The sequence below is a fragment of the Alphaproteobacteria bacterium genome (genome assembly GCA_030680745.1).
Classification (GTDB): Bacteria; Pseudomonadota; Alphaproteobacteria; order JAUXUR01; family JAUXUR01; genus JAUXUR01.
In genome coordinates this window covers 57,672-106,637 of the sequence record JAUXUR010000044.1, presented here as the reverse complement: position 1 = coordinate 106,637, position 48,966 = coordinate 57,672, and the positions used below count along the sequence as shown (strand labels likewise).

42 protein-coding genes and 1 pseudogene (1 of these 43 cut by a window edge) are annotated in these 48,966 nt (G+C 35.4%); 19 read left to right on the top strand and 24 right to left on the bottom strand.

Going from position 1 to position 48,966, the window contains the following annotated elements:
* The 3 genes from Q8L85_04805 to Q8L85_04795 form a co-directional block, all read left to right on the top strand.
* The coding region (locus tag Q8L85_04805; GenBank protein MDP1724003.1) for a hypothetical protein at positions 1-337 on the top strand (337 nt) is incomplete at its 5' end.
* 297 nt (positions 338-634) lie between these two features.
* Entirely contained in the window at positions 635-1,522 is an 888-nt protein-coding gene (locus Q8L85_04800; protein ID MDP1724002.1) for a hypothetical protein, read from the top strand.
* 455 nt (positions 1,523-1,977) lie between these two features.
* Positions 1,978-2,511, top strand: a complete 534-nt coding sequence (locus Q8L85_04795; protein MDP1724001.1) for a hypothetical protein — start codon at positions 1,978-1,980, stop codon at positions 2,509-2,511.
* Positions 2,512-2,640: 129 nt separating this feature from the next.
* Here Q8L85_04795 and Q8L85_04790 read toward each other — a convergent pair whose 3' ends face one another.
* From Q8L85_04790 to Q8L85_04760, 7 genes are all read right to left on the bottom strand, one after another.
* The gene (locus Q8L85_04790; GenBank protein MDP1724000.1) at positions 2,641-3,483 is read right to left on the bottom strand and encodes a protein-glutamate O-methyltransferase CheR; all 843 of its coding nucleotides are present in this window, start codon (positions 3,481-3,483) and stop codon (positions 2,641-2,643) included.
* Positions 3,480-4,628: a chemotaxis response regulator protein-glutamate methylesterase gene (locus tag Q8L85_04785; GenBank protein ID MDP1723999.1), complete on the bottom strand. Its 1,149-nt coding sequence runs from the start codon at positions 4,626-4,628 to the stop codon at positions 3,480-3,482. Before Q8L85_04785 ends, Q8L85_04790 begins: the two co-directional genes overlap by 4 nt.
* Positions 4,625-4,996: a response regulator gene (locus Q8L85_04780; GenBank protein MDP1723998.1), complete on the bottom strand. Its 372-nt coding sequence runs from the start codon at positions 4,994-4,996 to the stop codon at positions 4,625-4,627. Before Q8L85_04780 ends, Q8L85_04785 begins: the two co-directional genes overlap by 4 nt.
* A 4-nt stretch (positions 4,997-5,000) precedes the next feature.
* Entirely contained in the window at positions 5,001-5,510 is a 510-nt protein-coding gene (locus Q8L85_04775) for a chemotaxis protein CheW (GenBank protein MDP1723997.1), read from the bottom strand.
* A gap of 21 nt (positions 5,511-5,531) precedes the next feature.
* On the bottom strand, positions 5,532-8,141 hold the full coding sequence (locus tag Q8L85_04770; GenBank protein ID MDP1723996.1) for a chemotaxis protein CheW: 2,610 nt from the start codon (positions 8,139-8,141) through the stop codon (positions 5,532-5,534).
* A 117-nt stretch (positions 8,142-8,258) separates the two neighbouring features.
* Complete coding sequence (locus Q8L85_04765) at positions 8,259-8,945, bottom strand: uracil-DNA glycosylase (GenBank protein ID MDP1723995.1); 687 nt, start codon at positions 8,943-8,945, stop codon at positions 8,259-8,261.
* Positions 8,946-9,632 carry an NYN domain-containing protein gene (locus Q8L85_04760; protein ID MDP1723994.1) on the bottom strand — a complete coding sequence of 229 codons (687 nt, stop codon included), beginning with the start codon at positions 9,630-9,632 and terminating at the stop codon, positions 8,946-8,948.
* A 471-nt stretch (positions 9,633-10,103) separates the two neighbouring features.
* Here Q8L85_04760 and Q8L85_04755 point away from each other — a divergent pair, with 471 nt between their 5' ends.
* Complete coding sequence (locus tag Q8L85_04755) at positions 10,104-10,952, top strand: hypothetical protein (protein ID MDP1723993.1); 849 nt, start codon at positions 10,104-10,106, stop codon at positions 10,950-10,952.
* 73 nt (positions 10,953-11,025) lie between these two features.
* On the opposite strand, the gene Q8L85_04750 is transcribed toward Q8L85_04755, so the two are convergent.
* The 4 genes from Q8L85_04750 to rsmI all read right to left on the bottom strand — a co-directional run bounded on the left by Q8L85_04750 (position 11,026) and on the right by rsmI (position 14,797).
* Positions 11,026-12,552: a YifB family Mg chelatase-like AAA ATPase gene (locus Q8L85_04750; GenBank protein ID MDP1723992.1), complete on the bottom strand. Its 1,527-nt coding sequence runs from the start codon at positions 12,550-12,552 to the stop codon at positions 11,026-11,028.
* A gap of 97 nt (positions 12,553-12,649) precedes the next feature.
* On the bottom strand, positions 12,650-13,579 hold the full coding sequence (gene gshB / locus Q8L85_04745; protein ID MDP1723991.1) for a glutathione synthase: 930 nt from the start codon (positions 13,577-13,579) through the stop codon (positions 12,650-12,652).
* Positions 13,576-13,974 (bottom strand): YraN family protein, encoded by a 399-nt coding sequence (locus Q8L85_04740; GenBank protein MDP1723990.1) that lies wholly within the window; start codon positions 13,972-13,974, stop codon positions 13,576-13,578. Before Q8L85_04740 ends, gshB begins: the two co-directional genes overlap by 4 nt.
* The gene (rsmI, locus tag Q8L85_04735; protein MDP1723989.1) at positions 13,922-14,797 is read right to left on the bottom strand and encodes a 16S rRNA (cytidine(1402)-2'-O)-methyltransferase; all 876 of its coding nucleotides are present in this window, start codon (positions 14,795-14,797) and stop codon (positions 13,922-13,924) included. The genes Q8L85_04740 and rsmI overlap by 53 nt, the downstream gene beginning before the upstream one ends.
* A gap of 62 nt (positions 14,798-14,859) precedes the next feature.
* On the opposite strand from rsmI, the gene Q8L85_04730 reads away from it, so the two are divergent.
* Both Q8L85_04730 and Q8L85_04725 read left to right on the top strand, forming a co-directional pair.
* The gene (locus tag Q8L85_04730) at positions 14,860-16,053 is read left to right on the top strand and encodes a penicillin-binding protein activator (protein MDP1723988.1); all 1,194 of its coding nucleotides are present in this window, start codon (positions 14,860-14,862) and stop codon (positions 16,051-16,053) included.
* A 113-nt stretch (positions 16,054-16,166) separates the two neighbouring features.
* Entirely contained in the window at positions 16,167-16,841 is a 675-nt protein-coding gene (locus Q8L85_04725) for a hypothetical protein (GenBank protein MDP1723987.1), read from the top strand.
* A 426-nt stretch (positions 16,842-17,267) separates the two neighbouring features.
* Here the strand turns inward: Q8L85_04725 and apaG are convergent, their stop codons facing one another.
* The 6 genes from apaG to Q8L85_04695 form a co-directional block, all read right to left on the bottom strand.
* On the bottom strand, positions 17,268-17,663 hold the full coding sequence (apaG, locus tag Q8L85_04720; GenBank protein MDP1723986.1) for a Co2+/Mg2+ efflux protein ApaG: 396 nt from the start codon (positions 17,661-17,663) through the stop codon (positions 17,268-17,270).
* 81 nt (positions 17,664-17,744) lie between these two features.
* Positions 17,745-18,842, bottom strand: coding sequence for a redox-regulated ATPase YchF (gene ychF, locus Q8L85_04715; GenBank protein MDP1723985.1), 1,098 nt, complete (start codon positions 18,840-18,842; stop codon positions 17,745-17,747).
* A gap of 330 nt (positions 18,843-19,172) precedes the next feature.
* On the bottom strand, positions 19,173-19,754 hold the full coding sequence (pth, locus tag Q8L85_04710; GenBank protein ID MDP1723984.1) for an aminoacyl-tRNA hydrolase: 582 nt from the start codon (positions 19,752-19,754) through the stop codon (positions 19,173-19,175).
* Positions 19,755-19,894: 140 nt separating this feature from the next.
* Positions 19,895-20,488, bottom strand: coding sequence for a 50S ribosomal protein L25/general stress protein Ctc (locus tag Q8L85_04705; protein MDP1723983.1), 594 nt, complete (start codon positions 20,486-20,488; stop codon positions 19,895-19,897).
* Positions 20,489-20,585: 97 nt separating this feature from the next.
* Positions 20,586-21,518, bottom strand: coding sequence for a ribose-phosphate pyrophosphokinase (locus tag Q8L85_04700; GenBank protein MDP1723982.1), 933 nt, complete (start codon positions 21,516-21,518; stop codon positions 20,586-20,588).
* 274 nt (positions 21,519-21,792) lie between these two features.
* Positions 21,793-23,517, bottom strand: a complete 1,725-nt coding sequence (locus Q8L85_04695) for a monovalent cation:proton antiporter-2 (CPA2) family protein (protein ID MDP1723981.1) — start codon at positions 23,515-23,517, stop codon at positions 21,793-21,795.
* Positions 23,518-24,032: 515 nt separating this feature from the next.
* Between Q8L85_04695 and Q8L85_04690 the strand changes: the two genes are divergently transcribed.
* From Q8L85_04690 to pgsA, 4 genes are all read left to right on the top strand, one after another.
* Positions 24,033-24,380, top strand: a complete 348-nt coding sequence (locus Q8L85_04690; GenBank protein MDP1723980.1) for a hypothetical protein — start codon at positions 24,033-24,035, stop codon at positions 24,378-24,380.
* Between the two features lie 226 nt (positions 24,381-24,606).
* Positions 24,607-25,170 (top strand): hypothetical protein, encoded by a 564-nt coding sequence (locus Q8L85_04685; GenBank protein ID MDP1723979.1) that lies wholly within the window; start codon positions 24,607-24,609, stop codon positions 25,168-25,170.
* A 553-nt stretch (positions 25,171-25,723) separates the two neighbouring features.
* Positions 25,724-27,580 carry an excinuclease ABC subunit UvrC gene (gene uvrC, locus Q8L85_04680; protein ID MDP1723978.1) on the top strand — a complete coding sequence of 619 codons (1,857 nt, stop codon included), beginning with the start codon at positions 25,724-25,726 and terminating at the stop codon, positions 27,578-27,580.
* A 2-nt stretch (positions 27,581-27,582) separates the two neighbouring features.
* Positions 27,583-28,197, top strand: a complete 615-nt coding sequence (pgsA, locus tag Q8L85_04675) for a CDP-diacylglycerol--glycerol-3-phosphate 3-phosphatidyltransferase (GenBank protein MDP1723977.1) — start codon at positions 27,583-27,585, stop codon at positions 28,195-28,197.
* An 80-nt stretch (positions 28,198-28,277) separates the two neighbouring features.
* On the opposite strand, the gene Q8L85_04670 is transcribed toward pgsA, so the two are convergent.
* Positions 28,278-29,987, bottom strand: coding sequence for a hypothetical protein (locus Q8L85_04670; GenBank protein ID MDP1723976.1), 1,710 nt, complete (start codon positions 29,985-29,987; stop codon positions 28,278-28,280).
* A gap of 193 nt (positions 29,988-30,180) precedes the next feature.
* Here Q8L85_04670 and Q8L85_04665 point away from each other — a divergent pair.
* Positions 30,181-30,858 (top strand): annotated as a pseudogene (locus Q8L85_04665) (cyclase family protein).
* 284 nt (positions 30,859-31,142) lie between these two features.
* On the opposite strand, the gene Q8L85_04660 reads toward Q8L85_04665, so the two are convergent.
* A complete protein-coding gene (locus tag Q8L85_04660) occupies positions 31,143-33,005 on the bottom strand; it encodes a hypothetical protein (protein MDP1723975.1) in 1,863 nt (620 codons plus the stop codon).
* Between the two features lie 435 nt (positions 33,006-33,440).
* A complete protein-coding gene (locus Q8L85_04655; protein MDP1723974.1) occupies positions 33,441-33,803 on the bottom strand; it encodes a hypothetical protein in 363 nt (120 codons plus the stop codon).
* 380 nt (positions 33,804-34,183) lie between these two features.
* Between Q8L85_04655 and Q8L85_04650 the strand changes: the two genes are divergently transcribed.
* The 7 genes from Q8L85_04650 (at position 34,184) to katG (ending at position 43,866) form a co-directional block, all read left to right on the top strand.
* Complete coding sequence (locus tag Q8L85_04650; protein ID MDP1723973.1) at positions 34,184-34,762, top strand: YqaA family protein; 579 nt, start codon at positions 34,184-34,186, stop codon at positions 34,760-34,762.
* 41 nt (positions 34,763-34,803) lie between these two features.
* Entirely contained in the window at positions 34,804-35,208 is a 405-nt protein-coding gene (locus tag Q8L85_04645; protein ID MDP1723972.1) for a VOC family protein, read from the top strand.
* A 235-nt stretch (positions 35,209-35,443) separates the two neighbouring features.
* Positions 35,444-36,484 carry a rod shape-determining protein gene (locus Q8L85_04640; protein MDP1723971.1) on the top strand — a complete coding sequence of 347 codons (1,041 nt, stop codon included), beginning with the start codon at positions 35,444-35,446 and terminating at the stop codon, positions 36,482-36,484.
* Positions 36,485-36,624: 140 nt separating this feature from the next.
* Positions 36,625-37,458 carry a rod shape-determining protein MreC gene (mreC, locus tag Q8L85_04635; protein MDP1723970.1) on the top strand — a complete coding sequence of 278 codons (834 nt, stop codon included), beginning with the start codon at positions 36,625-36,627 and terminating at the stop codon, positions 37,456-37,458.
* Between the two features lie 54 nt (positions 37,459-37,512).
* Positions 37,513-38,940, top strand: coding sequence for a sodium:proton antiporter (locus Q8L85_04630; GenBank protein ID MDP1723969.1), 1,428 nt, complete (start codon positions 37,513-37,515; stop codon positions 38,938-38,940).
* 435 nt (positions 38,941-39,375) lie between these two features.
* Complete coding sequence (locus Q8L85_04625) at positions 39,376-41,448, top strand: ComEC/Rec2 family competence protein (GenBank protein ID MDP1723968.1); 2,073 nt, start codon at positions 39,376-39,378, stop codon at positions 41,446-41,448.
* Between the two features lie 267 nt (positions 41,449-41,715).
* Complete coding sequence (gene katG, locus Q8L85_04620; GenBank protein ID MDP1723967.1) at positions 41,716-43,866, top strand: catalase/peroxidase HPI; 2,151 nt, start codon at positions 41,716-41,718, stop codon at positions 43,864-43,866.
* A 159-nt stretch (positions 43,867-44,025) separates the two neighbouring features.
* On the opposite strand, the gene Q8L85_04615 is transcribed toward katG, so the two are convergent.
* The 4 genes from Q8L85_04615 to murJ form a co-directional block, all read right to left on the bottom strand.
* Entirely contained in the window at positions 44,026-44,388 is a 363-nt protein-coding gene (locus Q8L85_04615) for a hypothetical protein (GenBank protein MDP1723966.1), read from the bottom strand.
* 227 nt (positions 44,389-44,615) lie between these two features.
* Positions 44,616-45,698, bottom strand: a complete 1,083-nt coding sequence (locus Q8L85_04610; GenBank protein MDP1723965.1) for a Fic family protein — start codon at positions 45,696-45,698, stop codon at positions 44,616-44,618.
* A gap of 286 nt (positions 45,699-45,984) precedes the next feature.
* Complete coding sequence (locus Q8L85_04605) at positions 45,985-46,374, bottom strand: hypothetical protein (GenBank protein ID MDP1723964.1); 390 nt, start codon at positions 46,372-46,374, stop codon at positions 45,985-45,987.
* Positions 46,374-47,918 carry a murein biosynthesis integral membrane protein MurJ gene (murJ, locus tag Q8L85_04600; protein MDP1723963.1) on the bottom strand — a complete coding sequence of 515 codons (1,545 nt, stop codon included), beginning with the start codon at positions 47,916-47,918 and terminating at the stop codon, positions 46,374-46,376. The genes Q8L85_04605 and murJ overlap by 1 nt, the downstream gene beginning before the upstream one ends.
* Before the next feature lie 226 nt (positions 47,919-48,144).
* On the opposite strand from murJ, the gene Q8L85_04595 reads away from it, so the two are divergent.
* Positions 48,145-48,966, top strand: partial view of a hypothetical protein gene (locus tag Q8L85_04595; GenBank protein ID MDP1723962.1) — the 5' portion only. The gene runs 264 nt beyond the window's last position; only the first 822 of its 1,086 coding nucleotides appear in the window; its start codon is at positions 48,145-48,147; its stop codon lies beyond the right edge, outside the window.

The following is a 48,966-nucleotide window of genomic DNA, read 5'->3' as shown; positions in this document are numbered from 1 at the left end:
TGATGAATCGCCAGTAGTTGCACCAGTCGCTGATGAAGCGCCAGTAGTTGCACCAGTCGTTGATGAAGCGCCAGTAGTTGCACCAGTCGTTGATGAAGCGCCAGTAGCTGTACCAGTCGTTGATGAAGCGCCAGTAGTTGTACCAGTCGTTGATGAAGCGCCAGTTGTTGCACCAGTCGTTGATGAAGCACCAGTTGTTGATCTAGCATTTCAAATTCAACAAGGAGTTCAATTAGCGTTGCAACCTGTGCAAGTGCAATTCCAACAACAATTGGATGCAGCTACACAAAACCTTCAAGCTCAAATTGATGCATTAGTTGCACAATTGAATAAATAAAACTGATGGGCAAAATATAAAATTATGTTCGTTTGAAGAAAAAGCTAGGTGTAAAAGCCTAGCTTTTTTTTATTCAGAAAAAATAGCCTATCGTTAAATATATCCAATATAATCTAAAACTACCGTTTTTAGTCTATGATTTTTGGCCGCTTTTTGAACCAAAAATTTTTAAGGTAAAATAATTACCTGTTGTAATTTTTTGCATCAAAAATCACCTTAAAGCTCAGACTCAAAAATCGGTATTTCCAGATCATTTGGGTACAAAAAAAAGAAATTAAAATAATGAGGAGATATAAAATGCTAAGAAAAATCAAAGTATTATTAATGAGTTTTATGTTTATGTTTCTTTTTTTTGGGAAAGCTTTTGCTGATAAGTGGCCAATTTGGAATGGTCATGAAGCTATTGATGATATCATTGCCCCAGGCATGACAAAATATGGCAATTATAGATACGATCTTGTTCAGAAAAGTTTAAAGAAAGAAGATCGTCAAAAAATTAAAAATATAAAAAAAAAGAAAGCTTCTTTTCATGTGTCGCTTGCGCCACAACACAAAGGTAGAAAATATAATAAAGAAGAGCGTCATTATAAATTAATTTTTACTTTTAATGAGTATAAACCGCTAGAAATTATCGTAAAAGTAAAAAGAGAACCTGTTTCGGCTGAGGAGATGGAAATTTCTTATAATAAGCATGATGCCAAGAAAAGTAATAAACATAAAGAAAAAAGTATTTTAGATAAAATTAGTGATATAGAAATACAAATTGAGATATTTGCTGAGAATTTTATTCACAATATTTTGGATAGATTTAAACCTAAAAAACATGTTAATGATCCAACGCCAGTCGCAATACAGGAAGAGGCTCAAAAAGATATGAAATTGCTTGATAATTCTTCTTCAAATTCACAATTTCTATCAGAGGAAATAGAAGAGTATAAAAATGATATTGTGCTTGTGCCGCTCAATCTAGTTTTAATGGATGATTCACATGATGAGATATTCTTTACAGCGCCGCCTGCCCTAATATCAATTATAGATCAAGATCCAATTGTGCAATTAATACAGGATGAAACAGATCGACAATTAAAAGAGATGATTAATAATTATCAACAACAATTACAATCAATTGAGCAAGGTTTTCAATCAAAACTCGATGAGCTAAAAGAAAAAATTAATAATAAGTGATTCAATAAGATGAACAATTTTTAATTGTGCGTATTGAGATTCATTTATGTGACCTATAAGTCATGCAAGCGTGTAGCAGTTTATACTGAAACTTGCAACGGGTTTGCATAGCTTGTTATATTCGTTAGGATCTTTTTTAAATTGTAACGTGAACTAGGAAATTAACTTTATAGGAAACCTAGGGTTTCCGTCGTTGCGAGCGGCCCAAATTTTAAAAGGGGCCGCGCGGCAATCCAGAAATAGACTTTCTAAGGGAATACATATCGATGTTAAGACTGGATTGCCACACCCCCACCAAAAAAAGAGGGCGGGGGTTCGCAACGACGAAGCTCTTTATTTTTCTTTTTAACTCAATTGATTGCGCTTAATTCAATTGTTTTTTGATTTCCGCATTCACGTTAGTATAAAGGGATCAGCACACGAATATAACGTGTTCATTTTATTAGGGTGGAATAATGCATTTTTTTTTGAAACGTTTTGCACTAGTTGCATTTTTTTTATTGCCCTGGACACTTTTAGCGTCTGAGCAAGAAGCAAAAAAAGAATCTGATTCAGCCACTGAGGAGCATGGTAAGGATCCTGCTAAAGAAGATGCACCTGCTGGTGAGCATGGTGAAAAAAAGCCAGCTGAAAAAGAAAAAAAGCCGAGTAAGGAAGAAGCACAGGAAACCATGTTGAATCCGAATCGGATTCGTATTCAAGAGTTTAATATTTCTCGCTTTGGAGCAAATGATAAGGTAATTGGTATAATTTCACTATTTTTTTATATTGAATTTAATGAAAGAGAAACTGCATATAAGGCTTCTGCCTCTATGCCAAAATTACGATCTGTACTTACAACCAAATTAACAGAATATGTATCTAATAATACTAAGGATATACAGGATAAAGGGATCAAAAAGGTTATTAAAAATATTACTGAAAAATTGTATGGGGCAAAAACTGTTAAAGAAATTACAATTTTCAAAGCTTTTGAACGGAAATTATGAACTTTGAGTTTGTATTATCATTATATTGTTTTGTTTATACTTCTTTATATCAATTCAAGAATCTCTTGGATTTCTAGAATAAATTCCAGGAAATAAGCGTTAAGCTTAGCCATGAAATATCAGTAGCTCCTAAGATGATGCCAGTTTTTTTTGGTTTTCATGTTGCTTTAATATATAGATACTTTTGGCGTTTTCTTTAGGTGCATAATAATCTGAAATGCCGAAAGTAGATTCAGATCCACCTAAAATTAAAAACCCATCAGGTTTTAATGTTTGTGAGAAATAAGAAAGAATTTTTTGCTTAATGTCGATATCGAAGTAAATAAGGACATTTCGGCAAAATATGATATCAAATTTTCCTAAAAGTATCGGATTTTCAAGAAGATTAAAATATTGAAACTTAACTAAATTTTTAACATTGTCTTTGACAATCCATTTTTGATCTTCTTTTTGCATATATTTAATAAGGTGGTTTATGGGGAGGCCTCGTTGAACTTCAAATTGTGAATAGCTTCCTGCAATCGCTTTTTCAATGGCGCTTGTTGATATATCGGTCGCGAAAATCTCAAACTTCCAATCAGGGTATTTCTGTTGTTGTTCTAAAATAGCCATACTTAGAGAGTAAGGTTCTTGCCCTGTCGAACAGCCTGCTGACCAAATGCGAATATGCTTTGTACTTTCACGTGCTATAAGAAGATATGGCAGTAAAATGTTCGTGAATTGTTCAAAAGGATTGAGGTCTCGAAAAAAAAGGGTTTCATTGGTCATTAATGCTTCAACGACATCTCGTTTTAAATTTGTATCTTTTGTTTTTTGAAGGCTGCTTACAAGTTCAGTGAAATTATGTAAGTTGTATTTTTGCAGAACAGGTTGAAGCCTTGCCTCTAAAAGATAGGCTTTTTCCTTTGTTAAAAGAACACCTGAAGTTTCAAGTATTAACTTGTTCAAATATTGAATTTCTAGTTCTTTCATGCGACTGACCTAAATAACAATGAGTGAATTTTTAAGGGTATTTCAGTTAAGGGGATAACGGCACTACAAAGACCAGCATGTGTTACAGCACCAGGCATTCCCCATACAACGCTTGAGGCTTCGTCTTGAGCAAGAACAGTGCCCCCGTTTTCAACAACCAACGTAGAGCCTTTAAGGCCGTCGCTTCCCATACCTGTAAGCATGATCGTTAAAACACGCGGGCCATAAAGTTGTGATAGACTGCGTAACATAGGGTCTACGGATGGTTTGCAATAGTTTTCAGGTGGAGAATCGATAATTTTGATGCGTTTTTGATTGTTTAAGATTTCTACAATCATATGTTTGCCACCAGGGGCTATATATGCTTTCTGTTTTTCGACGAGATCACCATCTTGGGCTTCTTTACAAGCAATATTTGTATTTTTTGCTAAATGTTCTGCAAGAATGGTTGTAAAAGTGGGCGGCATATGTTGTGTAATAAAAATAGGTAAAGTTATTTCTTTGGAGAGGGATTTTAACAAATTACTAAGTGCTTGTGGGCCACCCGTTGAACTGCCAATTGCAATGATATCTGGCATAGAAATAGAAGCTTTGCGAAGGTGAAAAGTTGTTTTTTTGGAGTGTGATATAGTTGATTTGGTGTCGTTAAAAAGGGAATCTTTTGAGTTCGTGCGGGCGCTGAGGGAAAAACTATTTTCATTTTTTTGGATTAATTTTTTGCGGCGATATTCACCTAATGCTTTAATTTTATTAATAAGTTCATATTGAAAACTATTATCGTAAAGTTCTTTGGTGCTTTCTGGTTTTGGGATATAGTCTTTGGCGCCACTGGTAAGCGCGCGAATGCTTATTTCGGCATTTCGTTTGGTAAGGGTTGACGCAATAATGACTTGTATGTCGGGGTTTTCCATCATAATGATAGGCAGTGCCGTAAGGCCATCCATAACAGGCATTTCAATATCAAGAACAATGACTTCAATATCGTTACGCTTAAGATTATTAATTGCCATTTGACCATCTGAAGCTGACGCTACAATCGATAATAGAGGATCGCTCGAAATTACACGGTTAAAAATGCCTCTGATGACAGCAGAATCATCCACAAGCATGACGCGTATCGGATTGTTTTTTGTAACAAGGCTCATGATGGTAGTAATCCAACTTGTTTAAATTTTGTTTTAACAATTTCCAAGTCGAAGGGTTTCATAATATATTCATTGGCGCCAGATTCAAGGGCTTCAACAATAAAATTCAAGTCGTTTTCAGTGGTGCAGAAGATAACGATAGGTTTATCGCCACCTGGGCTTTTGCGTAGATCGCGTAAAAAATCAATGCCTGATTGTTCTGGCATATTCCAATCTAGAAGGATGACATCTGGCATCGATGTTTGACAATAGGTGAAGGCAGTAAGGCCATTTTCAGCTTCATTTGTTTGAAAGCCTAGATCTTGAATTATTTTTTTTGCGACACTTCTTACAACGCGTGAATCATCTACGATCAAACAGTTTTTCATTTTTTTATCCCTTATTGTTAACTTTTTGTTTCGTTTTGAGGAGGGCGTCTGGTTTTAGAATGATAAGAAGCTTATCTTTTATTTGATAAACGCCGTCAGAATAATGTTGCCATGTTTCCGACATCGAGGACGGATTTGAAGAAATAGATGATTGAGAAAGAACCATAACTTCATCGACTTTATCAACAATAAGGCTATATAAATCATTTTTGTTTGAAACAACAATATTCATAAACTTTTCATTTTCTGTTCGATCAGGGAGTTCTAAAAGAGTGCGAATATTGAGTGCTGTTACAATTCGTCCTCTAAGGTTTAATGTGCCTGCTATTTCTTTAGGGGCCAATGGAATTTTTGTAAGGGGTAACATGCTGACAATTTCTTCGATTAAAAGAGCAGGAATACCAAAAAGCTGATCTTGAACAGCAAAGGTAACATATTGTATGTGATCGTTACGTTGAAGATTATTTGATTCTGTTGGTTGTAGGTTATTTTCTAATGATGTTATTGAATTCATCTTCTGTCCTTCAAACTAACTTTAAGATAATTGGGTTAAAGTTTCGATAAGTGCATCACGGTCAAGTTTGGAAATATAATTTTGGATACCAAGTGATTTGCTACGTTCTAGATTCTCGTCATTTGTGTATGCAGATAAAGCGATAATTGGTGTATTGTGCCATTTTTCAGAATGTCGAATAATATCTGCGAATTCAAAGCCTGATATCCCGGGCATTTCGATATCAGTAATAATAATATCAAAATTATCACCTTTTTCGTGAAAATCTAAAGCATCTTCTGCCGATTTTGTTGTTGTAACGTTATATCCTGCGCCAACCAAAAAGGGCGTTAATTGATTTCTAAAAAACTGACTGTCATCAACAAGAAGTATGTTTTTTGTTTTAGGGTGATTTGTATTTTGAATTGTATTTTTTGAAGAAAAGCCATTGTTGAATATTTTCGTTAAATAAAATCCAATGTCAATGACATCTGTTGCTTTGCCATTGATGATTGCACTTCCAATAATGCCATCTTCAGTTTTTTTAATTTCAATAGACATTTTGTCTTTTATTATATCGATGATGTCATCAACAATTAAACCTATTTGACGGTCATTGTCTGAAAAAACAAGAATGGGCTGTGTACCCTCTTTTTTTAATTGTGTTTGATTGTTAACTTTAATAAGGGGCATGAGCTTGCCACGATACTGAATAAGAGGTTTTTCATTCGCGCTATGCTCAATGGTGGTAACGTCGATTTCTTCTAGTCGCGAGACAAGAGAAAGGGGAATAGCTTTAAGATCGTTGGAACCTGCCTTAAATACAATAAAATCAATATGTTGTTGGTCTTGAGATATTTTTGGATCATTATTATCCAGATTTGGATCTTTTCGTGTCGCAGTGACGCCTGATGCAATTGCTAAACCATTAGGATCAAGAATTAAGATAACACTACCATCACCTAAAATCGTATTGCCTGAAAATATAGTTAAATTTTGCAAAAGAGGTGATACAGGTTTCACAACTATTTCTTCGGTATCATAAATTTTGTCAACAATAATACCAAAAATATGTGCACCTACTTGCGTTACAATAATGAAGCCTTCATTTGATGTTTCTTTAGGTTCATTTTCTAATTTAAGAAGTTGTTTAAGTGAAATCAATGGAAGTAGATTGTTACGTAATCTTAAAATGGGTGCATCATTGATCGTTTCAATTTGATAGTTACTTTGTTTTGACGCTTTGACAAGCTCTAAGACGTTAAGTTGGGGAATGGCGAATCTTTCATTTCCTGAAGCAATAATTAAAGCTGAGACAATAGCAAGAGTTAAAGGAATTTTAATAATAAAAATCGATCCTTTGTCTAGATTAGAGCTAAATTCAATGGTGCCACCAATTTTTTCAATATTTGTACGGACAACATCCATGCCAACGCCTCTACCCGAAACAGAGGTTACTTTTGCGGCAGTCGAAAAACCTGGTTTGAAAATAAATTGATGGAGCTGTTGTTCGCTCATATGTTGAAGTTCAGAAGATGTTGCAAGATTTTTCTCGATAATTTTGTTTTTTATTTTTTCACTATCAATACCTTTGCCGTCATCTTGAATTTTAATAATGATATGACCACCTTCGTGAAAAGCTTCAAGGATAATATTTCCTGTATCTTTTTTGCCTTTATGGCGTCTTTCTTGAATGGTTTCAATGCCATGATCTGCTGCATTTCGTATCATATGGGTGAGGGGGTCTTTGATGAGTTCTAGAACCTGACGATCTAACTCAGTTTCAGATCCAATCAATTGTAAATCAATGGATTTTCCAAGCTCAAGAGAAAGGTCTCTCACCATGCGTGGTAATTTGGCCCAGGCATTGGAGATGGGCTGCATACGTGTTTTCATAACACCTTCTTGGAGTTCAGAGGTGATATGTGACAAATGTTGCAAGGGCGCTGAAAATTCAGATGTGCTTTGGCGTCTTGAAATTTGGAGTAATTGATTGCGTGTGAGGACGAGTTCGCTGACAAGATTCATTAATTTTTCAAGCAAGTCAATATTTACACGTATGCTTTGGCCAGCAATAACTGAATCTTTTGGGAATATTTTTTCAATAAGTTGTGCGGCGTTAGATTCATCGTTTTTTTCTATTTGTTCAGTAAGATGCTGAGGCTCAGTATTTGTTTGATTTGTGGCGATAATAGATTGTGTTTTTTTTGAAAATAAATCATCAATAGATGCATTTATTTCTTCTTGTGTTAATTTTGTGTGTTGTATTTGTTTTGAATCTTCAGAGATTTCATTAAGCTTTTCAACAAGTTGACCATCATTGCCATCAGGCTCTTTTTCTGTTTCTTCAAGGATTGAAATGATATCTTTGATCTTGTCGAGTGCTTGTAAAATAACGGTAACAATGTCAGGTGTTGCTGTTAATTCTTTGTCACGTAATTTGCCCAGAACATTTTCTGCAGCATGTGCTACTTTTTCTAAGCGATCCAGACTTAGAAAGCCACAAGTGCCTTTAATGGTATGAACAATCCTAAAAATTTGAGCAAGAAGATCATGATTATTAGGGTTTTTTTCAAGTTTGACGAGCTCTCCATCTAAAAGTGCAAGATTTTCATTGGTTTCAGCGAGAAATTCGCCCAAAAGCTCATCCATATGAAACATCCCCAGATTTATATTGTTATTCCATTAGTATGAATCACATTTTGAAATTAACAAAATACATTTTTAAGTTGTACAAATAAAAAAAGTACTAAGGATTGGATGAGAAAATTATTTCAAGAAAAATGATGCTTTTTCAAAGACTTTGTGGAACATTTCTTCAGTGAGTCTTTTAGTGCTTGTGTTGTATTTAGAGCAATGATAACTAGAAATAAGGACAATATCGTTTAGCATTGTCGTTTTAAGGTGATGAATTGATTCGTGGCCGAAAGGATAAAGTGATTTTTTAAAACCCAATGCATCAAGAAGGCTATCATGCGCTATTTTGCCAAGTGTCACGATAACTTTAAGTTTTTTTTGAGCTGAAAGGGTGTTTTTCAAAAATTGTTGGCAGGTTTTAATTTCAACAGGTGTTGGTTTGTTTTCTGGTGGTACGCATCTAACGGCGTTGGTAATTTTACAATTAACAAGTTTTAAGCCATCATCAATGCGTTCGTCAAAAACGCCTTGCGCAAATCCATATTTGATTAAAGTTTGGTAAAGTAAAATACCAGCAAAATCACCCGTAAAAGGACGCCCCGTACGGTTTGCACCTTTAAGACCGGGTGCAAGTCCTATAATCAGCAATTGTGGGTCATCTGCACCAAAAGAAGGAACTGGTGCGTTGAACCAATCTTCGTGATTTGTCTGATTGATTTGCCTGAAGTTAAAGAGTCTTGGGCACAAATTACATGATTTAGACGGTTCTTGATGATGATCAAGACCGTCTTCTTCATTTGCGCATGTTATTGGGTGCATTTAGATGTCTGTTTTATGTCCACGTGACATTGCTTGAACATTATCCTCATTATTTCTGACAACGTCAGGATAAGGATTGTAGCCTTCTATAACAGGCTGAGGAACTTGTTCAACGTAAGGGAAACTTTTGGGGTCTAAGTGATAATCTTCGGCGTCAGATGGTGAACGTGCAATGGAAGGTGCTAAATCCATAAGTTCCATAAAATGATCCGCTTGTCTGCGTAATTCATCTGCAACCATTGGTGGTTGTGAACGAACAGTGCTGACAACAGTGACGCGTACGCCTTTACGTTGTGCCGCTTCTACAAGACATCTGAAATCACCATCGCCACTAAAGACAACGATATGATCGACATGTTCTGACATTTCCATAACGTCAATGGCAAGTTCAATATCCATATTGCCTTTAACTTTACGGCGACCATAAGAATCAGTGTATTCTTTTGTTGGTTTTGTGACCATTGTGTAGCCGTTATAATCAAGCCAATCAACAAGAGGTCTAATAGGTGAATATTCTTGATCTTCAATTAAAGCTGTATAGTAGAACGCCCGAATGAGCCTGCCACGTTGCGCAAAAAGATTGAGTAATCGTTTATAGTCAATATCGAAAGAGAGTGCGCGTGCTGCCGCGTAGAGATTTGCGCCGTCAATAAAAAGGGCAAGGCGTTCCTGTGGGTAAAACATCATTATTTCCTAAACAGTTTTTAAATGCATGCACAATTTTTTGTTTTAGTACATTGCTACGAACTTAACGCTTCATCACGCAAGGTTCAAGGGGTCTTGTGAAAAAATATTTTTATATACTAACGCTACACAATAGATAAATTCGATCCTGATCCTGTTATTAAATTTAATTTGCCTATAATATGTGCTGTTAATACAACATTAGGGTGTTTTTTGTTATAACAAACAGGCCGTAACTTTTCTTATTGATTTGCGTATTTTCATAAAAAGATATCACAAAATTTTTTTGTTGTATCTATGATTCTTAGGGGTGAATAAAAAATTATGGTTTTTGTATCAGGACGTATCATGAAAATAAAAAAATATAAACCTAGGGATGTTTATTAATAGTTTTTATAAAAAACAATTCTGGTTGACTTTTATGTATTCTTTTTATAATATTTTATTTTTTTGATACAAATGTTAGGATTTTAAATGAAAAAACTATTACTTTTAATTTCATTATATTTATTATTATTTCAATCTGTTGATGCAACTATTGTTTTTCGAAAAGATTATAGCAATAATACTGTGTTATTTAACAATGGTCTAATGTTATGTCTTCCTGATTATTTGCAAATTAGAATAATTTGTGATCCTGAAGGGGTTGAAATTTCAAAAATTGATAATTCACCATTCTGGATTGACTCGAATTTTTCTCAAAATTGCTATACAATAACAGATTGTTTTAATTCGTCTTTTTCATTGCCGTTTGATGTGGAAATAGAGCAAGTTGAAAATTCTCTAATTATTTCAACGTCTAATATAGATTTAAGAGATGAAGATACAAGCAATGATAAAATTGATGTATGCATAAAATTACTTAAAGCTCATAAATTTTATTTGAATGTTTTTGATGGTTTGGATTTAGTAGATGGTTTCTTAGCAAATACATATTGCAAAAATAATAACCCTTATTTGCAACATGCTACTGAAATAGCCATTGGTCAAATGTATTTTTTTGATCAAGAGCCATTGGCCAATGATCCTAACAGATTTGAAAAAGCATTTAATTTATTGAAAGTAGCGTCTCAAAAAGTATATACGCATTTTGAATTGCCTAAAGCACAAATTTGTTTGGGTATAATGTATCTTTTAGGTCAGGGTCCTGCTGACAAAGATCCTTGTAGATTACAAAACGCATTTGATCTTTTTTCTAAAGCATCAAAAATGGGTGATCTATTAATACAATATGTGGCAATGGAGCTTATAAAAATAACGCAAGACAAAATAAGTGAGCAAAATACAAAAAAACGTATGATGATCGGCAATCTTTTAAATTGATTTTTTGATGTTATAGAACGTGTCCTAAAATCCAATTTTTTTTGGCACGTTTTATAGTAAGAAGTCAAATCTATCAGGCCGCTTGCATCATACTGATTTTACGATAAGAAATGGCTTCTGCAATATGCGTCAATCGAATATGATCTTCGTTTTCAAGATCGGCAATGGTGCGTGCCACACGTAATAAACGATGATACCCACGTGCCGAAAAATTAAATTTATCTGCGGCGCGTTCTAGCATTTTACGACCTTCTGGATCAGGTTGTGCAATTTCGCGTAATAGACCATCATCGATTGCTGCATTGGTTCGAATTTTTAAATGTGGGGCGAGTTCCAAGTAACGCTGTTTTTGTTTTTCACGGGCTAATCTTACACGCTCTCTGATTTCTGCAGATCCTTCTTTGGCTGGTGGCAAATGAAGATCATCGATTTTAACAGCGGGTAAATCTAAATGAAGATCAATACGATCTAAAATAGGGCCTGAAATTTTAGCTTGATAATCTTGGCCACATTTAGGTGCACGACCACAAGCTAACCCCGGATTGGATAAATAACCGCATTTGCATGGATTCATGGCAGCTATCAACTGAACACGTGCAGGATAGGTGATATGTGCGTTCACACGTGCAACAGAAATAGAGCCTGTTTCAATGGGTTGCCGTAACGCTTCAAGGGTTGCCCGCGAAAATTCGGGTAATTCATCTAAAAACAAAACGCCATGATGCGATAAGGAAATCTCACCTGGCTTTGCATTGGGTCCACCGCCCACCATGGCAGCGAGTGATGCTGAATGATGTGGTGCACGATAAGGGCGCGCTCGTTGAATATGACCTTCCGAAATAAGACCCGCCACACTTTGAATCATACTAATTTCAAGCGCTTCTTCAGGTTCAAGATCAGGCAAAATGGTGGGCATGCGCGCGGCTAGCATCGATTTACCAGCACCAGGTGGCCCTAACATTAAAATATTATGTGCGCCCGCTGCCGCAATTTCGAAAGCGCGTTTGGCCATTTCTTGGCCTTTGACATCGCGCATATCAAGATTAAATTGTTGTTGCGGAATATTGGCACGTTGTGGAATAGGTAAAATTTGTGTGCCCTTAAAATGATTAATAAGTGCTAAAAGATGCTTAGGCGCAAGGATACGAATGTCGCCTGCCCAAGCGGCTTCTTGGCCACAGGCTTCAGGGCAAATAAGTCCTTTATCCTGTGCAAAAGCTGCAATGGCTGTTGGCAAAACACCATTAACGGGTAATAAGGATCCATCAAGAGCAAGTTCGCCCAACACGATATATTCTTGTAATTCTTGACTCGATAATACATTCATTGAAACCAATAAACCGAGCGCAATGGGTAAATCAAAATGACTGCCTTCTTTAAGGACATCGGCAGGGGATAAATTAACAGTAATGCGTTTGGCAGGTAAGGAAAGACCGAGACCATTAAGGGCGGCACGCACGCGTTCACGCGATTCACCAACGGCTTTATCAGGTAAGCCAACAATCGTAAAAGCAGGTAATCCAGGGGTAAACGTCACTTGAACATCAATATTTAAAGCATCAATACCCTGAAAAGCGATTGTGTGAATGCGTGCGACCATTTTTCCCTACCTTTTTATTTTTTCTAACTACAGAAGTGTTTTGATATTAACAATTAATGCGCGGAAACTGTAAAATTAATCCAAGATATTGAGATAGTCACAGTTTTTCTAAAGCTTTATTCCAAATAATTTCATGGGTTTTTTGATTGTTTAATCGATTCAACAACGCATAACCTGTTGGTGACGTAATATTGATTTCCGTTAAATAATCGCCAATCACATCGATGCCTGCTAAAAACAAGCCTTTTTCTTTTAAGAAGGGTCCCAACACTTTGGCTAATTCTTGTTCTTTATCTGTTAAATCACATAATTCTGCAGTACCACCAAGCACAATATTTGATCTAATATACCCTGTTTGCGGAATACGTTTAAAAGCACCAACGACGTCTCCATCTACAAATAGAATGCGTTTATCACCAAGTGATACTTCAGGGATAAATTTTTGCATAATAAAAGGCGTATTTTCAAGCGCTTCAAATAAATCAATCGCACCACCCAAATTCTCTTTATGTTGCAAACGAATAACGGCGTGACCTTTGGCGCCATAAAGAGGTTTCAAAACAACATCTTGATGTGTTTCAAAAAAATTATAAAAATCTTCGATGTTTCTTGAAATGAGTGTCGGTGCCATGAATTCTTGAAATTGAAAAGGCAGTAATTTTTCAGGATAATCCCTAAGCGATTTTGGATTATTAAGAATCAGTGTTGTAGACGCAATTGTATCCAACAAATAAGTCGCTGTTATATAAGCTAAATCAAAGGGAGGATCTTGGCGCACCCAAACAATATTTGCTTGCTTTAAATCAAATGAAACAGAATCTTGCTTTTCAAAATAATGATTGGGATTATCATAAAGCTTTATAAAATGGCCATAGGCTTTTAGGCCGTCTAACGACAATGAAAGATTCTGAGGTTGATAACAAAAAAGTTGAAAACCTCGTTTTTGTGCTTCAAGCCCAATCATAAAACTAGTATCGGTTGCAATGTTAATTGATTCAATCGGATCCATTTGTAATGCAATAATCATTTATTAGCTCCCCAAGCATTTTGAATATGTTTAGGCCAAGATGAAGGCGCAATGCCTATAAAATCAAAACGCATATCATAATTTGTATAAGCTTTAAATTCTTTCATGAACCATAAAGCAGTTTTGAGGATGCGTTTTTGTTGTGCCTGTCGTAAAGCTTCTAAAGCCTCGTTTAAAGATGGACGTGTTTTAACTTCAACAAAAATAAGCGTTTTTCCTTTGCGCATCACAAGATCGATCTCACCCACAGGTGTTTTGTAATTTTGCGCTAAACATCTATAACCTTTTAGTCTCAAAAAAAAGAGTGCTAAAAATTCACCCCTTTTGCCATCTTGATTGGCTTTAGTCTTCTTCAGATAGTTTTTGCTTTTGGGTAAGTAAAAGGGCACGGGCATAAACCTCTTTTTTAGGAAATTTATAAAGTGTTGAAATAATTTCAGCGACTTCTTTTATTTTATGATCCTTAAGCAAGGCTAAAATTTCGTCATCACAATCATCAATCAATTTTGTTTCTTGCTGGAAACCTTCAATTAATAAAACACACTCGCCTCTGGGTGGTGTTACAGCATAACGCTCCAAGAGTATTGATGCTTTTTCAACAATGATTTCTTCAAATTTTTTAGTGAGTTCGCGCGCAACAACCATCAGCCTGTCGCCGATTTGGTCATGAATGATCTGAATAGTCTCTTTAATGCGATGAGGCGCTTCGAAAAAAATCAGCGTTGCTTCTAAATGAGCGAGTGACAACAGCAATTTCTTTTGTTTTTCTTGTTTATCTGGAAAAAATCCACCAAAATAAAATTGGTTCGGCGGTAAAGTTGATAAAGCAAGTGCTGTCAAAGGCGCTGAAGCACCTGGAATGATAGTCACATAAAGATTTTTGGCTTTTGTTTCTTTCACCAATTTATAACCTGGGTCAGAAACAAGCGGCATGCCTGCATCAGATACAAGCGCTATTTTTTTACCTTCTTCAATCTGGGCAATGATATGTGCGCGCGTTCTATCAGCGTTATGATCATGATAAGTCGAAAGTGTTTTCTTTATATCGTAAAAGGATAAAAGTGTTTGTGTAACGCGTGTATCTTCACAGTAAATGTAATCCATTTGCTTTAATATTTCGATTGCACGAAAGCTTATATCGCCTAAATTACCAATGGGGGTCGCAATTAAATAAAGTCCCGATTTTACAACATTTTTTTTTAAATCGTCATCATGCATTTACTTCAGCCAAACTTCCCTATAAAATGAAATTCTCATATTCGTATTGAAGGGTGCATGTAATGCTTGGTTTTGTCAAATTGAAAAACGCGCGGATTTTTTTTCAATTCATGTTTATCGCTTTGTTTTTAACGGGTTGTGACACAATGCATAAACCTCAATCGTCATCGATTCCTATTTTACCTGATCCCACACTTCAAAAACACTCTTTGCCTCAAAAAAGACAAGGTGAACAAACACTTGTTGCACTTCTTTTACCTTTTTCTGGATCTGGTCAAGAAGTGGGTAAATCCATTATGGATGCAGCTAAATTAGCGCTTTTTGATCTTAAAGCACAAAATATAATATTAAGACCTTATGATACTGGCGCTGATGCTAATCAAGTCATAACACAAGCTGAAAATGCGATTCGTGATGGTGTTGAGGTCTTTTTAGGGCCTGTCTTTTCTCAAAGTACACGCGCTATAACAGCTTTAGCACAACAAGCGAATGTCCCTGTCTTAAGTCTTTCGAATACACCTGAAATTGCAAATAGAGGCATCTATCCTTTGGGCTTTAACCCTGGTGAACAAACAAAATTCTTAACGGAATATTTAGTTGAAAAAGGATACAAAAAAATTGCCATTTTATCCCCTAATACGCGTTATGCGCAATTAGCGGTTGAAAGCTTAAAACAAGGTGCACATCATGCAACCATTACACGTGAAGTATATTATGATCGCTCGACGACACGATTTGGAGAACATGTGCAGTCTCTTTTAGGGATTGCGCCTGGCCATGTGCCTAATCCAAAAGATTTTATGGATGCTATTTTTATTCCTGAACGTGCTGATAAATTGGCTCAAATTGTCGAAGTGCTTGCGCATCAAGGTGTTGATTTTAAAAATATTAAAGTCTTTGGGCCTGATATCCTTAAAGAAGCGAGTGCAAGTAAAGAAATATTGCTTAAAGGAGCACTTTTTGCAGCGCCTGATTCAGTTGAACGTGAAAAATTCAGAAAGCGTTTTATGGATACATATCATTACGAGCCCAGTGAAATTGCGACCATTGCTTATGATATGATCGCCCTTATTACATCCTTTACCAAAGAAGGCCTTAAAGTATCAAACGAAGCATTAACTCAAAAAGAAGGTTTCAATGGTATTGATGGTCCATTTAGATTAAATGTTCATGGTGAGGTAGAACGTCGTTATGCTATTTTTGAAGTAGATCAAGGGTCTGCACGTATTATTGTGCCGCCATCACGCCATTTTTAAAGGACGTTATCTAATAACATTCGTCACCATTGTTGACATTTTTTTATTTTCTTATATTATACTATACTATAGTAAAATTACTCTTATAAAGTCTATTATTGAAAGGACTTCAAATGAAACATATCATATTGTTAACATTACTCTTTATGCCAAAGCTCTTATTTGGTATAGAAATATGCGAAAATAAAACTGCCATAGATTTAGAAGATATTCAAGAAATTCAAAAAAATGGAAATATATTAAAATATTCTTATACCTATAAGGATAAAGTCTCATATTATACATTAAGTATTTCTGATTTAACGAAACAACATTTAAAGCATGCAAATCCTCTGAATCATAATTATATTGGCGAACAAGATGAAAATGGACATTATGTTTTTTCTATAGATTGCACCTCTAAGGCAATCATTCCACATAAGAAACACAAATCTATTCGTAATAACAATAAAACTATTTGTACAGAAAAAACATCATTTAAATTAATACCGATATCAAATCAATATGCACAAATATTAGAAAAAATTAACGCATTTAAAAAATTACCTATAGACATGATAAAGTTAGTTCGACAAGAATTCATGAAAAACCATGTAGATATTGGTTCTAAATTTACACTTGATTATTTTGTTGCGTTGCATTTATTAGCAAAAAATGATCCCACCGCAAAATCAGCTCTTCAAGAGAATAATTTTTTTGCAGACAATAATCCTGATTACGTTTTTGGGTTAGGTAAAGAAAATCAGAAAATTAGATTTCTTTTGAAGCAATATTCATACAAAAATTAATTAAGTTTAATTTGCAATTATTTCATTATAGTCGATCAATCTACCGGACAATTTTTATTTTTATGATAGAAATTTGCGCCATACACCTTTGTTTTCCTGGACACGTTGAAGCGAAGCTTCATACGTAGATCCAGGATCCAGAAAGAAATACATGCTCGAAGAGCATGGCAAAATATTTAATAACGTCATGATCTGCGATCATGATTGTTAATTGGACCCTGAATCCGTGCTCGAAGCTTTGCTTCTCGCCTGTTCAGGGAAACGACTGGGTATTTGGTAGGTTCGAGTCCTAATTAAATTTTTGTCCAGTAGATTGATAGTCGATAGACTTGAGAAGAAGACAAGGAACAACGAACGAAGTGTATCCTTATATACATGAGTGAGGCGTGACGCTGTATCCTTCCAATGTCCATCGACTATAGTATATTAATGCAAACATATTCTTTCAAAGGGAGCATCAAGTGAAAATGCAGGAATGGCAACTTGAAAAGATTCGCCTTTTTCATTTTCCATCTCGTAATCACCGACCATGAAACCAGAAGGCGTGTTTAATGGTGTGCCGCTCGCATATTCATAGATTGATCCAGGGTTTAATACAGGCTGTTCGCCTACGACACCAGGACCTTTTATTTCTTGTGTGCGACCTTTTGCATCTGTTATGCGCCAATAACGATTGATAAGCTGAACTGGGTCTTCACTTAAATTTTCGATACGGACATAGTAAGCCCAAACATAATAATGCTCATCTGGTGAGGATTGTTCTTCCAAGTACACAGGACGAACACTTACTTTGATTGAGTTCGTAATCTTGCTAAAATTCATGACGTATCCCTAATATTTTTAATCTTATCGTCTTGAACAAATTCAGTATAGCAACTAACGGTTGAATTGCGCAATAAAATTTTAAACATTAAACCTAAAATGAAACACATCACCATCTTTTGCGATATAATCGCGTCCTTCAAGACGCATTTTACCTTGCTCTTTTGCGCCTGTTTCACCTTTTGTATCAATGTAATCTTGATAGGCGATTGTTTCAGCGCTGATAAAGCCACGTTCAAAATCAGTATGGATAACACCCGCAGCTTGTGGTGCTTTAGCACCTTTAGTAATGGTCCAAGCGCGCGCTTCTTTAGGCCCTATGGTGAAAAACGTCATTAAATTTAAAAGATTATGACCTTCGCGAATGACTTTATCAAGACCTGGCTCACCTAGGTTTAAACTTGCTAAGAATTCTTTTTTATCATCTTCGCCCAATTGAGAAATTTCAGATTCAATTGCTGCTGAAATCACAACAAAGGGTGCTTTTTCAGCTTTTGCTTTTTCCATAGCAATTATACTAAATTTATTACCTGTAGCAGCAGACCCTTCATCAACATTAAAAACATATAAAATAGGTTTCGCTGTAATAAGATTTAGTAATTTGAAATAAGGTTTTTCTTCGTCTGTCACCGACATTAAACGTGCAGGTTTACCATCACTTAATAATTTTAACGCTTTTTCAGATAATTCTAATAAAATTTTACTTTCTTTATCGCCTGTTTTTGCTTTTTTGGATAAAGATTGTACACGTCTTTCAAGGCTTTCAAGATCAGCAATCATCAATTCTGTTTCAATGATTTCAGCATCACGCAAAGGATCAATACCGCCTTCAACATGTGTAATATCATCATCTTCAAAACAGCGTAAAAGATGGATAATGGCATCGACTTCACGAATATGTGCAAGAAATTGGTTGCCAAGGCCTTCACCTTTACTTGCACCACGTACAAGTCCTGCGATATCCACAAATTCCATTTGGGTCGGAATTATTTTTTGAGAGGTAGCAATTTCAGCTAATTTAAGTAAACGGGGATCAGGGACTGCGACACGTCCAACATTGGGTTCAATCGTACAAAAAGGATAATTCGCCGCTTGTGCAGCAGCCGTTGCTGTTAATGCATTGAATAATGTTGATTTGCCTACATTTGGAAGACCGACTATACCGCAATTAAAACCCATTCTAAAATCCCTCGTGTGTTACTGCCCATCCTATGGGCAAATTCGTTGTCATGTTTACGCTTCCGGTACTCATGTACAAAGAGGTACACTCCGTTCCGGTTCTCAACCTTCCTAGACTTTGCCTCATAATATGGACAGTAACCTCAAGGTAGCAGAGAAATTATCTTTATATTCTAAGCAACATAATTACTTTTAATTCTATACCTATGTAAATGTCAATCTTATGTGGCAAAGTCTAGAAAAGCCGAGAACCGGCACGGAATGTACTTAAAGTACATGAGTACCGGAATGCGGAGGCTTGCCGACGAATTTGGCCATAGGATTGGCATTTTAAAGTGTGTTGTCGTGTATTTTAAACTGTCCTAACTCACCTGCAAAAATATCAGCTTTACCACGTATAAAAAAAGGCAATGCGCGCGCAATATGGTCAAAACAATCTTCTAATTTGTCTAATTCGTGTTTTTTAAAATCGGACAAGACGTAAGAAGATACTAAATTTTTATCACCTGGATGACCTATGCCAATGCGCAATCTATAATAATTGGGTGTAAGCCGACCATCAATACTGCGTAATCCATTATGTCCGCCATGTCCACCACCTAATTTAAATTTTAATTTTAATGGATCGAGCGCAAGTTCATCGTGAATCACAAGTGTGGATATACATGGAATCTTATAAAATTGACTAACGGCGCCTACAGAAAATCCTGAATTATTCATAAAAGTCATAGGTTTTAACAAAAAGACTTTAACATCTTCGATTTTACCTTCAGCAATCTCACCTTGAAAGTTTTTTTTCCAAGGACCAAAATTAAAATGGCGATGAATTTCATCCACCGCCATAAAGCCAACATTGTGTCTATTGTTCTTATATTGAGTACCCGGATTACCAAGTCCTGTAATAAGAAACATACTCAATTCTTTCAAACTGTGGAGGGTGTCAGATTTCGGGATTCGCAATGCTCATGTATGAAAAAATACACTCCGCTTGTTTCACCACTCATCTTCCTACCCACATTTCGAAATAATTTGAGTATATTCATTGTGGGCCCTTATTTCGTTTCAGCAGCAGCTGCTTCAACTTTTGGTGCAAGAATTGTTGCAATTGTATAGCCTTTATCAGCAGCAGCTAATTTAGCACCTTTAGGTAATTGAATGACATCAAGATGGAAAGCATGTCCAAATTCAACGCCAGTTAAATCAATATCTAATGAATGTGGTATTGCATCGGCACGGCATACAATTCGAATTTCGTGATGAACGACGTTTAGAACACCGCCTCTTTTAAGGCCAGGTGATAAGGTGTCATTGATGAATTTGATAGGCACAGAAACTGTTACCATTGTTTTGCTTGTAACGCGCAAAAAATCAACGTGAATCGCTTTATCTGATACGGGATGAAGCTGTAAAGCTTTTACGATTGTTTGTTGTGATTTGCCATTGACTTCAATGTTAAATAATCTTGTATAAAACCCAGCTTTATACATTTCTTTTGTAAATTCACGTGGGCATAAAGAAATCAAATCTGGTGTTTCTCCATTGCCATAAATAACAGCGGGTAAACGATTTTGGCGACGTTCTTCACGTGATGCGCCTTTACCGGCTTTTTCGCGAACAAAAACGGTTAAATTTGTGGATTCAGTCATGAAATATCCTCCTGAACATTTCGATTAATAAAGATAGTCTGTTTTCTGACCTCCAGGAGTGTCAGGAAAGTGGGTTATCTTATACTATTTTTCTGCATTAGTCAAAAAGAGATGAAACAGATTGTTCATGACTAATTCTGTAAATGGCTTCACCTAATAATTGAGCAATACTTAATTGTTCAATTTTAGGATATGATTTTTGTTTTTCTGTTAATTGAATTGAATTGGTGATGACAATTTTCTCAAGTGGTGAATTTTGAATGAGCTCACCAGCATTACCAGATAATACACCATGCGTTACATAGGCTGAAACCGATAAAGCACCTTTCTGAAGTAATGCATTGGCAGCATTACAAATGGTTCCGCCGCTATCAATAATATCGTCCACTAATATACAATGTTTATCTTGAATATCACCGATAATATTCATAACTTCTGAAATACCAGCACGTTCACGTCTTTTATCAATAATGGCAAGATCCGTATCAAGTCGTCCAGCATAGGTCCGTGCGCGTACAACACCGCCTACATCCGGGGAGACAATGACAAATTTTTTGTTTTGATACCGGGTGCGTATGTCGCGCACCATCACAGGTGTTGCAATGAGGTTATCTGTCGGCACATCAAAAAAGCCTTGGATTTGAGCAGAATGAAGATCCAATGTTAAGACACGATGCGCACCTGCAATTGTTAGCATATTTGCGACTAATTTAGCAGAAATTGGCGTTCTTGGGCCTGTCTTCCGATCTTGTCGCGCATAGCCATAATAAGGAAGCACTGCAGTGATACGTTTGGCGGATCCTCGTTTTAGAGCGTCAATTGCAATGAGTAATTCCATTAAATGATCATTAGCAGGGTAGGAAGTCGACTGAATCACAAAGACGTCTTCACCGCGTACATTTTCTTGTATTTCAAGAAAAATTTCTTTATCTGCAAAAGAACGAACTGAAGCCATCACTAATTGTATATTAAGATTTTTGCAAATTTCTTCAGCTAATGGTTTATTGCTGTTACAGGTAAGAATTTTCAATTATGGTAACTCCTCAATGTTTAGTTTTACTTCTAATGAATATTAATTGCAATTACACAGAAGTAGTAAAGTTTTAAATTTTACTCCCTCTACTTCCTACGTCCCTGCCTCTTGATCGCGGGATCCATAAAATTTTAGAAATGATCCGACAAATATGCATCATTTCGTTTTATATACCATGGACCCCAAGGGACTTGCCGCGGGGCGTAGGAGAGGGGTGGGTCGTTACTATTTTAGTTCATGACTTACTTTATAAGATGGCACGTTCACCAAATTATTCTGCTTCTTCTATTAGCTCATCACTCATAAAACTATTACGTCTAAATTGCGTAATAATAAGATCAACTTCAGTTGGTTCAACGCCATAAGTTTTAAGGACGGCACCGCCTAATTGAAGGCTAGCTTCAAGCGTTTCAGGGAAGGTCGATGTGACGCCAATTTTTTGCAATTCTCTGACATGCTGACCATCACGCGCACGTACAAATAAAGGCGTTTGCGGAAAGTCATATCTTATATTCATAACTGCGCGGGTAGCGAGTTTTTTATCACCAATGGTAATCACAATTGCGCGCGCACGCGACGCACCAACGGCACGTAATACTTCACCAAAACAGGAATCGCCGTAATAAACAGGCATTGCTTTGGAACGACCCACGGCAACCCGGGAGGCATCAATATCAACAGCAACAAAAGGAATCGATTGATCTGTTAATATTTTGGCAACTGTTTCGCCTACGCGGCCATAGCCTGCAATAATAACGTGATTTTCAAGATCCTCTGTTTCTTCCTCTAGCCATTCAAGTCGTGTATTTTGTTTTTTCTCAAGTTTTGCGCAAACAGGCCAGAATAATGTTACAAGTAAAGGCGTCATGGTCATTGAAAGTGTGACCGTAATATACATTAATTGACTTACTTCGTGGGGTATTACAGAAGCTGATACTTCGTTTAAAAGCACGAAAGCAAATTCACCGCCTTGTGATAATAAAATACCTAATCTTATGGAAGGTCCTAATTCAAATTTAAAGACAGTAGCTAGTCCAAAAAGAATAATTGCTTTTAGGCTCAAAAGACCAAAAACAAGCATAAGAATTTTATCAAATTCATTAATAGCAAGAACTATATCGAAACGCATGCCTATGCTCATGAAGAAAAGGCCGAGTAATATACCTTTAAAAGGCATAATGTCAGCTTCAACTTGATGGCGATATTCCGTTTCAGCGATCAACAAACCTGCTAAAAACGCGCCTAAGGGCATTGATAAACCGGCTTTATAGGTGGCCCAGGCTGTTCCTAGAATCACAAGAAGGGTGACGGCTACGAAAGCTTCAGGGCTTTTGCTAGAGGTTACAACACGATAAATAGGTCGTAACAGTAAGCGTCCTGCTAAAATAATGATGACAAGGGCAAATACAGCTTTAAGCAAAGCCAATCCTAGGGCAGAGCCTATATCTTGTGTTTCTGCACCCAAAAGCGGCACGATCGCCAATAAGGGGACAACAGCAAGATCTTGAAACAAAAGGACGGAAAAACTAGCACGCCCAAAGCGTGTTGACATCTCGCCGCGATCAGCCATAAGGCGTAATACAAAAGCTGTCGATGATAGGGCTAAAGCACCACCCAAAATAATGGAACCACTTATGGAGAGGCCTGCAAAATAGGCGATAACACCAATGCACAACGATGTAATAAGAAATTGTGCGGATCCTAGGCCAAAAACGTATAAACGAAGACTTTTCAGACGTTCAAAAGAAAGTTCTAGTCCAATTGTAAAAAGAAGAAAAACAATACCATATTCTGCAATAAGATGCGCGCCATCTGTTTCGGCAATAAATTTAAAGCCTGCGGGTCCTAAAAATGCGCCAGCGACTAAATAGCCTAAAATGGGGGAGATCTTAAGGCGGCGAAACAAAGGAACAATGATAACAGCTGCAAGCAAAAATATGAGCACATCTGCGAGCTCGAATTGAAATGATGAATGAGCGGCTGTTTCTGTTGACACGGATATCCAATAGTTTCCAGGGGTTTAAATCTATTTCTTATAACGCATTTAATGGTTTTTATCAAGATTAAAAATGCTAAAAATCAGGCTTTTTTATCATTTAGTTTCACTGAATCGGTTTGTTTTTTTATAGCAGGTATGTTGTACATTTTTTGTACACAATGTTTCTTTTAATCGTGTGTATGGATAAAAATTGCAGAATTTTTATAGGATATGGGTGTAGATCAGATAGATTTAAAAACCAATCAAAGTCTAAATTGAAAATTTATGTAGATAAATATAATTTCGTGTTTTATTCTGTGTTTTTACATAAATATATTGATGTTTTGTTTTAAATAGTATAGAACTTGTCTGTAGTTTAAATATATAAATATACTTTGATATAAAATTAAAAAAGGTTGCATCTCTGTAATTAATAATTTTTTTAAATAAAGCTTATTTTAGTAAAAATAATTACATTAATATTTTAACTAATTAGATAAATATTGCAAACAATTAAATAAAAGGAAATAGAAATGAAAATATATAAATCAATTTTATTGGCATCTTTGCTACTTATGGGTGATTGCTATCATTCATGCTATAGTGCCGGTGATTTACCAAATGAAATAGATGATATGGATATAGATGCTATAGACATAGATTATAATTTAACTAATTTTGTTAATTTATTTAGCAAAATACCTAGTGATCAAAAAAAATATGATATAAACAATACAGATGATCAATCTCAATTGTTCTTAGATCTAGTTTCTTATTCTGATGTAAAAGAATTAAATATATCGACATATAGTAAAGATTTTTTTTTCAGTAAAAAAAAATTTTCCAAATTTAAAAAAAATAAGTATTTACAATTTAGATGATATAGAATTATGTGATTTACCTGAAGATTTAGAGGAATTACTTATTCACAATTCAACGATTTCAATAAATTTAATAACAGATTGTAAAAAATTAAAAAAATTATCTATTATTGGAATACAAAACGATACTATATTTGCTGAAATTTTATATAATCTACCAAAATCCTTAGAGTCTTTTACACTACGTTCTTCTTCGTTAACTACTTTACCTGAGAATTTTACTGAAATGCTACCCAATCTAAGGTATTTAAATATTGCAAATAATCCTAGATTAAATTGTGTTTTAGACAATAAAATTGTTGGGCCTTATGTTCAAACAATTATTTTAAATGATTCATCTAATATAAAAATAATTGATATTAAAGAAAAACCCATTGATGCTGAATATATTACTGTATCTGCTGAGGGTACATGTCAAGATTTTGTGTATTTGCCATATGGTAAAGTAGAGATGGTTGTTATTAATGGGGAGCATATTCATAATGTGAATGATTTTGCAGAACGTTTTTTTGTTCACTCAGGGGCTTGGGGAATTGATAACCCTTCTGAATATTTACACGCATATTACCCTAATGTTGACCTTGAAGACGAGCAGTTGATAATATTTCAAGAAGAAAACGGTGAATATTCATTTGATCTTTATAATGGTACTGATGCTCCAGATGATTTTTGGACAGACGTTCAAAAGGCAGCTTTTGTTGATGTGCTTAATGCAGCTCGAAGACCAAATCAGATATTTGAAAATGAAAAACGTTTTAAGAAAATAAAAACTGCCAATGTGAATCGATAAGAAAATTTGCGTAAACACAAAAGTTGTTATAGAGAATAGTGGGTTTGTGGATAATTTTTAGAAAAGCATTTTAAAAGTTATTCATCAAATCCATATTAAAATGAAACTTCATGGGCAAGCCCCTTGATATTAACTTGCTGCAAGCAAATTTAGGCTTTTTTTACCGATCTTTAATTAAATTCAATCATAGTTTGCTGCTTTTTAAAGTCCTGAGCTCAAAAAAAGAGTTCAGGACTTTTTGATGCAATTGGTCAATATTGTTTTCCTTTGAAAATCACAAAATTTTTTATACACAAGCTTTTTTTTTAACATTTTTGCAAAAAAAGTGCTTGCCAAGTCATAGCATATCCCTCTTCTTGAGCATTACTATATATATAAAAAATCAATAAAAACAACATGTTAAGCAAATTCAATTGAAAAGCTGACAAAGAGATAAAAGTGGCATATTATCAAGCCTTAGAAATAGTTCATCCCCTTTTTACCCCCAGACTTATCCACAGGGTTGCTGCTTAAGTTTGAACTAGAACAATAAATGATATAAGGCACTTTGATTATGTCTGATAGAATTTCAGGCCTTGAAAATCTAAAACGGATTGTTAAAACACTACCGAGCCAACCTGGCGTCTATAGAATGGTGTCCAAAGAAGGGATTGTTCTTTATGTTGGAAAAGCAAAAAATATCGTCAAACGCGTGACTTCTTATACCCAGATTAATCGCTTAAACACACGTATTTTGCACATGGTTAATCAAGTATATCATGTCGAAATTATTACAACGCAGACGGAAAGCGAGGCTTTGCTTCTCGAAAACAATCTCATTAAATCTTACAAACCGCCTTATAATGTTCTATTACGCGATGATAAAAGTTTCCCTCATATCCTTTTGACAACTTCTCATCTTTTCCCGCAAATCCTTAAGCATCGTGGGAATAAAACAGTTAAGGGGAGTTATTTTGGTCCTTACGCCTCTAGTCACGCTGTTTATGAAACGCTTACCATTCTTCAAAAAGTATTTTTATTACGCAGCTGTAATGATGCTGTGTTTGAAAATAGAACAAGACCTTGTCTTTTGTATCAAATCAAAAGATGTTCAGCGCCTTGTGTAAAATATATTCAGAAAAATGATTATGACGTGCTTGTTAACCAGGCGATTGCTTTTCTTAAAGGGGAATCGAGTATTATACAATCGCAGCTCGCCCAAAAAATGCATGAAGCGAGCGATAAATTAGATTATGAACAGGCTAAAATTTATAGGGATCGCATTCGCGCTTTGACAAGCATCCAATCAACGCTTTTTATCCATGGTGAGGGCATTAGCGAAGAAGCTGACGTGGTAGCAGTCGCAACAAGCCCTAAGGTCAGCTGTGTACAGCTTTTTTTCTATCGTAATGGTCAAAATTTAGGGAATGTCCCTTATTTTTTTACACATGATGAAGAATGGTCAGCTTCTGAAATTATATCTACCTTCTTGGGTCAATTTTACGATGATAGAATGCCACCTAAAGAAATAATTTTAAGTCATAAGCCAGAGGATCAAGAAATTATTCAGGATGCGTTGTCTCAAAAAGCAGGACGAAAAATTGTATTTTTAATCCCTAAAACGGGTAAGAAAAAAAATATCCTTGATCACGCATTTAAAAATGCAGAAGAAGCTTTGGCGCGCAAAAGACAGAACAGTAATAACCAAGACGATCTATTTGCTGGTTTAAAAGAGAAATTTGGGTTAGATTTTATACCACAACGTATTGAAGTTTATGACAACAGCCATATTTCAGGTGCTCAAGCTGTGGGTTGTATGATATGTGCTGATAAAACAGGATTTTTAAAAAATTCTTATCGTAAATTCAATGTTGGTTTTAAGCATGCCTTAGCACCAGGCGATGATTACGGTATGATGCGTGAAGTCTTTCAACGACGATTTCAGCGGCTTTTAAAAGAAGATCCTGATCGTGAAAAAGATCTTTGGCCAGATCTTATATTAATTGATGGTGGTAAAGGACAATTATCCGCTGTTCAAGAAACCTTAATTGATTTAGGCATAAATGATATACAATTAATTGCGATTGCAAAAGGTCCAGAACGCAATAAAGGATGTGAAGATTTTTATATGCCGAACCGAGACACTTTCAAGCTTGAGCCAAACGATCCAGTATTGTATTTTGTTCAAAGATTAAGGGACGAGGCGCATCGTTTTGCTATTGGAAGTCATCGACAAAAACGTGAAAATGTACTTACACGTTCGCAATTAGATGATATAGAAGGTATTGGACCTAAGCGCAAAAAAGCACTTTTACTCCATTTTGGATCGGTTAAGGATATTGCAAAAGCAAGTGTAACGGATCTTAAAAAAGTAGAAGGCATTAACAATGATATGGCTGAAAAAATTCACGCATTTTTTCAAAAAGGGTAATGATGCAAGAAAATAAAAAAATAAATTATTCAAAAAATAAAGTATTAAGCATACCTAATATATTAACTTTCTTACGTATTATTATTATTCCGACAATTGTCGTTTGCTTTTATATTGATTCTATGGCAGCCAGATGGGCGATGTTCATCCTCTATACAATTGCTGGTATTTCAGATTTTTTAGATGGATATTTAGCACGTAAATTAGGGCAATTTTCAGATCTTGGTAAATTGTTGGATCCAATTGCTGATAAAGTGCTTGTTGCAACAACTTTAATACTTATGGTTGCCGTGGATAAATTAAAAGGGTTTACTTTAATTCCCACACTCATCATTTTATCACGTGAATTTTTGGTATCAGGATTACGCGAATTTTTGGCCAATTTTAATGTCGGTATGCCCGTGACTGAGCTTGCAAAATGGAAAACATTTTGTCAAATGTTTGCGATTGGTACCTTACTTTTTAGTTACGGCACACCGTCTTGTCCATTTTTACCTAAATTAGGGGCGGTTTTATTATGGATTGCAGCGATTTTGACACTTATCACAGGGTATATATATTTAAAACAAACGCTTATTCATGTGTTGCGCGACCGTAAGATTAAACAGAGAAAGTGATTTTTTAAGCGGCTGAAATAAAAAAACCCACCTGCCGAAACAGATGGGTATAATAAAACATAATTAGATAAATGTTTTATTTAAGCATAAGATCTAAGACCTTTAAGAACAGTAAGACGAAGACAATTTTCATCAAATCGAGCTTTAAAGCTTGCTTTATCAAGACTCTTAGTTAAAAGTTTTTGTTGTGCTTCAATTTTTGTTATTTCAGCATTGATGTTATCAATACTTTTTGAAATGTTTTTGTATTCAACTTCTCTAAAATGCAATAATTTTTCATTCATTTCAATTAATTTATCATTTTTTACTTCTACTTCGTCCCCATGTATTGCAGCAGTTCTTTTTTTCATTCTAGCAGCAGCGTCTGCAATAGAACCAATCACATTACCACGTGCAGCGTCTTCGACTTTCTTTTTTTCAGTAGCAAGATTTGCATCGTAATCTAAGCGTTCTAGATCATCCATTGCTTCTAACACATCAGCACTTAAAATTTTAAATCCTGATGACATAATAGGAAGTACTGGCGGAGGTGGCGGTGGTGGCGCAAAAGAAGAAACTGCAGGTTCAGAAGAAGGTGCAATGATAATTTCTTCAGCTTTAACTTCATGTGCTATAGATACTACTGGTTTAGGTGCACTTGGAGCAACACTCAGTTGAACTACAATTGGATCAGCTTTAGGTATTGCAAGCGATGAAATTGGTAATGCGCTAGAAGAAAAAGAATTATCTACAATATGCGCATTTGAATTTTGAACGCTCTTGCTTTTTTTATTGCCTGGATTTAATTGATCTACAAAACCATCAATCGCATGATTTTTGGTGAGATAATCGTCCATGATTGCCCAACGTGTTGATGTAACATCATTTGCATTGAGCGAACGGATATGATCATCAAAATTATCAATGACATTAAGTGGAAGATCATTAAGGGCAATTGTTTTACCATAATGTTCTTCGTTTAGTTCTGTAAGGTGATCATTTAGATGGCGATAATTCGTAAATTCTTTGGTTTGATCTGCTTGGTGTAAATTCATACCATAAGAGGAAAAACTATAACCACCAAGGTTATTATTACTTGCTATGATTTGAGCATAATAGCCACCAAAACAATGACCAACAACTTTTATTGCATATTCATTATTAGCAACATGTTGAAGTAAGTCTAAGTAAAGACTAAAAGCTGTTTTAACAAGATTACCTAAATAAACTTCAGGCAGTTTTTTAATGCTATTTGATTCAACTTCTTCAATTTGGTCTATTTGTTCCATTTCTACAGATTTTTTTGAAGAAGAGAATAAGCTACCAATACCACTTGCAGCGTAACTTAATCCTCTGCCTAATCCATAACTTGCATTTGTTACGCCACTCACTAAATTAGCTATAACTTTTTGGACAACACCACCTGCAAGTTCAGGATATCCTGCTTGTTTAACTTGATCATTATAGATGCGACCTTGTTGACGTGCAAAAGCTATAACATCATCATAAGAATATACTTTATTAATAACGTCAGCTAATGCCCATTTGCCGATGGCTTTTGTTGTGTTAAAAACAACAACATATTCTTTTTCTTCATGATTAACCCATAATTGGGCAAGAATTTGATCAACAGCATCGCCATTTGGGCGTGCTATTTCTTGAGAAACCAATTGAAAACCTTCAACATAGTCGGCATCTCTTTTTTCTGCAGCTTGCGCTAATGAAGCGGCTTCGTAGGGAGTCAATGCTTCAGATTTAAAAGCATTAAAGGATAAAAACCCCAATAAGGAGTACATAAATAGTCTTTTCATAACGAACCTCGTAATAAATAAAAAATTAACAATATAATTACTCTATCTTAAAGTTTAGAGCATGTCAATAATGTTGACAAATTATTTTTTTGTAATTATGGCATTGCATGTTGAATGGTATTTTCTATGATTTTTTGATATTGTCAGGTGATTATTCTATAATAATGAAATGACAAGATAGGTTTATGTAAATATGCTTTTTCCCTATAAAATGATTGACTTAACGCATGATATTACATCTGACATCCCAAGCTGGGATGGAGATTGTGGATTTCAACACAAGATAAGATCAAATTATGAAGATTCCGATTCACCAACAAAGTTCTTTGTTCAAGATATAGAAATGCAAGCAGGTATTGGGACACATATGGATGCGCCCTCTCATTGTATAAAAGGTGGAAAATCAATTACTGAAATGCCATTAGAAGATCTGGCGAGATCCGTTTTTGTCATTGATGTTTCAGATCGAGCACATGCACATTACACGTTAAGTGTTGATGATATTTTAGATTTTGAATTAAAATTTGATGATATTTCACCAAATAGCTTTGTAATTATTCGGACAGGGTGGGATCAATATTGGCATGATCCTATTAAATATCGTAACAATCTTCTTTTCCCTTCAATATCAGCTGAAGCAGCGATTTTATTGCTGGAAAGGGAAATCAAAGGATTGGGCATTGACACTTTATCGCCGGATTCTCTTGAAAGCCAATTTCCTGTTCATCGGCTTGTTTTAGGGGCTGGTAAATATATTGTTGAAAATATTGCCAATAGCAAGGACTTGCCACCAATGGGTGCCTATATAATGGCATTGCCTATTAAAATTTTTCAGGGGAGTGAAGCGCCAATAAGATTGATAGGCCTTGTTGACAAAGAAGATCTTTCTCAAGAGCGTATGAAAAATATTTTAGATTTAGGAGATGATATTAATGATGAAGAGAAAAATCTAAGTTTAAGACTATTAGAACTCATTAAAGGCAAAAAAGTGATAGCAACAAGGACTTTATTTGATAAAAGAAAAGAACTTTTTGTTGAATTTGATGACGGTACAAAATTATTTGTGGATAACTTTAACAATTCTTCTGATATTTCCATAAGTTAATGCTTGTTTGGGAGAGCTCTTATATCCAGGAGCTCTCACAACTTTAAGAATTATTCCTTTTTCTTCGCTAACGCGTTTCTAAGTCTTTCATTTTCTGCTAAAAGTGCACGCCTATCATTGTCTATTTGCCGCAAATACTGGCTCTGCATTGTATAAGCTTCTTGATATTGATTTAATAAAAAAGCAAATCCATGATTATGCTGAATAATTGCATGGGTCTGCAATGAAATAGCATCCGCATAAGCACGCAAAGCATCAGCTTCGCTTAGAGTGTTTGACGAAAGTGTTTCGAGTTTTTGTACATAAGATGTAGCGTCATTGGTTGCTTTTTCTAAATTACGCAGCTTTCTTTCTTGTTCCTTTTTTTGAGATTCAAAATGATCTAATTGTTCTTTGAGTCCAATATATTTTTCTTCAATTTCAGCTTTTGCGGATTCAGTTTCTTTAAGTTTTTGTGATTCATATTCTAAGCGTCCTCGCATTTCAGCATTCAAACGCTGAAGTGAAGATTGATGATGGAGTAATCCATCAATGCGTTGCATTAAAACGCGCATTTCTTCTTGAGGGTGTTGAATAAATTGAGCTGCGTTTTGAACTAAATTAATTGTTTCTTGAGCTGATTCGATGCCTTGATGAGCTTTTTCTTTTATCTTTTCAAAAAAACCTTTTTTCTTCTTTTTTTCTTGCTGATCTTCTTTTATTATGTGTTGTTGCGGGCAATCAAACAATTCACCATTTGGTAAAATAATTTGAAAATCTGATTGGTTAGGCAATCTTGCTTGTGAAGGAGCAGGATTTGATTCATCTGTCGAATTGTTTTTTTCAGTTTTTTTTGATTCAGTAGTTGTTTTTTTTCCTTTACGTTTTTTTGAGCTATTCTTTGATTTCTTCTTTTGGGACGATTTTTCTTTTTTAGGAAAATCTACAATTTTAGGTAAATCTGCAATCAAAGAATCTAAATCGATTTCAGAAACGTCTTCTTGTATTTCTTGTGTATAAAACTCAATATTATCAGTGAGTTTTTTGATTGTTTCAACGCCAAATACCTTTTCGAGCAAATTAAAACGTCCCAGTGAAAGATTGTAATAACGATGCAAGTCAGATGCGTCGATATCTTTGAAATAAGTGTGAAGGCATGATTTCGAACAATTTTTGATGGGATGTTTTTTAACTTCAAAACATTTTTGAAGATCATTATCGTTTTTTAGATCTTGTTCAATTTGTCTTAAGATTGTACGAACTTTAGAAAGGTTTGTTTCTTGCAAGTCGCACAATTTAACGTTGCCGCGTTCATCGCAATAATTCATTTCAATATTATCTGTGAAAGTATCTTTTATAGTTTTACAAAGTAAATCGAGAAGACGATGATTGTAAAGATAGTGTTTAGCTAATCCGTTAATATATAGGTGCTTCTTCCAGGATTTTGATATTTTTTTTGTTAAAAAAATTGAATTTAAGTCATTGGAATTATAGCTACTTTCTTTTATTTTGTCATTGAGCCAATGATAAAATATGACTTTATTTTCGAGTATTCCTTCAATTAAATCAAGATCATTTTCAGAGATATCTTTAAAATAGTTACTTTCTTTTCTTGCAGTACCATTTTCATTAATCGTATATTTTATTTTAAATTTGTTGTCAAAGAAATCTCTAATCCAATTATTTGATATGGAATCATAGTTAGATCGTGTAAACCCCCAATGTGATTGAAAATTTCCACGCATATTTATGTAATCTTTAAAAACAATTTGAAGCTGACTATCCGTGGTTTCGTCATCGCTTGACGTTTCAAAACCATCAGAATCCTCTATATATTCATCATCAAGAGAAAAATTCTCGTCATCCGATGCGGAAAGAGGTTGCGTAAAAGTAAAAACACTCAAAAGAAAAAGAGCTATTTTAAATTGGTTCATTTTATTTTCCTTCAATTTTTAAATTTTATAAACGTCAATAAATAATTATTGTTGATTTTGCAGAGAATCGAATATTCTTATATGTTTGTGTTTGTTTCATTTTTAGTTATATTTACACTTATAATTGATATTAATATTATCAATGTAAAAAGAAGAAAAATGTGAGGTTGTTTTGACAAAACAAAAAAGTATAAACATTTTAAATCCGATATAATTTTAATTTAAAAAATTATAATACATTTTAATGAAAAATAAAATAAAAAATGAACAAATATTGATTGAAGGTTTTATTCAATAGTATTATGGATTCTATCTATAACTTTTTATTTAAAATGTTATAAGATTAGATGCATTATGATGCTTTTAAGAAAAGGTAAGAAATTTTTAGAATCACGTTCTTGTTATGGTCTAATAATTTCTTACCTTGTTTGATAATTATTGACCAGAGAAAGTAATTGCATTTCCTGCAGCATAATTACCTACAGAAGAGCTTGTTATGTTTGTTGCTTCTTGATATGCATTTGTTGTGCCAATTTCTTGCTGCAGCACACTGTTGCCAACAATTGTTGCAAATCCATCGCCACTTTTTGCTTCTAAAACTGTAAATGTGTTTCCAGCAGAACCATTGGCAACAGTTGAATTAAAAATATTTGAAAGTGCTTGATTTGCAAGACTTGTACCAATTCTGTTTTGTTGGAAACTATTCCCAGTCACAGTAAGTGGGTCGGCTAATGCTATATTTACGCTGCAAAAGCCTAAAGCAAGAGCAAACGATGTTAATCTAAATAGTTTTGTCATTTTATTTCTCCCTTATTTATACAAAAGTTTACTTATTATAGTAATTATAAGTAATTATTAGTTAATAAATTATTAATATAAAATATAGATTTTTATTTATTTAAATAATTATTGTGAGTATTAATTTATGTTGATGTTTTGAAAACATGTTAGGAGGGTTTTAAGATTTCACTTTTGTTTATGTGAGTGAGTAGGTGCTATTTGACAATGATGCTTTTTGCTCGATTATCCTATTTAAAATCATATAAGTTTTATTGAGTGTGTGAAAAACATTGCTTTTTTTGCGTATTTCGCTTATCTAGTAAGGAGAATTCTCTTTTTTGTGAGAGAAATTGTTCTATAAAAATTTACAAGTTTGACCTGAATTTAAGGGAATTTGGATGTTAAAGCGTGCCTATAATAAGATGATGAGTTACGCAGATCATCCCAATGCTTTATGGGTTTTGATTGCTGTTTCCTTTGCTGAAAGTTCCTTTTTTCCAATTCCCCCAGATCCTCTTTATATTGCGATGCTTGTCAACAAACCTAAATCAGGTTGGTATTTGGCACTTATTTGTACTGTAACGTCTGTTATAGGTGGGTTTTTGGGATATTACATTGGGTATGCTTTATATGAAAGTGTAGGTCAATGGATTATTAATAGCTTTGGTGCAGAAAAAGGTTTTGCCAATATGCTTGAAGCGTTCAACCGGAATGCATTTTGGATTATTGCCGCTAAGGGATTGACGCCCATTCCTTATAAAATTGTAACAATTACGGCTGGCGTTGCCCATGTGGATTTACTGACATTTTTCATGGCATCTCTCTTGGCACGAGGTTTTCGCTTTTTTAGTCTTGCTGCCTTTTTATGGTTTTTTCCAGGTGCAAAAGATTTTATTGAACGTCATTTGACAGCTGTAACGGTAGCTGCCATTGTTATGTTAATCTTGGGGTTTGTGGTCATTCCCTACCTATTCTGACGAAAAAAAACTCAACATGTTAGTAAAAACAAGGAAATATCATGTTTAAAGGACCTTTAGGGGGCATGATTTATGTGCCGAATGTTGTCAATTCTGTAAAATTTTATAAAGATATTCTAGGATTTGAATTCGGAGGCTATTGGGATGCCGAAAAATGCGTTATGGAATGGGATAAAAAAGAACAACCATTTTACGCAGGGTTTAATATTGATGGATCTCATTTTGGTATTCATCCCGCAGAACCAAATCATGTCGTTGGTTCGTCGATTGAATTTTACCGCGTTGTCGATAATGCAGATGATTATTATAAAAAGGTAAAACAAAATGGTGGTGTTTGTACGGCGCCAGAAGATACAGTTTGGGGCGCAAGATTATTTATGATTAAAGATCCTAGCGGACATGCTTGGGGGTTTTATCATATGAAGGATCCTACACATTACTCATAAACTGCCAATCCTATGGATAAAGTCGTCGTCAGACCTGTGCTTCCGGTACTTATGTACAAAGAAGTACATTCCGTTCCGGTTCTCGTTCTTTCTAGACTTTATCTCATAATCTAGGCAGTTAATTTTTCGTAACTCAAAATTAGTGCACCTTCACCCATAATTGTATTTCTTTTTTGGATAGGATGAGGTAGAAAGTACTATTATCCTATTCATTCTAAACCCGGGACTAGAAAAAATGTTCGATAAGCTTCTTGGCTTTTTATCATCAGATATTGCAATTGATTTAGGCACCGCTAATACGGTCGTTTATGTCAAAGGAAAAGGCATTTTTTTGAATGAGCCCTCTGTTGTTGCAATTGCAAATGTGCGCGGTAAATCGCAAGTTTTAGCCGTAGGCGAAGAAGCAAAAAGCATGGTGGGTAGAACACCAGGCAATATCCAAGCAATACGTCCTTTACGTGATGGTGTTATTGCCGATTTCGAAGTTGCTGAAGAAATGATTAAATATTTCATCCGTAAAGTTCACCGTAGATCAAGTTTTGTAAGTCCACGTGTTATTATTTGCGTCCCGTCAGGTTCAACAGCTGTTGAAAGACGTGCTATTCAAGAATCAGCTGAAAGCGCTGGCGCACGTCGCGTATTTTTAATTGAAGAGCCTATGGCTGCAGCCATTGGTGCTGGATTACCTGTGACGGAACCTACAGGATCAATGATTGTTGATATTGGTGGTGGCACAACGGAAGTTGCTGTTTTGTCTTTAGGTGGCATTGTTTATGCACGCTCTGTTCGCGTTGGCGGCGATAAAATGGATGAAGCCATTATTAGTTATATCAGACGAAATTACAATTTATTGGTCGGTGAAAGCAGCGCCGAGCGCATTAAAAAAGAAATTGGTGCCGCTTGTGCGCCAGTCGAAGGACCTGGCCGTACGATTGAAATTAAAGGTCGTGATCTCATGTATGGTGTACCAAAAGAAATTATTATATCAGAACGTGATGTTGCTGAAAGTTTGCAAGAACCCGTAGCCGCCATTGTAGAAGCCGTTAAAGTAGCTCTAGAGCATACAGCACCTGAATTATCAGCAGATATCGTTGATAAAGGTATTGTCTTGACCGGTGGTGGTGCCATGCTTTCAAGATTGGATGAAGTTTTGCGTAATGCAACAGGTCTTCCAGTGACTGTTGCCGACGAGCCTTTATTCTGCGTTGCAAAAGGAACAGGTAAATGCCTAGAGGAAATGGGTACATTACGTAATGTTCTTATTTCAGCTTCTTAAATGAATATTTTATACTCAAATTATTTCAAAATGTGGGTAGAAAGATGAGCGGTGAGACACGCGGAGTGTATCTCTTTATACATGAGCATGACGAATCCCGAAATCTGACGACCTCCACAGTTTGAAAGAAGAAGAGTAAAATGCATGATGCAACACAAAATCTATCCAGACAAAAGTCAAAAAAAGGATTTTCTGTTGCTGTCATTTTAATGCTTTCTATTTTATGTCTTCTTTTATTTATTTTTTCTTTTTTGCGTCCCCAATTTTTAAAGGAAAGTAGACTTTTTTTAGGTGATTCTTTGACACCTGCTATTAATTTTATTGATGCGCCCTTTCAAAGTATTCGAAATGCTTTTCATGCGTTAACAAATTTTACTGAATTAAGTGAAGAAAATGAAAAGCTAAATTTACAAAAACAACAATTGCTTCAATGGCGGCAACTTGCTTTAAAGCTAGAGGCTGAAAATCTTTCTCTCAAAGAATTATTGCGTTTTCTGCCTGATAATAAAGCAGAATTTGTAACAGCATCTGTTGTGTTTAGCAATATGACGGATGGACGTTCTCTGGTTATTCGAACAGATCCTTCTCAAAAAATTCAAAAAGGTAATCTTGTTTTAGGTAAAAATGGGGTTATTGGTAGAATTGTTGAAATTGGTGAAAAGCATGCGCGTATCCTTTTGATTAATGATACTAATTCACGCATTCCTGTGCGCGTTGAAGGAAAGAATATTTCAGCTTTGGTTGCAGGCGATTTAAAAGGTAATTTAAAACTTTTATATGTGCCACAAGGCGTTTTTTTATCGCCTAATGATCGTTTGTTAACATCATCAGATGGACAGGTCATTCCGCAAGGTTATTTTTTAGGCACAATTGGTAACATTCAAGATGATCAAATAGAGGTAATTCCATCTTCATCGCTTGAATCTATTGATTTTGTGATCGTTATTGTGCAAGCTGTTGATGCAGCAATTTAATAACGCCTTCACTTAACCAAAAGTGAAAACACTATAGTAGTTCATGGAATAAAAATGAAAAAAAACACCTTTGGATTTATAATTTTTACCTTCATATTTTTTCAATTAAACGATTCTTTCGCGATTGTTATGAATCCAGAATTATTTGAAATATCAAAAAACTTACAAAGTTATTGGGGGATTCCTTTTGCAGGAATGCTTTTATCCATTGCACTTTTTCCATTGTTTGCCCCACATTTTTGGGAAAAATATTATGGTATTGTTTCTTTATGTTGGACGTTGTTATTTATTATTCCTTTTTCTTTTATTTATACACCATCCTTGTCTTCTCATCTAGTGCTTGAAACTATTATTGAGGAATATCTCCCTTTTATATTGCTTCTTCTTGCCTTATACACAATAACGGGTGGTATTCATATCTCAGGAAAATTTGCAGGCACGCCTACATTTAATCTTATTTTTATTACGATTGGTACGTTGCTTGCCAGCTTTATCGGAACGACAGGCGCGTCTATGCTTTTTATACGTCCTTTAATTCGTGCAAATGCATGGCGTAAGCATCGCGTTCACACAATTGTCTTTTTTATATTTTTAGTGTCGAATATTGGTGGATCGTTAACACCTATTGGTGATCCACCTCTCTTTATAGGGTTTTTAATGGGCGTAGGGTTCTTTTGGACCATGACGCATATGTTTTTACCTTTTCTGATTGCCTGTGTTTTATTGCTTATTGTGTATTATTTTTTAGAGCAATATTTTTTCAAACGCGATCATGATTATGAAGATAAACATGCGGCCGACGCACCAAGACTTAAGATTGAGGGTAAACGCAATTTATGGATGTTGCTGATTGTTATATTGGCTGTCTTTTTAAGTGGTCAATTTAAAAATGATTATGCACTTCATTTAGGTGAACTTCATTTAAAGCTTAATAGCATTTTAAGAGATTGCACATTCATATTATTGACAATTTTATCAATTAAACGGACGTCTACCTATATTCGGGAGCATAATCATTTTTCTTGGGAACCCATTAAAGAGGTAGGTATTTTATTTATTGGGATTTTTATTACGATCATCCCTATGATTTTAATGTTGAAAGCAGGACTAGACGGTGCTTTTAAACCACTTGTTGAATTAAGTTTTCATGCAGATGGCACGCCTAACAATAATCTGTTCTTTTGGTTGACCGGTATATTATCAAGCTTTTTAGATAATGCCCCCACTTATCTTGTGTTCTTTAATTTAGCGGGCGGCGAGGCAATACCATTAATGACGACTCTTTCAACAACGTTGATTGCCATTTCTGCAGGATCTGTTTTTATGGGTGCCAATTCTTATATAGGCAATGCGCCTAATATGATGGTCAAATCAATCGCAGAATCACGTGGTATTAAGATGCCAAGCTTTTTTGGATATATGGTGTGGGTTTTATGTATAAATATTCCGGTGTTTATGATCATTAGCTTTTTGTTTTTTTAGAATATATGTCGATCAATCTACGGGACAAAAAATGAAACTAAGCACATTTTTAACTATCCCGTTCTCACACGCCGTAACTTGTTTCTAAGAAGTGAAAACAATTTTTTACCAAAAGCCTTCCAAAAAAAGGGTTTTTTACCTCTCCCCTTGTGGGAGAGGTCGCGACCAAAGGGAGCGGGTGAGGGGTAGTTTACACTTTTGGAGAGATGAGTATTTGTTTGGCAATGCTTAGATTATGGCATGATGGTGTTGCTCTTTATAAACGCTTTAGATACCCCTCACCCGTCGCTGCGCGCCGACCTCTCCCACAAGGGGAGAGGTGAAACCGAAGCAATTTCATTTTTTGTCCCGTAGATTGAGCAACAACACATCTGTTTCCTTGAATCAACCTTCGTAGCTTCGCTACAAGGCGTTCAGGAAAACAAAAGGTAAGAAATGATTATAAAAGAAAAAATAATAAATTGTTTTATCGAGGATACGCACAGATATAAATTATGGTTTCCCGTATTTCTAGGACTTGGGATTATTGTTTATTTTCAATTGCCATTTGAGCCTGATTATTGGATTGCGCCTGTTTTTTTATTAATTTTTGCTTTTTTCTTCGTTCTCTTTAGAAAATCAAATTGGGTATATTTTGTTTTAACATTGCCGATTTGTTTTTTGCTTGGGTTTATGTTGTCTCAAGTACGAACGCATTTGATTGCCTCTCCTATGATCGAAGGTGATCTGCCAATGACAAGCATCATTGGTGTTATTAAAAATTTCGAAATAACACAAAAGGGTATTAAAGCGACTTTGACGGATCTTGATATTGAGGGATTATCCAAAGAAAAGACGCCTTATAATTTAAGATTTTCTGCGAGGGATAAAAAAATTGTTTTATTTCCAGGCGATACAATTCAGGTGCGTGTTTTTTTAAAACCACCTTTAGGGCCGTCTTATGCGGGTGCTTATGATTTTGCGCGTGTTGCTTATTTCAATCAAATTGGTGGTGTCGCTTTTGCGATAGGTAAAATTACTGTATTGGGCCAAGAAAAGAATAATAATTTCAGTAGGATTATTGAAACAACACGTCAAAATATTACAAATCGCATTCGTGAAATCTTACCAAATCAGAAAGGGGAGATTGCAGCAGCACTTATTACGGGTCAAAAAGGCGGTATTTTAGAAGAGGTTTATAATCATTTTCGTGATTCGGGGCTTGCCCATTTATTAGCGATTTCAGGACTCCATTTTGGATTAATCTTTGGGTTTATTTACGCTTTTGTGCGTTCGTCTTTTGCGCTTATCCCACGCATAGCGCTTGTCTATCCGATTAAAAAATGGGCAATTTGTGTGGCGATGTTGGGTGCTTTTTTATACTCCGTTATTGCTGGTGGGTCAGTACCCACGATAAGGGCATTCATTATGTTGGGTCTTTTTGCGCTTGCGGTTCTTTTTAACAGGCGCGCTTTTTCGATGTATAATGTCGCTTTTGCAGCCCTTATGATTATGCTTTTTATGCCAGAAGTGATCATGGGGCCAAGTTTTCAAATGTCATTTGCAGCTGTGATTGCGCTTATTGCAACTTATGAAATAATTGCGAAATATACTTTTTTGCAATCTCTTCATTGGTTCCAAAAAATTATTCTTTACGTTCTAAGTCTTTGCTTAAGTTCGGCTGTTGCGTCACTCGCTACAACGCCTTTCACGATTTTGCATTTTGGACAATTTCAAACCTATGGGATTGCGGCGAATCTTATCGCTATTCCATTGACGGGGATTTGGATAATGCCCATGGCGCTTATTTCCTTGGTGCTTATGCCTTTCGGGCTTGATGCGCCAGCACTTTTACTGATGGGGGAGGGGATTGATATTGTGATGAAAAGCGCAGCAATCGTTGCATCCTGGAAAGGTGCTGTTATTCATACGCCAATGTTTGATATTTTAGGCATTAGTTTGATTAGTGTTGGTGGGATTTGGTTTGCAATTTGGCAAAAATCATGGCGCTATTTTGGTATTGTACCTTTTGTAGCAGGCTTTATCACATTGTTTTTTATTAAAACACCTCATTTGCTGATTGCGGATCAAGCAAAATTAATTGCGTGGCGTAATCAGGATAAATTATTTGTATCCTCGCTTAAAAGGCAAGGATTTACATCACAGCAATGGCAGTCTTTAACTGCCACGTATGAGCGCGTTTCTTTTCCTTATATGAGTTCGAAACGGAAAGATTTGATAAATGCGCGTTATGATATAGAAGGTTCAAAAGCTATAAAATGCGATGCTGATGGTTGTGTGATTAAAGCAAAAAACCAATTGATTGCAATTCCGCGTAACATCAAAGCACTCTCTTTTGATTGTCAAAAAGCAGATATGTTGATCATATCTTTTAAAGGGCCTTCGATCTGTCCAGATAAGCAATATTTTGCGAAAGAAACTGATTCAAAAGTGATTTATTTGAATAAAGATAAGAAAAATAAGATTGTAAGTAACTCTTACAATGATAGGAAATGGAATTCAAAGTAGATGGTAATTATACTTTTTTATTTGTGTAGCACAGTCCCAAAAGATTTAGAGGAAAATCCATTTGAAAAGCTTAGATATGACCATCTTTCTATAATTTTATTGGCTTGTCAAAATTTTTGTGAGAGAATTTTGGAAGAACACTGAAGCTCATAAAGACGATATTTTAAATATTGAGATGGCTCAAAGCAATCTACAATAATCTGAGCATATTCGTAGATCACGGAATCATTGGTGAAGCACAACCCAAAACTAGAAAAGAAAAAAAATATGAATAATTCTAATAAATGTCCAGTCATGCAGGGTGGTAATACGGTTACTGGAAAATCAAATATGGATTGGTGGCCAAACGCACTCAATCTCGATATTTTACATCAGCACGACACAAAAACGAATCCGCTGAATAATGGCTTTAATTATCGTGAAGAATTGAAAAAGCTGGATGTTGATGCATTGAAGAAAGACCTTCATTCTCTAATGACGCATAGTCAAGAATGGTGGCCAGCAGATTGGGGACATTATGGCGGATTGATGATTCGTATGGCGTGGCATGCCGCAGGTTCATATCGTGTGGCTGATGGGCGTGGTGGTGGTGGCACTGGTAATCAGAGATTTGCGCCCTTAAATTCATGGCCGGATAACGTTAATCTTGATAAAGCGCGTCGTCTGCTTTGGCCAATTAAGAAAAAATACGGCAATAAAATAAGTTGGGCTGACCTTATTATTCTTGCGGGTAATATTGCTTATGAATCCATGGGTCTTAAAACCTTTGGTTTTGGTTTTGGACGTGAAGATATTTGGCATCCAGAAAAAGATATTTATTGGGGTTCCGAAACAGAATGGTTGGGTAAAAGTCGCTATGACAGTGAAAGCAGTGAATCTTTAGAGAACCCTTTAGCTGCCGTGCAAATGGGTCTTATTTATGTCAATCCTGAAGGTGTAGGTGGAAAGCCTGATCCATTAAAAACAGCGCATGACGTACGCGTCACCTTTGCCCGTATGGCGATGAATGATGAAGAAACGGTTGCCCTTACGGCCGGTGGGCACACAGTAGGAAAATGCCATGGAAATGGTAATCCAAAGCTACTTGATGCAGAACCAGAGGCGGCTAATGTTGAAGATCAAGGGCTTGGTTGGTTGAACAAAACTCAACGAGGTATCGGTCGAAATGCGGTCACCAGTGGCCTTGAAGGCGCCTGGACGACGCATCCTACAAAGTGGGATAATGGCTACTTTCATATGTTGTTTACGCATGAATGGGCGTCGAAAAAAAGCCCCGCTGGAGCGTATCAATGGGAGCCAATCAACATCAAGGAAGAAGATAAGCCTGTGGATGTTGAAGATTCTTCAATTCGTCATAACCCTATTATGACTGATGCCGATATGGCAATGATTAAAGACCCCGAATACGGAAAAATCTCTGAACGTTTTTATAAAGATCCAGACTATTTTGCTGAAGTTTTTGCCCGTGCATGGTTCAAATTGACACACCGTGATATGGGACCAAAAGTGCGTTATATGGGGCCAGATGTTCCAAAGGAAAATCTCATCTGGCAAGATCCTGTTCCTGCGGGCAATATGGATTATAACATTTCTAAAGTAAAAGAGCGGATTAAAAAAAGCGGCTTAACCATTAGCGAAATGGTTGCAACTGCTTGGGATAGCGCCAGAACTTTCCGTGGTTCTGACATGCGTGGTGGTGCTAATGGTGCGCGCATCCGTCTTACGCCGCAAAAAGATTGGGAAGGAAACGAGCCTAAGCGTCTTGCAAAAGTTCTTGCAGTGTTGGAGGGTATCGCAGGTGATACAGGTGCAAGCGTTGCAGATGTTATCGTTCTTGCCGGTAATGTGGGAATAGAACTTGCCGCTCAAGCAGCAGGGTTTGATATTACGCTTCCTTTTGCGCCCGGTCGCGGTGATGCAACATTAGCGATGACAGATGTTGAGTCTTTCGAGTGGCTTGAGCCTGTCCATGATGGGTACCGAAATTGGCTTAAGAAGGATTATACTGTTAAAGCGGAAGAATTGATGCTTGATCGCACCCAGCTTTTAGGTCTGACAGCGCCTGAAATGACTGTATTGGTTGGCGGCCTGCGGGTACTCGGTACCAATCATGAAGGAAGCAAGCATGGCGTGTTCACCGATCGTGAAGGTGTTTTGACCAATGACTTCTTTGTAAATCTTACTGATATGAAATATACATGGAAGCCAACGGAAAAAGGCCTCTATGCTATTGTAGAGCGAACATCTGGAAAAACCAAGTGGACAGCAACCCGCGTTGATTTGGTGTTTGGATCAAACTCTATTCTTCGTTCGTACGCAGAAGTATATGCACAAGATGATAACAAAGAGAAATTTGTAAAAGACTTTGTTGCAGCATGGACAAAGGTGATGAATGCTGATCGTTTTGATCTTGTATAATAGATTTCTTGTGAAACTTTACTATAGTATTTTCTATTGAAAATCGTACTCTATCTACGCCCCGCGGCAAGTCCCGCGGGGTCCAGTGCAGAAGGTGGTTGATTGATTTACTATGAATTTCTATGGTTTTATGGACCTCGACTATAATAGCCCCCAAAATCATCTATCAATTAAAGATTTTTCAATTTTAAGTATTTTTACTTTTATTATTAATTCACCTTTATGCAATAAGTCATTAATTTGTTTCGAGCTTAGTGAATTTTGATGTTCTTTTGAACTATATGTTGATGTTTTCATGGGAAGTGCTACGTAGTGCCTTGTAAAAATACGGTCGTTAATCAAAGGGTGTGCATTTTGAAATTCAGATTCTATATAACGCATTAAGTTGCCCCCTTCAGGGATATGTTGAATTAGTGCATCTGAAACGTGTATTGTGTGCCTAGATTTGCTTACATCAAAAGCGCAATAACCATTTTGTATTGTAAGTATTAATCCAAGCAAAACATATTTAATATATTTCATTTTTTTCTCCATATTGATGTGTTTTTGAATCTAATAAATAATTATTCATTTATTAAATTCATATCTATGTATATAAAGAGTGCTAATTTATTAATTTTTTATTTGAAGTTCCGTTTTTATTTGTTTAAATTTACGTCTCTTATAAACATATTATATAAAAATTATTAAAAACTGGTTAACGTTTTCTATTTTTTTAAGCTATAGGATAAATGAACTGTTAATATTCCTTAGTTCTTCAGATAATAGCGCGTATTTTTAAGATTACCTTCTTTGGATAAAGCGCCTTTATTTACAAGGTCTTGTAGATCTCTGGTTGCGGTTGCGCGTGATGTTTCGGTAATGCGGATATAATTTTCGGCGCTTAATCCACCTTTAAATCCATCGATACCTTCTTTGAATATGCGTTCAATCACTTTTTCTTGACGCACATTAAATTGTCCACGAAACTTGTCATAAAATTTTGTTTTTTTAATCAAAAATTCGATGAAATTTTGAGTATAATCAAACGCTTTTAAAATTTCTTGTCCGAAATAAAGAATCCATTCTGTAATTTCATTTTTTTTATTACTTAGTTCCAGCATTTCGTAATATTTTTTTTTGTTTTTATTAATGATATGTGAAAATGCAATGAGTACTGGATATTTTAAGGCGTGAGACAAAGATTTTACGACAAGGGCTCTGCCAATACGACCATTGCCATCCTCAAAAGGGTGAATGCATTCAAAATATAGATGCGCAATCGAGGCATGGGTTAAGGGGCGATATTTTTTGATATTAAACCATTCTATATATTGATTCATTTCATTTGAAATGATGGGGGCAGGGGGTGCTTCAAAATGAACTTTTGGATGAGGCAAATAGCCTGATACAATTTGCATGGGTTCAAGATCGGTGCGATATTGGCCAATGTTTTTAAGATCACGCCTACCATTCGTTAATTTTTCATGCCAATTAAAAAGTGTTTGATGTGTGAGTGGCTGTTGGGCCTCATTATACAAATCAATCATCATTTCACTAATGCCCCATTCTGAAGGCGACATTTTTTGAGGTTTTATGGCAAGACCAAAATTGCGTTGTATGGAGGATTGAACGCTTTCCCGGTTAAGATATTCGCCCTCAATTTCAGAGGTACGAATGGCTTCATCACTCATGATTTCGGTGATAAAAAATGTTTTATCATTGTCTTGGATATGTTGTAACGTGCCAAATAATACGCCTGATTGATATTGAAATTTTGTTTCGATCTCATCCAATTTTTGTGAGTCGAATGTAAATTCGGGCCAGTCTTTTTGTTGCCAATTCCAAAGCATGAGTTATAAAATCCTTCTTTATAACTCACATTGTAGCAAATCATGAGCTATAAAGCGAGCGTTTATAACTCATGCTCAAATTATCAGTTCAAGTTTATTATTGTTCGACTATACCCAGATGATTTGGAAATGTCGATTTTTGGGCATGAGATTTGAGATGGTTTTTGATGCCAAAAATTACGGCAGGTAATTGTTTTACCTTAGAAATTTTTGGTTCAAAAAGCGGCCAAAAATCATAGATTAAAAAAGGTAGTTTCAGATTATTTGGGTATATATTTCAAAAAATCTATTGAATGCAAGAACAACGCTTAATGCGATGAAAAACCATTGTATCTTGAAGATCAATTTTAATGTTTTTTGAAGGATCAATTTTACAATTAAGTTCTTCGCCGCCGAATAATGTTGTTTTTAAATTAAATTGTTTGTTGCCTAGTTCTTTGGGTAATTTTATTGTATAGCCATCAGGTTGTGGTGGCGCAGTTGAAATTGTCATTTCCCCTTTAATGATACTTGTTTCTGTTTTTTCTTCCCAGGACAGAATATGTGGGCCATTTAATTGAGGAAAGCATCTTTTTGAATATTGAAGTTGAATAGAATTAAGAGTGTTTGAATTAACAAATTCATTAGCAGAAATGGTTGATGTAATAAAAAAGGATAGGAAAATAAATTTTTTCATTATGAACCTTTAATGAGTTTTTTTGCTTTTTTATAATTAAAGCCTGCAAAAAATGCACCTGTTATAAAGTAAATAGCAGCGCCACCCATAACAAGTGCCATCAATCCTAAAATTTTAGCGGTAAAATGTCCAGATATCAATGAGCTAACATAAGGACTTAGGAAATATAAAAAGCCACCCATAAGACTTGCACAAAAACAATAGCCAAGGAAGCGTTTCTTAACCAATGTATCAGTTGCATACCAACCTCTTTTTTTAAGGATAATAAAGCATAAAATGACTTGTACCCATGAACTGATCGATGTGCTTAAAGCGAGTCCCACATGTTGTAAGTATTGCATTAAAACTAGATTAAGGACGAAATTTAACAGAACGGTGAAAATACCAATTTTCAGGGGTGTTGATGTGTCTTTATGGGCAAAAAAACTAGTTGTAAATACTTTGCTTAGAACAAAAGCAGGAATGCCGATTGCATAAACTTCAAGCGCGTTAGAAGTTGCAATAACGGCTTCATGTGTAAAGGCGCCGCGACCAAAAAGGACATGGATAATTTGTTCTGAAATCATTAGAAGGGCAATTGCCGCTGGAAGCGCCAAAATCATGGCAGCTTCGATCGATCTGTTTTGGCTGTTAATGGCTTCTTTATAGTTTTTTTGTTCAATTTGTTTTGATAGAAGTGGTAAAAGCGTCGTGCCAATGGTAACGCCAATAACACCTAAGGGTAATTCGCTTAAACGATCAGCGAAATATAGATAGGAAACTGATCCTTTAGGAAGGAAGGAGGCTAAAATGGTGTCGACCATAAGATTAACTTGGAAAATACTGCCGCTTAAAGCAACAGGCGCCATTTTGCGTAAAAGCATTTTTGTGTCTGGTGATAATTTTGGCCAACAAAATTTTAATTTATAGTCTTTTTTATGTGCATGTGCCCAAAGCCAAAATAATTGTAAAAAACCTGCAATAGTAACTGATATTGATAAGGCATAGCCTGTTGCTAATGAATTATTTTTATAAATTAAAAGCCCAACAATCATGGATAAGTTTAGAAGAATAGGGGCGGCGGCAGCTCGCCCGAAATGATCAAAACTGTTCAAGACACCAGCGTAAAGAGATGTGAGCGAAATAAGGAGTAAATAAGGAAAAGTTAAACGTGCAAAATCAACGACATACTGAAAATGAACGGGATTATCTTTAAAGCCAGGGGCGATGAGTGTCATAAATTCTGGCATAAAGATTTCGGCAAGACCAACAATTAATAATAAGATACAGAATAATAATGCAAGAGATTGTTGTGCAAATTGAAGTGCTTCTTCTTTCCCACGACTTGTTAAAATGCTTGAAAATAATGGTACGAAGGAGGCACTAAAGGCACCCTCACCAAAAAGTCGTCTGAAAAAATTGGGAAGCTTAAAAGCAATAATAAAAGCATCTGAAATGGGACCAGCGCCTAATAAAAGCGTATGTAAAATATCGCGTATAAAGCCTGTGACGCGGCTGACCATGGTGAGGCTTGCGACTTTTGCAATTGATTTATAAAAACTCATTAAACACTAAAAATTAGAGTGGCGGATGCCATTACCATAAGGTTTTTTGGATGTTTTGTCTAGGTTGGCTGGTGATAAGTTTGACGTGGTGTATAAAGTAATTTTATAATATAAAAAATTATTAAGTTAGAAGTGTATTTTTTTATTACGAATAGAATTTGACATACCCCCCCCCTATTTCGTAAAATTGATGTGATAAAAAATAATTTGGGGCAGGAGAACCTATATGAAAAAGCTTTTTATTTCGATATCTTTTTTAGCAATATTTACTGTATCAGATGGTTTTGCTGATAATGCTCAACAAAAAGAAGTTTTAGTTAAAAAAATTATTGAAACTCAAGGAGATAATGAAAAACAGGACGTTTCATTCATCGATCAATTAATTGATAAAGTGGCAGAACGTTTTGGAAATGATAAAGAAAAATATAAAAATTTATTTAATGAATCTTTTAAACTTCTAAACGCTGAAAAAGAACAAAAAAAAGCAAATTTTATTAAAAAAGAATATACAGATAATTTTTCTGAAGCAGAATTGCAAGACATTGTTAAGCTTATGGATGATTCGGCTGTTCGTAAATTATATTCTAAGCAATTTGAAAAGTTTAATTCATTTCTTTGGGGTAAAACTGGTGCTTTTGATAGTGAAATTTTATCAGAATTAAGAAATGCTTTTTTAGATCATGCAGCAAAATCTGGTATGAATGCTGATAAAATTGCTGAAATAAAAAATAGATTTCTTAATGAGCAAATTGCTCTTGAAGAAAATAACAAAGATGCAACGGAAAAAAGTAAAGAATATTATGATAAAGAAATTTTTTCTTTTATTGCATCGAGCAAATTAGTGATAACAGAAGATAAAAAAATAATTGATGATCTTTTTCCTAAAATAATAGGTGTCAATGATCTTTTTGATAGTTATATTCGTCGTATTATGAATTTCTTTAACAAACATCAAACTAAAATAGGTGATGATTTTCAAAAATTTATAAAAATTGCTGAGGCCTATAAAGATTCAGATGACGTAAAGAAAACTTTAAAAACAAGCATT

Excerpts from the sequence above, each read along its gene's own strand:
- murJ (MDP1723963.1), bottom strand. The coding sequence starts at position 47,918 with ATGAGTTTTTATAAATCAATTGCAAAAGTCGCAAGCCTCACCATGGTC.
- Q8L85_04660 (MDP1723975.1), bottom strand. The coding sequence starts at position 33,005 with ATGAACCAATTTAAAATAGCTCTTTTTCTTTTGAGTGTTTTTACTTTT.
- Q8L85_04800 (MDP1724002.1), top strand. The coding sequence starts at position 635 with ATGCTAAGAAAAATCAAAGTATTATTAATGAGTTTTATGTTTATGTTT.
- Q8L85_04755 (MDP1723993.1), top strand. The coding sequence starts at position 10,104 with ATGAAAAAACTATTACTTTTAATTTCATTATATTTATTATTATTTCAA.
- Q8L85_04605 (MDP1723964.1), bottom strand. The coding sequence starts at position 46,374 with ATGAAAAAATTTATTTTCCTATCCTTTTTTATTACATCAACCATTTCT.
- pgsA (MDP1723977.1), top strand. The coding sequence starts at position 27,583 with ATGCAAGAAAATAAAAAAATAAATTATTCAAAAAATAAAGTATTAAGC.
- Q8L85_04785 (MDP1723999.1), bottom strand. The coding sequence starts at position 4,628 with ATGAGCCTTGTTACAAAAAACAATCCGATACGCGTCATGCTTGTGGAT.
- Q8L85_04725 (MDP1723987.1), top strand. The coding sequence starts at position 16,167 with ATGAAACATATCATATTGTTAACATTACTCTTTATGCCAAAGCTCTTA.
- Q8L85_04670 (MDP1723976.1), bottom strand. The coding sequence starts at position 29,987 with ATGAAAAGACTATTTATGTACTCCTTATTGGGGTTTTTATCCTTTAAT.
- Q8L85_04790 (MDP1724000.1), bottom strand. The coding sequence starts at position 3,483 with ATGAAAGAACTAGAAATTCAATATTTGAACAAGTTAATACTTGAAACT.
- gshB (MDP1723991.1), bottom strand. The coding sequence starts at position 13,579 with ATGATTATTGCATTACAAATGGATCCGATTGAATCAATTAACATTGCA.
- Q8L85_04795 (MDP1724001.1), top strand. The coding sequence starts at position 1,978 with ATGCATTTTTTTTTGAAACGTTTTGCACTAGTTGCATTTTTTTTATTG.
- Q8L85_04770 (MDP1723996.1), bottom strand. The coding sequence starts at position 8,141 with ATGGATGAGCTTTTGGGCGAATTTCTCGCTGAAACCAATGAAAATCTT.
- mreC (MDP1723970.1), top strand. The coding sequence starts at position 36,625 with ATGCATGATGCAACACAAAATCTATCCAGACAAAAGTCAAAAAAAGGA.
- pth (MDP1723984.1), bottom strand. The coding sequence starts at position 19,754 with ATGTTTCTTATTACAGGACTTGGTAATCCGGGTACTCAATATAAGAAC.
- Q8L85_04655 (MDP1723974.1), bottom strand. The coding sequence starts at position 33,803 with ATGACAAAACTATTTAGATTAACATCGTTTGCTCTTGCTTTAGGCTTT.
- Q8L85_04730 (MDP1723988.1), top strand. The coding sequence starts at position 14,860 with ATGCTTGGTTTTGTCAAATTGAAAAACGCGCGGATTTTTTTTCAATTC.
- uvrC (MDP1723978.1), top strand. The coding sequence starts at position 25,724 with ATGTCTGATAGAATTTCAGGCCTTGAAAATCTAAAACGGATTGTTAAA.
- apaG (MDP1723986.1), bottom strand. The coding sequence starts at position 17,663 with ATGAATTTTAGCAAGATTACGAACTCAATCAAAGTAAGTGTTCGTCCT.
- Q8L85_04645 (MDP1723972.1), top strand. The coding sequence starts at position 34,804 with ATGTTTAAAGGACCTTTAGGGGGCATGATTTATGTGCCGAATGTTGTC.
- katG (MDP1723967.1), top strand. The coding sequence starts at position 41,716 with ATGAATAATTCTAATAAATGTCCAGTCATGCAGGGTGGTAATACGGTT.
- Q8L85_04650 (MDP1723973.1), top strand. The coding sequence starts at position 34,184 with ATGTTAAAGCGTGCCTATAATAAGATGATGAGTTACGCAGATCATCCC.
- rsmI (MDP1723989.1), bottom strand. The coding sequence starts at position 14,797 with ATGCATGATGACGATTTAAAAAAAAATGTTGTAAAATCGGGACTTTAT.
- Q8L85_04780 (MDP1723998.1), bottom strand. The coding sequence starts at position 4,996 with ATGAAAAACTGTTTGATCGTAGATGATTCACGCGTTGTAAGAAGTGTC.
- Q8L85_04610 (MDP1723965.1), bottom strand. The coding sequence starts at position 45,698 with ATGCTTTGGAATTGGCAACAAAAAGACTGGCCCGAATTTACATTCGAC.
- Q8L85_04685 (MDP1723979.1), top strand. The coding sequence starts at position 24,607 with ATGCTACCCAATCTAAGGTATTTAAATATTGCAAATAATCCTAGATTA.
- Q8L85_04740 (MDP1723990.1), bottom strand. The coding sequence starts at position 13,974 with ATGCCCGTGCCCTTTTACTTACCCAAAAGCAAAAACTATCTGAAGAAG.
- Q8L85_04690 (MDP1723980.1), top strand. The coding sequence starts at position 24,033 with ATGAAAATATATAAATCAATTTTATTGGCATCTTTGCTACTTATGGGT.
- Q8L85_04625 (MDP1723968.1), top strand. The coding sequence starts at position 39,376 with ATGATTATAAAAGAAAAAATAATAAATTGTTTTATCGAGGATACGCAC.
- Q8L85_04760 (MDP1723994.1), bottom strand. The coding sequence starts at position 9,632 with ATGATGTTTTACCCACAGGAACGCCTTGCCCTTTTTATTGACGGCGCA.
- Q8L85_04765 (MDP1723995.1), bottom strand. The coding sequence starts at position 8,945 with ATGCACCCAATAACATGCGCAAATGAAGAAGACGGTCTTGATCATCAT.
- Q8L85_04615 (MDP1723966.1), bottom strand. The coding sequence starts at position 44,388 with ATGAAATATATTAAATATGTTTTGCTTGGATTAATACTTACAATACAA.
- Q8L85_04750 (MDP1723992.1), bottom strand. The coding sequence starts at position 12,552 with ATGGTCGCACGCATTCACACAATCGCTTTTCAGGGTATTGATGCTTTA.
- ychF (MDP1723985.1), bottom strand. The coding sequence starts at position 18,842 with ATGGGTTTTAATTGCGGTATAGTCGGTCTTCCAAATGTAGGCAAATCA.
- Q8L85_04705 (MDP1723983.1), bottom strand. The coding sequence starts at position 20,488 with ATGACTGAATCCACAAATTTAACCGTTTTTGTTCGCGAAAAAGCCGGT.
- Q8L85_04640 (MDP1723971.1), top strand. The coding sequence starts at position 35,444 with ATGTTCGATAAGCTTCTTGGCTTTTTATCATCAGATATTGCAATTGAT.
- Q8L85_04775 (MDP1723997.1), bottom strand. The coding sequence starts at position 5,510 with ATGAATTCAATAACATCATTAGAAAATAACCTACAACCAACAGAATCA.
- Q8L85_04630 (MDP1723969.1), top strand. The coding sequence starts at position 37,513 with ATGAAAAAAAACACCTTTGGATTTATAATTTTTACCTTCATATTTTTT.